The following is a 57,671-nucleotide window of genomic DNA, read 5'->3' as shown; positions in this document are numbered from 1 at the left end:
CCCAACGAAATCCATCCATAGAAACTAATACAACATAATTGTCTTTGTTGGTTTGAGCTTGTAAAAAAGTAGTAAGAAGTAAGAATGTAAAAAATAAAAGGTGACCTGTAGATTTTCTCATTTTGAAATTTTAATAGAGATACAAAGTTACCACTAACTGTTTTTAACAGCAAAAGCAGAATGTTAAACAATCATAAATTTAAAAGAAGTTTGCTACGAATTGTTTTTCTGATTTTTTAGCTAAAGATTAAAGGGATTAAAAAGATTATAATCTGTGAAATTTTTTAATCTGTGGTAACTTTTTTTGCGCAAAGCATTCGTGAAAATTTGTGAAATTAGCGGCAAAAAAGAATTAAAGATTCCTTTACTCAGGACTGCGCGCGAGAAACTAGTTTCTTTTTTGTCTTCTTTTACGATATAAATCTATGATTCGATATTTTTTTTGCTAATTACAACCAATAGGTTATAGTTTATTGTTGATTACAGGGATTTTTCTAATTTCAGATATTAATCTTCCATCATCAGAGAATCCTTCCAGCAAAACCCGAATTTCTTTTTGATCGTTTTTAGGAAATTTTAATGTAAAACTGGAATTGTCGTTTGCCTTTAAATCTGAAGACCAATATAGTGTACCAAAATAATTAAATTCGTTTTGAGTTTCGAGTTTGGTATTTTTAAATTGTATGTTTGGAGTAAAGCCTTTTGTTGCCACAATTGAGCTGTATTTAGGTTTGAAATAATTGTTTTTTACTCCAGTTTTCATGAAAATTTTAATAGTGCCATTTCCAGTTGCAGTTTGATCAGAGTTGCCTGTTTGGTCTATATAAATTTCATCTATTTGATCTAAAGTAAGGTTGAATAATTGATTCAGGTCAAAAACTAAAAAGTTATCTATGTATATTGCTGGAGAAGTTGCAGAGTCACCTAAATATGTGCTTCTGCTGTTTCGTACATATACATTGTTGTCATTTGGGTTTACACCGGTTGCATATCCGTTGAAGGAGAGAAAATTTAAAATACTTTGATAATTGCCATCTTTGATTTTGAATGCTCTGGCACTCGAACTCATGTCGTCTTTATGAACAAGAATTTCTTTTTTAAAATTATTTTTTATTGCTACTCCTTCTAAATTTATTGCTTTATCTTCTGGCTTTGGTGCCGTAAAACTGAAAACGTTTTCCGATTTTATAACAGTTGGACAAATTGTTTTATCAAATGAAGGACCTAAAACAAAACGAGGTTCGTCTCTGGAAACTCTTGCTTCTACTTTTGTAAGCTGGGCGACATTTTTTTCGTTGATCATTTGCAGAACAAGAACAGTAGAATCCTGAGCAAAGAAATGTTCGAATTTAAAAGCATTATTTGAATCAATAGGAGCTTGTTCGAATAAATTATCCTTTAATGAAATAAGTGATATTTTGTTTTTAGAATTCGATTTTTCTTTCTGTTCAACCCTACCACTTACAGTAACGCCTTTTTGAAATGGGTAATTGATTTTTGGCGGATCAGATTTTATGTTTTCCCAATTAAATTTGGATTTATTTTGATTTAGCATCAAGAGCTCCATATCCTGTTTACGATTCTTGTTATCAGGATTGTAATAATCGTAATTTGCTAGTTCCGGTTGCTCTAAGTAAGCATTTAGATAAAAAGTACCAAGCAAAGATCGTTTCTGATTCATGCAAATACTATTTTCAGGAAGTACACTAATACTTAAGCGAGGTTTGGTTAATTCTGTTTTTCCTGATAATGAAATACTGTCGCCGGATATAGGTTTGGCTTCTAATGTTGTTAGTGGCGAAGTATCATTGTCAATATAGACTAATCTTTCCGTTACTTCATTGAGATTTTCATCAAGTATTCGAATCGTATTTACCCCGGTTGACAAATATTTTTTATCAAAAAAAGAAATCTGTTCCGTTTTTTTATCGTTAAAAGTAATTTCCTTCTGCATGAAAACTCCATCTTGTTCAATAACCAGAATAAACTTTCTGTTTTGATATAATTCAAGTCCTTTTTCATTCGTTTTAAGTACAACAAGTAATTTGTTTTGCGTCAAATTATTATTGTAAGTTACTACAAGTCCGGTTTCCTGTACTTTGTCAAGTGGTTTTGAAATTTTTAGTTTGTCTGTATCTATTTTTACGATATATTTTTCATTTAAATTGGGTTTAAAATAAAAAACACCATTTCCCATTTTATTAGTATAAAAGTGTGTGATTTCATTTGATTTTGAGTCCAGTATAATCCCGTCTTTTATCTCAATTCCCTTTTTATTACAGTCTTTTATTTTAATTCCAACAGTATTAAGAATATCATTTATTACAACACCGCTTTCAGGAAACAAACTTATTTCGGCTGTTTTCCAGTTTGGTTCATTGGTTTCGAAATGGTAATTTTCTTTTTTATCAATAATTTCAATTGTCTGATTGAAAGAGTCATCTTCTTTGAAATTATTCATCCAATTGGTGTAAAAATGAAAATGGTATTTGCCGGGTTTAAATTTTCCATTTAAATGAATACCTCCCGAAAAAGTACCAAACTCTGCAAAAAGTAGTTGTTTCTGAATTATTTGCTGCTGATCATCATACACAACCAATTCAATATTGGTGGTACTAAGATTGGGCGTATTAGTGTTTTTGCTATAAACGTAGCCTTTGAAAGCAACATCTTCATTGTCGAGATAAATGTCTTTATTGAATTGAATGTGAAGGATTTCTCGATCGTAATGAAAATAATTTTCGATATAATTCTTTATTTTTTCTGTATTATCGGAAGTTTGAGAGAAGGATTGTAAACAAAACAGTAAAGCGAAAAACTGTAAGATTAGTTTCATACAAGAAAATGTTTAAGACAATAATAATGTTAGAAAAACAGATTATAAATTTAGTAGCAATAGTAATCTGCATAAGTTAAAACATTCATAATGTTTTTGTTTAAAATCTGTCTAAATCAGAGAATTATGTGTAAAAAAAATCCGCTTACCTTGCGGTAAACGGATTTTAATATGAAGTTTAAAATGAGTATTACATCATTCCTGGCATACCGCCACCCATTGGCATTCCGCCAGCGCTTTCTTCTTTAATATCAATTAAGGCACACTCAGTAGTAAGGATCATTCCTGCAACAGAAGCAGCATTTTCTAATGCTACACGAGTTACTTTTTTAGGATCGATAATTCCTGCTTTAAGCATGTCTACATATTCGTCAGTTTTTGCATTGTATCCAAAATCTCCAGAACCTTCAGCAACTTTTGCTACAACAACTGAACCTTCAAGACCTGCATTTTCAACAATAGTTCTTAACGGAGATTCAACCGCACGAGATACGATTTGGATTCCTGTTGCTTCGTCAGCGTTGTCAGCTTTTAGGTCAGCTAAAGCAGCTTTAGCTCTCAATAAAGCAACACCACCACCAGCAACAATTCCTTCTTCAACAGCAGCGCGAGTTGCATGTAATGCATCATCAACTCTGTCTTTTTTCTCTTTCATTTCAACTTCAGAAGCAGCACCAACATAAAGAACAGCAACACCACCAGCTAATTTAGCCAAACGTTCCTGTAATTTTTCTTTATCATAATCAGATGTAGTAGTTTCCATCTGACCTTTAATTTGGTTTACTCTATTTTTGATGATATCAGCTTCGCCGGCACCACTTACAAGAGTTGTATTGTCTTTATCGATAGAAACTCTTTTTGCAGTTCCTAACATTTCGATAGTTGTATTTTCAAGAGTATATCCTCTTTCTTCAGAGATTACAGTTCCACCAGTTAAGATAGCGATATCTTCTAACATTGCTTTTCTTCTGTCTCCAAAACCTGGAGCTTTTACAGCAGCAATTTTAAGAGCACCTCTTAATTTGTTTACTACAAGAGTTGAAAGAGCTTCTCCGTCAACATCTTCAGCAATAATCAATAATGGTTTTCCTGATTGTGCAACTGGCTCTAAAACTGGTAATAATTCTTTTAAAGAAGAAACTTTTTTATCGTATAATAAGATATATGGATTGTCTAATTCAACTTCCATTTTCTCTGGGTTTGTTACGAAGTAAGGAGAAAGATATCCTCTGTCAAATTGCATACCTTCAACAACATCAACGAAAGTGTCAGTTCCTTTAGCTTCTTCAACAGTAATTACACCTTCTTTACCTACTTTAGCGAAAGCAGTAGCGATTAATTCACCAATAACTTCGTCGTTATTTGCAGAGATAGAAGCAATTTGTTTGATTTTATCTGAATCGCTTCCAACAACTTTAGCTTGTTTAGCTAAGTCAGCAACGATAGCTTCAACAGCTTTGTCAATACCACGTTTCAAATCCATTGGATTTGCTCCTGCAGCAACGTTTTTCAAACCTTCTTTTACGATTGCCTGAGCTAAAACCGTTGCAGTTGTAGTTCCGTCACCTGCTAAATCATTAGTTTTAGAAGCAACTTCTTTAACCATTTGAGCTCCCATGTTTTCTAATGGGTCTTTTAATTCGATTTCTTTTGCAACCGAAACGCCATCTTTAGTAACTGTTGGTCCACCAAATGATTTTCCGATAATTACGTTACGACCTTTTGGTCCTAGAGTTACTTTTACAGCATTTGCTAATGCATCAACACCACGTTTTAATCCGTCACGTGCTTCAATATCAAATTTTATATCTTTTGCCATTTTTTTAATTTTTGTTTAAAGTTTGATTTGTTTCAAGTTATTACAGTCTTAATTCTTAATACTAAAAACTTAATACATATTTTTTTTTAGATTATCGCCAGAATATCATCTTCGCGCATAATCAAATAATCAGTTCCTTCAAGTTTTAATTCTGTTCCAGCGTATTTACCATAAAGAACAGTATCACCAACTTTTACGGTCATAGTATGATCTTTAGATCCGTTTCCTACTGCTACAACAGTTCCTTTTTGTGGTTTCTCTTTGGCAGTATCTGGAATAAAAATCCCTGACGCAGTTTTAGTTTCAGCTGCTACAGGCTCAATAAGTACGCGGTCTGAAAGCGGTTTAATGTTTAAAGTCATGATTTTATATTATTATAGGTTTATATTTTATTAACGTTCAAAGAACTTTCAGAAATTGTGCCATGCTCTAAAAACTGACATTATTTCTTAAAAAAAATGCCAGCTTTGACAGGCTGGCATTTTTATATTTATTTCAAAATTATTATTTCGCTGCAGGTGTTGCCGGAGCAGGTGTTTGTTGAACTGGAGCAGCTGGTGTGTTAGCTGGAGCTTCAGTTTTTTCAATAATTTTAGAGTCAGTATCACTTAATGATCCTGTAAAGCTTAAACTTGAAAGTAAAATTAAAGCAATCAAAATAGTAGCCAATGTCCAGGTACTTTTGTCTAAAAAGTCAGTTGTTTTTTGTACTCCACCTAACATTTGAGTTCCGCTGATAGTAGACGACAATCCGCCTCCTTTAGGGTTTTGAACCATGATTACTACGATCAATAGAAAACAAACTATTGTGATTAAAACTAAAAAAATTGAAAATGTGCTCATTGCTTAATTATTATTGTTATTTTGTTGTAAAATCTTTATATCCGAAATGCGGTCTGCAAAGAAACTAATTTTTTCTGGATATTTCAAAATTAATATTTCATATGCTTGTATTGCTTTTGTATATTTTTTTTGTTCCAAATATACTCTGGCCAAAGTTTCTGTCATTAAATAAGAATTCTCTTCTTTATTTAGGTCAAATTGTGCTGCAGGAGCAGTTGTAGTCTGTTTTACGGGAGAAATCTTTGGATTTGTTTCGATGAATTTATCAATTAATTCAGCCTTTTTCTTTTTTTCTTCCTCTATTATCTTAGCTTCAGCTATTGTTTCTTCAGTTTCTTCAATTATTTCTTCTTTCGGAGTTTCATTGGTTCTGTCAATAGGTTCAGTTCGGGATAATTTTAACCATTCCTGAAAAGAATGCTTTTCATTGACTGAAAAATCCAATGGTTTTCCTATCTCTAAATTTTCTTCAGCTATTTTTATCGTTTCCGGAACTTCAATTTCTTTTGGAGTTTCAGTTACTTTTGCTTCTTCAAAAACTACTTTTGAAGCTTCTTTAATAGAAGTTAATATCGATTGTTCAATCGGATCAATTCGTACTTCAGGAATTTCTTCCTCTACTATTTCTTCAAAGAAAGTAGGAGTAGGCTCTTTAATAATAGGAGTAGCTTCTTTAATTGAAGTTAAAATAGATTGCGCTATAATTGGATCGATTGGTTTTTCTTCAACTTTTACAGGTTCTTCAAAAGTTACCGTTGTTGCCTCTTTTATAGAATCCAGAATAGATTGCTCGATTGGATCAATTCGAACTTCAATTACTTTTTTAATTTCTTCAGGTGAAATAATTTCACTGTCAAAAACAGTAATATCCAAAAGATCTCTCAGTTTTCGATCATAATATTCACTCTGAATCGATGTGAAAGTTTCAGAAGTTATAAAATCAAATAAAATAGAACGATCAGTGGTGTGAGCGGCAGTAACTTTTAAGGCGTAATTATACTTAAAGCTATTTTGATTGAAAAGTCCTTTTAATCGCAATGCTCTCGCACTTTGAAAATATGGAAATTCATTCAAAACACTTCCTAATGCATCCGCTTGCTTTTCTGTGATAGCATCGGGTTTGTTCATTAAGTAGGTATAATCAGTTACATTCATTTTTTTTGTTTAATCGTTGAAATTGTTTAATCGTTGAGTTGTTTATTTGTTTAATAGCTTTATCGGTTAAACAAATAAACGATTTACCAGTTAAATGAAAAAATTACCATTTAGCCAATGACTCATTAAAGATATCTTGTGTGATTCTTTCAAAAATAGTTTGAATTGCCGTATTTAAAAGACTTCCTGTTGGTAATGTCCCTCCTGGATAGTCGTAATAAAATTCAAATGTTTTCTCAAAATCATCAGTTTCCTTCTTTTTATTGGTGAAATTAACTTTTACACGAATTGTCAAACGGTTTTGTGCTGCCCCTACGTCACCAGTTGGTGTCACAGCAGTTGCTGTCATTGGTGTTGTTCTGTAATCTACAATTTCTCCTTCGTAAACCAAATCGCCACTATTGCTTACTAAGTTTAGATTGGTTTGATTTTGAATTAAATCCTGTAAAGCCAGTGTAAATTGTCTGTCAATTCCTGGTTCAATTAAGTCAGCATTATTCTGAAAAAAGTTAACCTGAAACGTTTTTGCATCAATTGGTCCTGTTCCTGTAAAGTTGTAAACGGAACAACCGCTGAAAGTTGCAGCGATTAACAGAATTAAAATATATTTTAAGTTTTTCATTTTTTATTTTAAAAATTGCTTCGTCAGTTTGCTGACGTTCGGGGTCAAAGATATTCATTTTAGGTTAAAACATTTTGATCGTTTGTGGTAAACTATAAATCAAATTGTTTAATTTTTCGATATAAAGTTCTTTCAGAAATACCTAATTCGTCTGCGGCGGCTTTTCGTTTTCCTTTGTTTTTCTCTAATGATTTTTTGATCATTTCAATTTCTTTTTGTTCCAAGCGCAAAACTTCTTCTTCTTCGATCGTTTCGGCAAACAAATAATTATCGTCTTGCATTTGATAATTGTCTTCGCGTGCTGTAGGTGTCATAACCGCAGTTCGAGGCTCTTCTTCAAAATCTATTTCGCTTTCATTTTCTTGCGAACCGTATATTTTCTGAATTAAATTCGGGTTGATATCTTGTACTTTTGATGTTCCATTTTTCATCAATTCTAAAGTGAGTTTCTTTAAATCATTCAAATCACTTTTCATATCAAAAAGAACTTTGTACAAAATATCTCTCTCGGTACTAAAATCACTTTCGTTTTTCTTGTCGTTAATTACCGAAGGCAAATTGGTTCCTTCCATAGGAAGGTATGACTGTAAAGTAGCTAACGAAATATCACGATTTGTTTCTAAAACAGAGATTTGTTCTGCTACATTTCGTAACTGACGAATGTTTCCGTTCCATCTGAATTTTTGCAAAAGCTGTACTGCATCGTCATCCAATTTCAATGGAGGCATTTTGTATTTATGAGCAAAATCAGCAACAAATTTTCTGAATAATAAATGAATGTCTTCGTTTCTTTCGCGTAAAGGCGGTAAAGTGATTTCGACTGTTGTCAAACGGTAATATAAATCCTCACGAAACTTCCCTTTTTCAATAGCATTGAATAAGTTTACATTCGTTGCTGCAACAATTCTCACATTCGTTTTTTGAACTTGTGATGAACCTACTTTTATAAACTCACCATTTTCAAGAACACGAAGTAAACGAACTTGGGTAGTCAGTGGCAATTCACCAACTTCATCAAGAAAGATAGTTCCGCCATCAGCTACTTCAAAATAACCTTCACGAGTGCTTGTTGCACCTGTAAAAGCTCCTTTTTCGTGACCAAAAAGTTCACTATCTATTGTTCCCTCCGGAATTGCACCACAGTTTACAGCAATATATTTTCCGTGCTTTCTATGTGAAAGCGAATGAATTATTCTTGGAATATTTTCTTTACCAACACCACTTTCCCCAGTTACCATTACCGAAATATCAGTAGGAGCAACCTGAATGGCTTTTTCGATGGCGCGATTTAATTTTGGATCATTTCCAATAATCTCAAATCGCTGTTTTATTGCTTGAACTGTTTCCATGTGTTTTTTGTTTCAAGTTTTTGTTTGTTTCAGGTTTCAAGTTTCTGAAGAAGACTTAAAACTTAACTTTTTAAACTCTTTTTTATATCTATTGAATTAAAAAGCTGCCTTAATTCATTGTATTGATTGTCTTTTAAGTCTGATTTTTGAAGAATCTTAGCCGAGTTTTTTTCTAAATAGATTAAAAACCAATCTTTTTTTTCTGTTATCTTTTCAAAATCTTTCCAAAAGAATTTGATGTTAAAACTATCTCCAATTTCCTCCATATAATTTTCATTAAAATGTATGAATAGGTTTTCGTTTAATCTGGGATTTTTAAATATTCTTTTTGTATGTCTGTAAACAGAGTAGATAATTATTAAAGGATATAGTAAAATGAAAACAAACGAAGAAGTGAAAATATCTTCTAAATTAACTTCATTTGAAAAAAAGTTTGTCACATTAACCATTACTATCAAGAAAAGAATAATTGATATTATTATGAAGGCAGGTCTGTTCAAATATAAATATAAATTCGCTTTAAAATAATCTTTGAAAGTAAAACTGGGCTTTATAATAATCTCTTTTTCCATATTTTAATTATAAATTAAATTTTAAATGTTTTCTATTTTAAGTCAAGTTACATAAAACTTGAAACAAAAAAACTTAAAACCTGAAACAAATATTTTAATTCATTTCAGAATAGCCAACTGCTTCTCCTTTTAAAGTTCCTGAAGTACAGCTTGTAATTTTTACATTTACAAAATCTCCAATATTATAATTCTCTTTTGGGAAAACAACTGTAATACTTTGTGAATTTCTTCCTGAGAATTCTTCTTTTGATTTTTTGGAAACCTTTTCAACCAGAACTTCAACAATTTGGCCAACGAATTCTTCGCTTCTAAACCAAGCGTGTTTTTGTTGTAAATCGACAATTTCTTGTAATCTTCTCGCTTTAGTTTCTTCAGGAACATCATCTTCCATTTTTCTTCCGGCCAAAGTTCCAGGACGCTCAGAATACGAATACATATAACCAAAATTATATTTTACATATTCCATCAAACTCATCGTATCTTGATGATCTTGCTCAGTTTCAGTTGGGAAACCCGCAATCATATCTTGCGAGATCGAAGCATTCGGAATAATTGTTTTGATTTTATCAATCAAAGTCATGTATTCTTCACGCGTATGCAAACGATTCATTTCTTTCAAAATTCTATTGCTTCCAGATTGAACCGGCAAGTGAATGTGTTTGCAAATATTTGGATATTTAGCAATAACATGCAAAATACTTTCGTGCATATCTTGTGGGTTCGAAGTCGAAAATCGAATACGCATTTTAGGAAAACCAACAGCAACCATTTCAAGTAATTGATCAAAATCAACAGCTGTAGCTTTTTGCATATCAGATGCGTTTACAAAGTCTTTTTTCAAACCGCCACCGTACCAAAGGTAACTGTCAACGTTTTGTCCCAGAAGAGTAATTTCCTTAAATCCTTTGTCCCAAAGATCCTGAATTTCCTTCATAATACTTTGAGGTTCACGACTACGTTCACGACCACGGGTAAAAGGCACAACGCAAAACGTACACATATTATCGCAACCACGAGTGATCGAAACCAAAGCTGTAATTCCGTTACTCATCAAACGAACCGGTGAAATATCTCCGTAAGTTTCCTCTTTCGATAAAATTACATTAATCGCGTCACGACCTTCTTCAACTTCTGCTAATAAATTAGGTAAATCTTTGTAAGCATCAGGGCCAACAACAAGGTCGACTATTTTTTCTTCCTCCAAAAACTGACTTTTCAAACGCTCAGCCATACATCCCAAAACGCCTACTTTCATTTTTGGGTTAATACGTTTTACCGCATTGTATTTTTCTAAACGCTTACGAATAGTTTGTTCCGCCTTATCTCGAATCGAGCAGGTATTTACTAAAACTAAATCAGCATCTTCAAGAGTTTGGGTAGTATTGTATCCGTTTATTGATAAAATGGAAGCTACAACTTCACTGTCTGAAAAATTCATCGCGCAGCCGTAACTTTCTATAAAAAGTTTTTTAGTATTCTCAGGTTTATTTTCCAAAACAAGACTTTCGCCTTGTTTGCTTTCTTCAATAATCTTTTCCATTGTATAATTTCAAAGTGCAAAGATAATGTAAAAGCGATCAATATGACAAGATGGCAGGAAAGAAATTTCGGATTTTAATTCCGAAGCTTCAGGATAGATTTTAGATTGTCGAAATGTAACGAAAAACAGGCTTTTTTTATGATAAAACGGAACTGCTAAATATCGAAAAAAAAGAACATTTAGAGGGGATAAACCTTTAAAATTTATACCTATATATATAATAGGTGCAAATACCAATAAATCTGCATTTTTAAGAAACATAACATTAAAATACCTCAAAAATGAATTCGCGGGGCTGATATTTAAAAAAAATAGATACTTTTGTTGCAGAAAAATAGAGCAATGGCAAAGAATTTAGTAATAGTGGAGTCACCTGCAAAGGCGAAAACGATCGAGAAATTTTTGGGAAGTGATTTTCAGGTGGAGTCAAGTTATGGCCACATAGCCGACTTACCATCAAAGGAAATAGGAGTAGACGTAGAGAATGGTTTCAAACCTAAATACGAAGTTTCTCCAGATAAAAAAGCCTTGGTAAGTAAATTGAAAACACTATCTAAGAATGCCGAAATGGTCTGGCTAGCAAGCGATGAGGACCGCGAGGGGGAGGCTATTTCATGGCATCTTGCGGAAGAACTAAAACTAGATACTAAAAAAACAAAACGAATCGTTTTTCACGAAATTACAAAATCAGCGATTCTTAAAGCAATTGAGAATCCTAGAGAAATTGATTATAATTTAGTAAATGCACAACAAGCACGCCGTGTTTTAGATCGTTTAGTAGGTTATGAATTGTCTCCGGTTTTATGGAGAAAAATTAAAGGAGGACTTTCTGCCGGACGTGTACAATCAGTTTCTGTTCGTTTAATTGTCGAGAGAGAACGCGAAATCCAAAACTTTAATGCAGTTGCTACTTATTCTATCGTAGCAGAATTTGTAAATGAAGCCGGAAAATCTTTCAAGGCTAAATTGCCAAAAAACTTTAATACTAAAAAAGAAGCCGAAGATTTCTTAAAACAAAACATCGGATCAAAATATAAGGTAGCAGATTTAGAAACGAAACCTACCAAAAAATCTCCAACAGCACCTTTTACAACCTCTACTTTGCAACAAGAAGCGGCTAGAAAATTGTATTTGCCAGTTGGAATCACAATGCAGCTTGCACAGCGTTTATACGAAGCTGGACTTATTACTTATATGAGAACAGATAGTGTGAATCTTTCTAAAGAAGCAATGGATGCTGCTGAAGCTGAAATCATAAAATCATACGGGAAAGAATTTTCGAAACCTCGTACTTTCGCTAATAAAAATAAAGGAGCACAAGAAGCGCACGAAGCAATTCGTCCGACTGATATGTCTCGTCATACGGTAAATATCGATCGTGATCAGGCTCGTTTATATGATTTGATCTGGAAAAGAACTTTAGCATCTCAAATGAGCGATGCACAATTAGAAAGAACAAACGTAAAAATTGAAGCGAACAATCATAGTGAGATTTTTACAGCTTCAGGAGAAGTTTTGCTTTTTGAAGGATTCCTAAAAGTGTACTTAGAAGGTCATGATGATGATGAGGAAGAACAAGAAGGAATGTTGCCTGCGTTAAAAGTAAACGAAAAGCTAGCTAATAATTATATTACGGCAACAGAGCGATATTCAAGACCTCCGGCACGTTATACAGAGGCTTCTTTGGTGAAAAAATTAGAAGAATTAGGAATTGGTCGTCCATCTACATACGCGCCAACTATTTCAACTATCATCAATAGAAACTATGTTGAAAAAGGGACTCTTGAAGGGCAGGAGCGTAAATATACTCAACTTACTCTTCAGGCTGATAAAGTAGATGAGAAGCTGTTGAAAGAGAATACAGGTTCAGATAAAGGAAAATTAGTTCCTACTGATATCGGAACTATCGTTACCGATTTCTTAGTTAAGAACTTTGGAAATATATTAGATTATAATTTTACTGCAAAAGTAGAGCAGGATTTTGATGAAATTGCCGAGGGAAATATTGACTGGGCGGTAATGATGCAGGAATTCTACAATAAATTTCACCCAAATGTAAAAGAGGTTGAAGCTAATGCAGAACGCGAAAGCGGAGAAAGAATTCTGGGAAAAGATGCTGATGGAAGACAAGTTTCTGTGCGTTTAGGAAAATTTGGTCCAATGGCTCAAATTGGAGAAGCGGATGATGAAGATAAAAAATTTGCCAGTTTAATGTCTGATCAAAATATTGGAAACATTACACTTGAAGAAGCTTTGAATTTGTTTTTATTGCCTAAAAACTTAGGAGAATATAAAGGAGAAGAGGTAGAGGTAAGTAATGGTCGTTATGGTCCTTATGTACGTCATGGAAGTGTTTTTATTTCTTTGCCAAAAGGAGAAGATCCTTTAAGTCTTTCTAAAGAAAGAGCGCAAGAATTAATTGATGAAAAAGCAATTGCCGATGCGCCAATTGCGGTTTATAAAGGTGAGGGAGTTCAGAAAGGTGTGGGACGTTTTGGTCCGTTCATCAAATGGAGTGGTATTTTTATTAATGTAAGTAAAAAATACAATTTCGATAATTTATCGCAGCAAGAAGTAGAAGAGCTAATTGAAGATAAGTTACAAAAGAATATAGATAAAGTACTTCATAATTGGGAAGACGAAGGAATTTTAGTTGAGAAAGCACGTTGGGGGCGTTCGGTTATTACAAAAGGAAAAATCAAAATTGAATTGAGTAAAGATGTTGATGCTACAAAGTTAACATTGGCCGAAGTTCAGGAAATGATTGCCAAAAAAACGCCGGCAAAAAAGACACCAGCAAAAAAAGCAACAACAACTAAAAAAGCTCCGGCTAAAAAGCCAGCTGCTAAAAAGAAATAATAAATGGAATTTGATTTTCTAGAACCAGTTAACGACGGAATTTTAAAGTTCATTAGTTCGTTGTCTTCACAAGAATTAGGCAGTAAAATAGTTTTGCATACGCAAGATCAATTTCCGGATATAAGTAAAATAAATATTGCTATTATAGGAGTTTTAGAAGATCGCCGAAATAGCAATGTGATTAATGAAGTCAATTTAAATGCTCTTCGTAAGAAACTTTATAGTATGTTTCCCGGTAATTGGGATGCTTCTATTGCAGACCTAGGTGATATTCTTGCCGGAGATTCTGTAGAGGATACTTACTTTGCATTAAAAAAAGTAACATCTACATTAATAAAAAACAAAGTGATTCCTATAGTCGTGGGAGGTTCGCAAGATTTGACATATGCTCTCTATCGTGCTTATGACGATTTGGAACAAATGGTTAATATGGTTTCGGTAGATAATAAATTTGATTTTGGTAAAGAAAATGAAACTGTTTCGGCAAATTCATATTTGACAAAAATCATAATTGATGAGCCAAATAATCTTTTTAATTACTGTAATATCGGGTATCAAACCTATTACAACTCGCAAGAAGAGATTGATCTGATCGAAAAGTTATTCTTTGATGCGTATCGTTTAGGTGAGATTTCGAATAATATTGCATTGGCGGAGCCTGTTTTTAGAGATGCAGACCTGGTTAGTATCGATTTGAATTCGGTAAAATCTTCAGCTTCAGGAAATATGGTGTCTTTTGAGCCAAATGGTTTTAATGGAAAAGAAATATGTTCATTGGCAAGATACGCAGGTATTAGCGATAAAGTTTCTTCTTTCGGAATTTTTAATCATAATAGTACAGCACCAGAATCGGCTATTATTGCTCAAATAGTTTGGTATTTTATAGAAGGTTATCATTATCGATCAAAAGAATATCCTTTTGGTAGTCGGGCAACGTACTTAAAGTATATCGTTCCTCTGGAAGATGAAGAATTGATTTTTTATAAAAGTGATAAAACAGATCGTTGGTGGATTGAAATTCCGTTTGAATCAAATGGACACAATAAACTAAAAAGAAATACGTTATTACCGTGTTCGTATGAAGAATATTTATGCGCTTGTAATCAAGAATTGCCAGAAAGATGGTGGAAAGCACAGAGAAAAAATGCTTTATAAAGTAAAATTTTAGTAAAAATCACAAATTTGTAAAGTTCTGTAGAATTAGTTAAGAATTATTAGTAAGAAAATGAATATAAAATACAAAAATTAACGCTTTACGTCGATTTTTTACGCTAGTTTGTCGATGAAATATTTTTTTTTTATTTTATTTAACATTATTTTTGAACAATAAAATAAATTTCGCAACTAGTATTGTTTTTTAGCTAAATAATAAATACGTTTACGGACTTATAATAATGAATAGATAATCCCAAATTTATATGAAGAAGTTTATTGCATTTGCAGCAATGTTAACACTAGTAATCGGCTGTGGTAAGTCAGGTGACAAAGGTGAGTTAGTTGGTGTTACAGGAGGCAAATGGCATCCTGAAAAGCCTTACGGAATGACATTGGTTCCGGGTGGATCTTTTATTATGGGTAAATCAGATGCTGATTTAGCTAATGTAGAAGACGCTCCGACTAAAACAGTAACAGTACGTTCATTCTATATGGATGAAACTGAGATTACAAACAGCGAGTACCGTCAATTTGTGGAATGGGTAAAAGATTCTACAATGAGAGTGCGCCTTGCTATTTTAGCTGATGAAACTGGTCAAAAAAGCACTGGTGACAAAGGTAAAAAAGGTGGTAGTATTGCAGATTATGCATTTAATGATTCAGAGCCGGATAAAATGACGGCTTATGATAAATATATGTATGATAACTATTATAGTGTAGGAACAAAAGATGATCCTTATGCTGGTAGAAAATTAAACAAAAAAGTTAAGTTAATTAAAGATACTAAAGCTTATCCAGATGAGTATTATACTGAGGTAATGGATTCTATGTATTTACCAATAGAAGAATCATACAATGGTTTAAGAACAATTGACGTAAATAAATTGAAATTCCGTTATTCTTGGATGGACATTCAGGCTGCTGCAAAAGCTAAAGTTGGAAAAAGAAAAGACTTCGTTAAAACAGAACAAGTTAGTGTTTATCCAGATACTACAGTTTGGATTAAAGATTTTGCTTATTCATATAATGAGCCAATGCACAATGATTATTTCTGGCACAAAGCTTACGGAGATTATCCTGTAGTTGGTGTTACCTGGAAACAAGCTAAAGCATTTTGTGCTTGGAGAACATTAAATAAAAACAGTTACATCAAGTCTAGAAAAAAAGGACGTGATTTAGTAAATGCTTTCAGATTGCCAACAGAGGCAGAGTGGGAGTATGCTGCCAGAGGAGGTCTTGAATCGGCTACTTACCCTTGGGGAGGTCCTTATACTAAAAGTGACAGAGGTTGTTTCTTAGCTAACTTCAAACCAAACAGAGGAGATTACGCAGCTGACGAGGCTTTATATACTGTTGAAGCTAAATCATATGAGGCTAACGGTTATGGATTGTATAACATGGCAGGAAACGTTTCAGAATGGACAGATTCAGCTTATAATCCAAATGCTTACGAATATGTTTCTACAATGAATCCTAACGTAATTGACGGAAACAACCAAAGAAAAGTTGTTCGCGGTGGATCATGGAAAGACGTTGCTTATTTCCTACAGGTAAGTACTCGTGATCATGAATATGCTGATTCAGCTAGAAGTTATATTGGTTTCAGAACTGTACAAGATTACATGGGAACTCAAACTACTGGAAGCGGTAAAAAAAGTAAATAATTAAATTCAATATCCAAATCAAATCTATTTTAAATTAAAACCTAAAAAAAAGTATTATGGCATTATTAAGTAAAAAAGCAATGAATTTCGCTTATGGTATGGGAGCGGCAGTGGTAATTATTGGAGCTTTATTCAAAATTACTCACTTTGAAATTGGACCATTAACTGGAACATTAATGCTTTCAATTGGATTGGTAACAGAGGCGTTAATTTTCGCACTTTCTGCTTTCGAACCAGTTGACGAAGAGTTAGATTGGACTCTTGTTTACCCTGAATTAGCAAACGGTCAAGCTAGAAAAAAAGCTGATAAAGTTGAAACTCCATCTGATGCCCAAGGATTGTTGTCTCAAAAATTAGACGTAATGTTGAAAGAAGCTAAAATTGACGGTGAATTAATGTCAAGTTTAGGAAATTCTATCAAAAATTTCGAAGGAGCTGCAAAAGCAATTTCTCCAACTGTAGATTCTATTGCAGGACAAAAGAAATATGCTGAAGAAATGTCTATGGCTGCTGCACAAATGGAATCATTGAATAGCTTATATAAAGTACAATTAGAAAGTGCTGCAAGAAATGCACAAGCAAACAGCGAAATAGCTGATAATGCGTCTAAATTAAAAGAACAAATGCAATCAATGACTGCAAACATTGCTTCTTTGAACAGTGTTTATGGTGGTATGCTTTCTGCAATGAGTAACAAAGGATAATTAGTTTTTGACTATTATATTAAATTTATTAATAAAGAACTAATTATAAAAAAATGGCAGGAGGAAAATTAACCCCTAGACAGAAGATGATTAACCTGATGTATCTGGTTTTCATCGCAATGTTAGCAATGAATATGTCAAAAGAAGTTTTATCGGCTTTTGGCTTAATGAATGAAAAATTTGAAAGCGCTAACAAATCTTCAGTAGAAACAAACGCTGGTTTGTTGACTACATTAGATCAAAAAGCTGCTGAGGCAAAAGGAGAATTTGCAGATGCTGCAGTTACTGCACATAAAGTTGAAACAATTTCAAAAGAATTTTATGCGTACATTGGTTCTTTAAAAGGTGATGTCCTAAAAGGATTTACAGCTGATAAAGAAACTGGTAAATTACCTTACGAGTCAATGGACAAAGGTGATAATATCGATAACTGGTTTACTGGTGAAGGATATACCGCAAAAGGGAATGAAATCATTTCTAAAATTGAAAAGTATAAAGCAGATATGAAAGCTGCTTTGGCAGATAAAAAAAATAAATACGGTACAATCATTACAGAGATTGATAAGAAATTTGATGTTTCTGATGTGAAAAACAAAGAAGGTTTAAAAGATAAATATTTAGCTTACCACTTTAAAGGTTTTCCTGCGGTTGCTTCATTAGCTAAACTTTCAGCTTGGCAAAATGACGTTCAAAAAGCAGAAGCAGATGTTTATAGCGCTGCTTTAGGAAAAGCTGCAGTTGCCGCTGCTTCATACAACAATTATAAAGCAATTGTCGTTCTTGACAAAGGTGCTTATTTTCAGGGAGAAAAAGTTACAGGTAAAGTTGTTTTAGGTCGTTATGATGATAATACAAAACCAACTTCTTTTACTCTTAATGGAAGACCAGGTAACATCGTTAATGGTCAGGCTGTAGTAGAAATGACTGCAGGAGCTGTAGGAGAACAACAAATTGCTGGTCAATTTACATTCTTAGAAGATGGTAAAACTATCCCTCTTACATTTAAGCAACCATACGTTGTAGTTCCAAGACCAAACTCTGCTACAATCTCTGCTGATAAAATGAATGTTGTTTATAGAGGTGTTGTTAACCCAATCTCTGTATCATTCGCTGGTGTTGCTGATAATAAGGTTGTTGCTAGTGCTCCAGGATTGTCTTCAGCTGGTAAACCAGGTAAATACAATATGAATCCAGGTGCAGGTACTGAAGCTACAATTTCTGTTACTGGTACATTACCAAATGGAGATAAAGTTTCTGATAAGAAAACTTTTAGAATTAAAGGTATTCCTGGGCCAACAGGAACAATTAGAGGAGAAATGGGTGTTGTAAAAGGACCTAAATCTAACTTAGAAATTGCTACTATTGGTGCTAAATTACTTGATTTTGATTTTGAAGTTGGTTTAGATGTTGTTGGATTTAATATGAAAATTGCTGGACAACCTACAGTTGTTGTTTCAGGTAACAGATTAAATGCACAATGTAAACAAGTACTTTCAAGAGCTGGAAAAGGAGACCAGGTTACTATTTCTGAAATTAAAACTAAACTTGTTGGAGCTGGTAGTTATTTATTGCCAAGAACTGCTCCGGTAATTTATGAAATACAATAATAAAGTAGGTAATCCTACATTCAATATCTTATAATGATATCATGATGAAAGTAAGAATTTTTTTAATAGCTATTGTGTCTATCGCTGGAGGTTTTACTTCTAATGCGCAATCTAATTTGCTAAATGCGAAAACACCTGCTCAGATAGGACTTAAGACTCCTGCGCAACTTATCTCAGATAATGATAAGCCTTTGGCTTATGGTTATGTAGATGATAGAGATGTCTTGATGGGAAAAACTACTTGGGAAATTATTGATTTAAATGAAAAAATTAACTTTCCAATGTATTTTCCGGTAGATACGGCTAATATTGGTTCTGATAGACGTTCGCTTTACGACGTTTTGACGAAAGCTGTTAAAAACGGCAAAATAACTGAAGTTTATAGCGACAGTTATTTCAATACTAAAAAATCTTTGAAAGACATTCAAGGTGCATTATCTCGTATTGATACAACAGATGCTGGTAGAGAACTTATTAACCAATATCCGGATGATTACAAATCACGTGTTGTGAAGAAAAAAGTAGTTACAGGAACTGGTAAAAATAAAAAGGTTAATTATGTTGAAGAAACAGTTGGTCCAACAAGATCGGTACCAGCAGAGTATATCTTGAAACAAGACCTTACTGCAGCAGATGTTACACAATATAAAATTAAAGGATACTGGTATTTTGACAAACGTCAAAGTGAACTTAAATATCGTTTACTTGGTATTTGTCCTGTAACTCCGGATGTTTATACAATGAATAGTGACGAAAAGGATTATATTGAGTTATTTTGGGTTTTCTTCCCTAATGCCAGAGAAGCATTACATGAAGCAAAAGCTTTTAACGACAGTAACTCTGCACTTCCAATCTCATTCGATCAGATATTAAATTCAAGACGTTTTAATGCAGTTGTTTATAAAGAAGAAAACTTGTACGGAGATCGTGAGATCAAAGATTACATGAAAGACAATGCACAAAATCAATTGTTGGAATCTGAAAGAGTAAAAGAGAAGATTCGTAACTTCGAACAAGATATGTGGAATTACTAAGTATCTAAAATTACATTATATAAAAACTCTTGCTACCTTTGTAGTAAGAGTTTTTTTTATTTTATGTTATTGCATATTTGATAAATTGATTTCTAACTAAGAATTAAATTCTTGAATATGTCTGTTTTAATTTTTAACACTTTAAAAGTGTAAGAAAATTACAATAAAATAAATATTACTCCGTTATGTCTCTTATAAATGATTCAATGATGGAAATAAGAATTTTTTTAACGGCTGTCGCTTTTATTGCGGTAAGTTTTATCTCTAATGCGCAATCTAATTTACTAAACGCAAAAACAGCAGATCAGATTGGACTTAAGACTCCTGCGCAACGGATCTCAGATAACGATAAACCTTTGGCTTATGGTTATATAGATGACAGAGATGTTTTGATGGGGAAAACAGTGTGGGAAATCATTGATTTAAATGAAAAAATCAACTTTCCTTTATACTTTCCGGTTGATACGGCTAATATTGGTGCCGATAGACGTTCACTTTATGACGTTTTAACAAAAGCTATTAGAAATGGTAAAATAACTGAAGTTTACAGCGATAGTTATTTCAATACAAAAAAATCTTTAAAAGACATTCAAGGTGCATTGTCTCGTATTGATACTACAGATGCGGGTAGAGAACTTATTAACCAATATCCGGACGACTACAAATCACGTGTTGTGAAGAAAAAAGTAGTTACAGGAACTGGTAAAAATAAAAAAGTCAATTATGTTGAAGAGACAGTTGGTCCAACAAGATCGGTGCCGGCAGAGTATATCTTAAAACAAGATCTTACGGCGGCTGATGTTACACAATATAAAATTAAAGGATATTGGTATTTTGATAAACGTCAAAGTGAATTGAAGTATCGTTTACTTGGTATTTGTCCTGTAACGCCGGATGTCTATACAATGAATAGTGATGAAAAGGATTATATAGAGTTATTTTGGGTTTTCTTTCCTAATGCGAGAGAAGCATTGCACGAAGCAAAAGCTTTTAATGATAAGAATTCGGCTGTTCCGATTTCATTTGATCAGATTTTAAATTCCAGGTATTTTAATGCTATTATTTATAAAGAGGAAAATATGTATGGAGATCGTGAGATCAAAGATTATATGAAAGATAATGCACAACAGCAGCTGTTAGAATCTGAAAGAGTAAAAGAGAAGATTCGTAACTTCGAAGAAGATATGTGGAACTACTAAGTGCCTAAATTACATTATAACAAAAACTCTTATTACCTTTGTAGTTGGAGTTTTTTTTATTTTATCTCAATACTACATGCTTGATTACTTAATTGTCGGATCTGGATTGGCTGGAATTTCATTTGCTGAAATAGCCCTTAAAAACAATAAATCTATTTTAGTTGTAGATAATAAATCTCAAGTATCATCTCGAGTTGCTGGAGGATTATACAATCCGGTTATCTTGAAACGTTTTAGCGAAGTATGGAAAGCTCAGGAACAATTGGTTCTAATGGATGAGTTTTACACTGAAATTGAAGATAAATTAAAGACTAAGTTTAATTTTAGGCTTCCTATTTTAAGAAAGTTTTTTTCAATAGAGGAACAAAATAACTGGTTTGCAGCTTCAGACAAGATTAATTTAGCACCGTTTTTATCTACTAAACTAATTTCGAAAAAGTACGCGGGAATTGATTCTCCGTACGATTACGGGCAAGTTTTGCATACAGGTTATGTAGATACAGCTTTGTTATTGGATACTTACAAGGAGTATTTGTTAGCGAATAATTTATTATTAGAAGAAACTTTTAATCCGGGTTATATTGAATTTTTCGATTTTGGAATTCAATATAAAAATATTCAGGCTCGCAATATTATATTTGCTGAAGGCTTTGGATTACATAAAAATCCTTTCTTTAATTATTTGCCTTTAGATGGAACAAAAGGTGAGCTTTTTGTTATTAAAGCACCGAATTTAAAATTGGATGTAATTGTAAATACAAGTGTTTTTATCCTGCCACTCGGAGGCGATTTATTTAAAGTTGGAGCAACATACAATTGGCAAGATAAAACAGATCATCCTACAGAAGAAGGAAAACAGGAACTTGTAGATCGCATCAAAGAAATTCTTATGTGCGATTTTGAAATCGTAAAACATTTTGGCGGAGTTCGTCCGACGGTAAAAGACAGAAGACCTTTAATAGGAACACATCATGAACGCAAGTCACTTCATATTCTTAACGGATTAGGAACACGTGGTGTAATGCTTGGGCCTGCAATGGCAAAGGTTCTATTTGATAAAATTGAAAATGAAATTCCTTTAGATGCGGAAATTGACATTCAGCGATTTCATAAAAGATATCTAAAGACACTTATTTCTGACCGGCCTTAGGATCATAGGAGACAAACATATTGATGTACAGGTTTCTTGAAAGTCGTAAAACAAAAGGAAATAATACAATTAAAGTAATAACAATAGCCAAGAATGATTCTTCGATACTAGCTTTAAAAAAAACAAACGAAACAATAAAGGCAGCAATTCCTACGGCAACATTCAGACCGTAACTTACATACATTGCGCCATAAAAGAATGAAGGTTCGATTTGATATTTAAAACCGCAATGACTACAATGTTCGTTCATTTTGAGAACTTTAGTCAAATGAAGAGGGTTTTTATCCGAATACATGCTCTCATTTTGGCATTTTGGACAACTTCCTGTTAAAATACTATTTAGTTTGGATCCTTTTTTTAACATTTGCAAAAAATTAAATTATCCCATTGTTTTGGGAGTGTAAATTTACACAATCAATTAGTTATAAAATAACATTACATGCTTAATATACACAATTTATCGGTTTCTTTTGGTGGTACTTATTTATTCGAAGAGGTAACTTTTCGCTTAGGTGCCGGAGATCGAGTTGGACTAGTCGGAAAAAATGGTGCTGGAAAATCAACTATGCTAAAAATGCTGGCTAGAGATTTTGCTCCTGATTCTGGAGTTATTTCTCAAGAGAAAGATATCCGAATGGGTTTTTTACGTCAGGATATTGATTTTGAACAAGGAAGAACTGTACTAGAAGAAGCTTATGAAGCTTTTACCGAAATTAAAGTTGTTGAGAAAAAACTAGAAGAAATCAATCATCAATTGGTTACCAGAACCGATTATGAAAGTGAAGAATACAGCCAAATCATCGAAGATTTATCTGATTATACACATCGTTTTGACCTTCTTGGAGGTTATAATTATGTAGGAGATACAGAAAAAATTCTTTTAGGATTAGGATTTAAAAGAGAAGTTTTTAATAATCAAACTGAAACATTTTCAGGAGGTTGGAGAATGCGTATCGAGCTTGCAAAATTATTATTGCAGTCTAATGATGTATTGCTTCTGGATGAGCCAACCAATCACCTGGATATCGAAAGTATTATTTGGTTAGAGAGTTTCTTGCGTAATTATCCTGGAGTTGTAGTAATTGTATCGCACGATAAAATGTTCTTAGATAATGTAACGAATCGTACTATAGAAATTTCATTAGGAAAAGCCTATGATTTTAATAAACCCTATTCTCAATATTTAGAATTGCGTCACGAAATTCGCGAAAAGCAATTGGCTACTCAAAAGAATCAGGCGAAGAAAATTGAGGAAACAGAAAAATTAATCGAGAAATTCCGTGCAAAAGCTTCAAAAGCTTCGATGGCGCAATCGTTGATTAAAAAATTAGATAAAGTTGAAAGAATTGAAGTTGACGAAGACGATAATTCAGTAATGAATATCTCTTTTCCAGTTTCAAAAGAACCTGGTAGAGTAGTAGTAGAAGCCGAAAATGTAACGAAAGCTTACGGCGATAAAGTTATTTTAAAAGATATAGATTTACTGGTAGAACGCGGAAGTAAAATTGCTTTTGTGGGACAAAACGGTCAGGGAAAATCAACCTTCATTAAGGCTATTGTAAATGAGTTTGAATATCAGGGAAACATCAAATTAGGACATAATGTTCAATTAGGATATTTTGCGCAAAATCAGGCTGAATATCTTGATGGAGAAATTACATTATTGCAAACTATGGAAGATGCTGCAATGGATACGAATCGTTCTAAAGTTCGTGACATGTTGGGATCATTTTTATTCCGTGGAGATGATGTAGAGAAAAAAGTAAAAGTACTTTCAGGAGGTGAACGTAACCGTTTGGCACTTTGTAAGTTGTTGTTGCAGCCTATCAACGTTTTGCTGATGGATGAGCCTACGAATCACTTAGATATTAAATCTAAAAATGTTCTAAAAGCGGCGCTTCAAAAATTTGGAGGAACTTTATTGCTGGTTTCTCACGATAGAGATTTCTTGCAAGGAATGTCGAATATCGTTTACGAATTCAAGGATCAAAAAATAAAAGAATATTTGGGTGATATCAACTATTTCTTAGAACAACGCAATCTTGAAAACATGCGTGAAGTTGAGAAAAAAGATGTTGCAAAAGCAGCTGCTCCAAAAGAAAGCAATAAAACTTCGTACGAAGATCAGAAAAAAGGGAAAGCGCTTCAAAATCGTTTAAGCAAAGTTGAAAGTCAGATCAAACAATTGGAAAAAGACATTCAACACGACGATAAACTGTTGCTTTCTAATTATGATAAACATATCGAAGATGCTTCTTTTTTTACAGCATATAACAAAAAGAAAAAAGATTTAGATCAATTACTTCTTGATTGGGAAGTTGTTCAGGAAGAAATAGATAATTTTAATGCTTAATTTTTTGTTTTAGGTTTCAAGTTTCAGGTTCTTATTGTAACGTGAAACTTGAAACCTAAAGCAAACTATTTAATAATTCCAATAGATTTTGAATGCATAATAGCTTCACTGCTATCTTTGTAATAACAAACAGCGACATCTAAATTTTCTAAGTTTTTCAAAATAGTTTTTGTAGCTTCTTTTTGCTTGTTGCCAGTTTGCCTGATATAAACTGCTTTTACAGTCACTGGAAATATTTTACAGATTCGTTCGTACAAAATAGGATCGTGCTGCGAATCATCTCCCAATAAAACATATTTAAGATTGGGATAAAACTCTAATACGTGTTTTATTTTATCAAACTTATGATCATGGTTTCCGCGCCCGCTCATAAAGAAATCAGTAACACCTCTTTTAATATCTTTTAATAAAATTACCGCTCTTGGCAGATTGTGTATTTTGGTAAATTTTACAATAAAGCGATACAAATTCCATTCGCTGCTTGAAACATAAAAAAAGGCATTTTCTTCTTCTTTATTGTTTCTCCCTGCTGAACTTAAAGCTTGATAATGTGGTACGACATCTTTAAAAACCTTTCTGTCATTCACGTTTTTAAATAGTAGAATGTATATTTTTTTAAAGAAATTTTGAGTGTGCGAAATCAGGAAAGTATCATCAATGTCAGATATGATTCCTAGCTTTCCTTTGTGAGGTCTTATAAAACTCCCTTTTTCAGTTATAGTTTCAGTCTCAGATTTAATGCTAACTTCGTATTGAATCCATCCAAAATGAGTTTCTTTTTCCAGCGGAATACAAAATTTAAAATAACCGTCATCAAGAGTTTTAGTATGAATCTCCTGATTGCCGCATTTTAGATAAATATCAAAATTTTTGAGGGTTTTTATCCTAAACTGATTAATGATTGAAGTCGCATTTTTAAAATTCTTTTTTTGAAAATCGTAATCATAGGTTCTTTTAAAAACATGGCCCATTACAATTAATTCTTCTTCATTGGCATAACCTCGATATAATTGTAAAATTGGTTTCATTAATTACGTATATTTATAGATGGATGCTGTAAATTAATTATTTTAATTGACTTTAAAAATTAAATTTTGAAAAAGAATATCATATTTGTTGTAAACCCTATTTCCGGAGATCTTGATAAGTCTGATTTAGTTGATGCTGTGCAAGAGTTTGCAACTACAAATCATTTTGACCTTGAAGTTTATGAAACGACCGGTAAAAACGATCAGAAAAAAATACAATCACTTTATAATCAATACCAACCAGAACGTATTGTTGTGGCAGGCGGTGACGGAACCATAAAAATGGTTGCTGAAGCAATGGAAAAGTACGATGTAATTATCGGGATTTTACCGGCCGGTTCTGCAAACGGGTTATCTGTCGACTTAAACTTACCTACAACAATAGAGGAGAACTTAAAAATTGCCTTTCTAAGCCATTATATCGAAATGGATATGATAAGTATTAACGGTAAAAAAAGTATTCATTTAAGCGATATTGGTGTCAATGCAAATTTGGTAAAGAATTATGAAGAAAGTAATCTAAGAGGATTGTGGGGTTATGCCCTGCAAGCATATTCTGCGCTAAAAGAATCTGAAGAACCTTTTGTAGCAACAATTTCAGCTAATAATGAAACGGTTGAACATACGGCCAGAATGATTGTTATTGCTAACTCTCAAAAATATGGGACAGGTGTAATCATAAATCCAAATGGTGCAATGAACGATGGGAAATTCGAATTGGTAATTTTAAAAAGTCTCGATTTGTTATTAATAGGGAAAATTATCACAGGAAATATGCCGATTGATTCTGATGATATTGTGATTATTTCGACAGATAAAGCCACAATAAAAACAGATTATCCCGTTAATTTTCAAATTGATGGAGAGTACTGTGGAGCGCAAACTGATTTAGAAATTCATATTTTGCATAAACAAATGAAAATTGCGATAGCATAATATTAGTATGCTCATTTTTGTCATTCCTCGGGATGACAATGATTGTGGTTATATTGGTGTTAAATGTTTTTAAACTTTGTCGGTAATTTTATTTAAAAGGATTTCTTTCCTGCCAATCCGTTTTAGGTTCTAAATAATTAAACAGTTTAGCAATATTATGATTGATCAAAGTATTGCTGTGTGTAATTAGGCCATACATTTTTAAAGGTTTTGCACCTACAGAACTTTTAATTTCAAGAGCAGTTCGGGCAAAAACAATTTCTGAGAATCCTTGATTGATGGAGTATGCGATCATGTCATATAACATGTTTAAATACAGCATTTTTTCACGCTGAATCGTTTCGTCGTATCCTAAAAAATAAGTATCCATTACATTTCTGTTTTTAATTAATGTATTGAAACCTATCAATTTTTCATCTAAAAAATAACCATAAAATAAGAAATCGTCTTTCATAATTTCTTTAAAGAAACTAAAGTGATTTCGAGCTAAGAAAAAAGTATTAAATGGTGCATTCTTGGCTACATGAAAATACAAATCATAAATAACATCTTCGTACCTTTTAATGTCGGCAAGATCCATTTTTTTCTTAACTATTCCTTCTGCTTTTTTTCGGGCACGTTTGTATTGATCTCTGTATTTTTTTGATAAAGCGTCAATGTAATCTTGATCAGAGTTCCAGTTTTTATTGATTTCAAAAATCATATTTGGCTGGGTCGAAAAAGTATAATTGTTTTTAAACTCTGCTTGTAAAGGTTCGATTTCTTTTGCGGTAAAATCTTTTATACTGGTAATATGTACTTTTTTTCCACTCGCTTTCAAGTCTTTCTTGAGCTGGTTAATTGCTTTATGCAATGTTTTTATCAGTTTGGGCTCACTTATTTTTTTATTAAAGGCAAAAGCGTTTTGACCTGTAAGCATATTGTTGCCAACGAATAGAACATGAGAAGCAAAATTCTTGAAAGCAAAATTACGTACAGTAGTTTTTAAGCATTGATCGCGTTCTCCAAAAGATTCCAGTTTTTCGGCAAATAAAAATTGAGTGATTGTAATTCCAACTAATTTATCGTCGTTAAAAATTCCAATAAAGTGGCAAGTCATATTTACAGGACAAGAATTCTCCAGCACCTCAAGATATTCTCTGGTCAAAAAAATATTATCTACAGCCAGCGAATTCCATTCTAAAGGCAGTAGGGATGTATTGTTGTAAATTTCGAAAGAATAAGTTGTAGTCAAAAGTGTGAGCTAATTTCTTCAAAATTAGGTAATATTTATAAAAACTCAATTGGTTTAAGTTATTATTAAGAAAAACCCGTTTGAGAATAAATTTCAAACGGGTTTTTGTTGATTTGTTTTTTATGCAAATCCGCAGATAATGCCACCCATTAAAGTAAGTGAAACAATCCAGAATCCTGCATGGACAAATATGTATTTCCATGATTTTCTTTCAAATAAACCATTAATGCCAATTATCGGAAAAGCAAAAAATAGGCCGGACATGAATCCGTGAAGTGCCCCATGTTTAAAGGTACGGTACGCTGTTCCATAATCTGCCATAAAAGCTGCAAACGAGGGTTTGGCGGTTTCTAATAAAGGAGGTCCGCCTACCATGCCAACTGCGCCTGTTTGATGAATGGTTAATGCCATTAAAATAACTGTAATCATTAAAGAAAAAACATAGGTTAGCCCAAATATTTTGAGCATATTTCCGGTTCGTAGATCTTCTGGAGTAAAATTATTTTCTTTCATCCAGATCGTTCCAAACACTTTTGGGTTGTACCAAATGAATCCGACAACAAGTGTTACAATTGCGGATACAAACAATGCAATAGGGTTAAATTCCATAAAATGAGGTTTTTAGATTAGTTGATCAAATTTAAGTAAAAAATAATAAATTTGTTAGTTTTTAAATAAGTAGTATAATTAATGTTAAAATATTATTTATTAACAGTTTGTCGATGATATGTGTATTATATCTGTGAAATTTATAATTTAGTCAAGCGAAAAAACACCAAATTTATTATGAAAAGCTTAATAACGCTTTTTTTAGTTTTAGTTTTCTCTTTAAACGTTTTTGCTGATACAGTTTCGGATAAAGAGAAAGATGCGCTAATAAAATTATACCATGCGACAAATGGTTTGCAGTGGAAAATAAAATGGGATTTATCACTTTCAGTAGGAACCTGGTATGGAGTTAAAGCTGAAAATGGAAAAGTAGTCGGACTTAATTTAGCTGATAATAATTTGCAAGGTGAATTACCGGCTGAATTTTTTGATTTAGTTAATTTAGTGACAATAGATTTGCATAAAAATAAACTAAACGGTCAATTGCCAAATGTGATTGGAAATTTAAGAGCGCTTGAAACTTTAGATGTCTCTTCTAATAAAATTTCGGGCGTATTGCCTTCAGAAATTGGAAGACTTACTAAACTGGAAACTCTTTCGCTATTCAATAATGAAATGAAGGGAGAGTTGCCAAATTCAATTTATAAAATAACAACTTTAAAAGTTCTGCTTTTAAATAACAATAAATTATCCGGGAGTTTGAGTAAAGAAATTGCCAATTATAGTGCTTTGCAAAACTTAAGTTTGTTTGATAATAATTTTGGAGGAGAAATTCCAAATGAAATTGAAAAACTCTATAATTTATCTGAAATGAATCTTTCATACAATAAGTTTAAAGGAAGGGTTTCTAAAAAAGTAATTTTACTAGATCCTTTAAATATGACTATGTTTGATGAAAATGGAAATCCGTTTTTATTAGAAATTAATGCAGAAAAAGAAAATACAATTGTTACCCCAAATTAATCGTGCTTATGAATGAATTTTACAATCGTTGAAAAAAGTTGATTAAATATATTTAGTTAATTGTTTAAAAGCCGTAATTCGTTACGGTTTTTTTACGCCCAAAAAACAATGTTATTTCATCAAAAAAATAACATTTTATTTAGATTGTATTTTTTAGTTATTTACTTTTTTTGCATAACTTTAGTTATTCAATTTGCACAATAAATAATTTGAAGTACAAAAAAATAATAATTTAACTTTTTTAATTATAAAATTATGGTAGTACAGTATCAAGGTGAACAATACGGAAAGCCAACTACATTTACAATAAGAATCATTGGAAATAACTTATCTAAAAGTAGTTCTAATTATCAAATCGATTTATTGGTAGGAGACAAGCAATTGCCAATTTTTACAACCTCAATTCATCAGAGTTTGTCGAACTGTCTAAAGGAAGTTTATTTGTTTAGAAAACATAACGGAATCATATTTAATGCTTCGTCAGAAAAAGTTGCAACGCCTTTAGTACCTTACGATCAGGTTTTGTACAACTATAACAAAAATGCTTTGTTTATGGCTTAAGTACTTCTTGCTGCTTTAAAAATTTATTAAAGACTGTTCTTCTGAATGGTCTTTTTTTATGTTCGATATCCAGTAAAACTTCCGGCTTTTGATCGTGTAGTTTTATTCAGAAAATCGCAGTTAATTTGACGGAAGCAGTTTTTTTATCATTAAAGTGTATCTATTTCATAAATTTTATTATGTTTGCTAAATCGATTTAGCAACTATTGAAACTTTCTTGATTTATGAAAAAAATACTTTTAATCTGTCTTTTTATTATCGTTCCGAATGCATTTCTAAATGCGCAGGAATTAAAATCTCCTGATGGAAATTTGACCTTGACATTTCATCTTAATAAAGAAGGAACTCCAACATATTCTCTAAACTACAAGAAAAAAGAAGTGATAAAACAAAGTAAGTTAGGTTTTATTTTAAAATCTGATATTATGCTGAATCGTGGTTTTCAAATTGCTGATACAAAATTTCAGTCAGAAAACACCACTTGGAAACCAGTTTTGGGAGAGCAAAAGGAAATTCAAAATCAATACAATGAATTGAAAGCTGATCTTGTGCAGGAAAAAAGTAAACGAAAAGTATCTATTTATTTTCGTTTGTTTAATGACGGGTTAGGTTTTAGATATGAGTTTCCGGTGCAGGATAATTTACGTCATTTTATTATTCAGGAAGAAACGACAGAGTTTAATTTGACTGGAGATCATAAACTTTTTTGGATTCCGGGAGACTATGACACAAACGAATATAGTTATACAACATCTAAAATATCAGAGATGCAATCTTTGGTGCACAGTGCAACGAATGTTTCTCTCGCAGCTCAAGCGACCATTAAAAATTTGGCAACGCAAACGCCTTTAATGATGAAGACCAATGACGGACTTTACATTAATATTCACGAAGCAGCATTAAAAAATTATCCGGCAATGTGTTTGAATGTCGATGATAAAACATATGCAATGAGTTCACATCTTGTTCCGGATGCGGTAGGAAATAAAGGCTACATTCAAACCGGAAGTTTCACACCTTGGAGAACAATTGTTGTGAGTGATGATGCCCGAAAAATTCTAGCTTCAAAAATGATTTTGAATCTTAATGAACCATGCAGTTTTGAAGATACTTCTTGGATTAAACCAGTAAAATATATTGGTGTTTGGTGGGAATATTTTACAGGCGGAGGATCGACTTGGGCCTATTCAGATAATCAGGATGTTGTAATTGGTAAGACTGATTTTTCTCAGTTAAAACCAAATAAGACACATGGTGCCAATACTAAACATGTAAAAGAATACATTGATTTTGCTTCAAAAAATGGCTTTGATGCCGTTCTGGTTGAAGGATGGAATGAAGGTTGGGAAGACAATACGGCTTTCAAAAAAGAACGTATTTATAGTTTTACGAAAGCATATCCGGATTTTGATGTAAAAGATTTAAGTGATTATGCCGCTAAAAAGAATGTAAAAATTATCATGCATCATGAAACTACATCTTCAACTGCAGAATATGAGCGTCAATTAAATGACGCCTTAAATTTTATGGCTGACAATAAATATAACGCTGTAAAAACAGGATATGTTGGACCAATTATTCCACGAGGAGAACATCATGATGGACAACAAATGGTCAATCATTATACTTATGTTGCAAAAGAAGCTGCCAAGCATAAAATTATGGTAGATTCTCATGAAGCAGTTAGACCTACAGGTTTGCATCGTACCTATCCAAACTGGTTTGCACAGGAATCTGCCAGAGGAACTGAGTTTGAAGCTATGGAAGGAATTCATCCTGATCACACTACAATTTTACCTTTTACAAGATTAATGGGTGGTCCGATGGATTACACGCCCGGAATTTTTCAAGGCGATTTGTCGGTATATGGATCAAAAAAGAATAAGTTAAGTACAACTTTAGTGAAACAATTGGCGCTTTATGTAACGATGTACAGTCCGTTGCAAATGGCTGCCGATTTACCTGAGAATTACTTACGTTTTAATGATGCATTTCAGTTTATCAAAGATGTAGCATTAGATTGGGATGAAACTTATATCTTAGAGGCAGAACCTGGTGATTATATTACAATTGCAAGAAAGACCAAAGGAAAACAAGAATGGTTTGTAGGTGGAATTACAGATGAAAATTCACGTACAGCGACGATCGATTTTAGTTTTCTACCTACAGGAAAAACATTTACAGCAACAATTTACGAGGACGGAAAAACAGCAGATTACAAAAACAATCCACAATCGTATAACATCCGAAAAATAACTGTAAACAGTAAAACCAAATTAAAGCAAAAATTAGCGTCCAGCGGTGGAGTTGCGATTTCAATAAAATAAAAAAAGTAACGCGGATGACATGGATTAAATGGTTTTTTCTCTTTTAATATTTGAAACAAAACTGTTAGATCTGCCAAATCTACGAGAGAAAAAAAAATGACCACAAATCAAAAAGATATTTAAAAGAAATCTTTTTTAATCCTTTAATCTGTGGCAAAAAAATAAATAACCAGAGGACAAGATTACATTGTTCCTCACAATGACATAAAAAATGAGCATAAAAATTTACCCTTTGCAATTTGAACCAATTTTGAAAGAAAGAATTTGGGGAGGAGAAAAATTAAAAACAGTTCTTAATAAATCTATTGCCTCTAATATCACTGGCGAAAGTTGGGAATTATCTACCGTAGAAGGTGATGTAAGTGTTGTTGCCAATGGTGAATTAAAAGGAAAATCATTAACAGAATTAATTGAGAAACTACCAAACGAAATTTTAGGTACAGCGGTATATGCTAGATTTGGGAATCAGTTTCCGTTACTGTTTAAATATCTTGATGCAAGAGAAGATTTGTCTATACAAGTTCATCCTAACGATAAATTAGCAAAAGAACGTCATAACTCTTTTGGTAAAACTGAAATGTGGTACGTAATGCAAGCTGATGCTGACGCAAGAATTATTGTTGGTTTTAAAGAAGATTCAAGTAAAGAAGAATATATTGAAAATCTAAACAACAAAACGTTAGTTTCTATTCTTGATGATGTAAAAGCAAAAGCAGGAGATGTATTTTTTCTTGAAACAGGAACAGTTCATGCAATCGGAGCAGGATTAGTTGTTGCAGAGATTCAGCAAACGTCTGATATTACCTATCGTTTGTATGACTTTGATAGAGTAGATGCTCAGGGAAATACAAGAGAACTTCATGTCGATTTGGCTCTTGATGCAATTAACTACAATAAAGTTGATACGCACAAAAAATATGAAACTGCTTCAAACAAATCAAATGCAGTAGTTGATTGTCCTTATTTTACCACCAATTTTATTCCGTTAGACGGAACAATTGAAGGAAATAAAAATGGAAACTCATTTACAGTTTATATGTGTATTGACGGTGCATTTGAGATTAGATATGAAAATGTAACCTACCAATATAAAAAAGGAGATACAGTTTTAATTCCTGCCGGTATGCATGCTTATGTGTTAAATGGTTCAGCATCAATTTTAGAAGTGTACATTTCTTAAAGATTGAAAATTAAAAATTTTATATTTTAATAAATCAGAAGAGTTGCAGGGTAATTGATCCTAAAGATTTAAACTTTGTAGCTCTGTGTCAAATAGATAGTTGCACATTATTCATAATAAAAAGCAAAATTTGTTTGAATAGCTGTAAAATGATTAATAGTAAAAATACTTATAATAATTGATGATTATATGTATAATTAACTCTAAAATAATGATTAGTTTAAAAAAAGAACTACAAAATCGTTTTAGTAATTATTTTTATTTATATTTGTGATATAATTTTTTATTTATATTTGTGATACAATTAATAACAGCTTAATAAAAAATTAACTCGCTAGATGAAAAAGATTACTATTAAGGATATTGCCACAGAGGCACAAGTGTCTATATCTACTGTATCTTTTGTCATTAACGATAAAGGCGAGAAAATGGGGATCAGTCCGGCGGTAATAAAGAAAGTGCAGGAAGTTGCAGAAAAGCTGAATTATCGACCAAGTATGATTGCCACGAGTCTTAGAACAGGGAAGACAAGATCTATTGGATTAATTGTTGAAGATATTTCGAATCAGTTCTTTGCACATCTTGCCAGAGTTATAGAAGACGAAGCAAAAAGTATTGATTATAGAGTTTTCTATTGTAGTACAGGTGGAGATGATGAGCGTTCTGAAGAGTTGATACATAGTTTGTTGCAGGCAAATGTGGATGGTTTTATTGTTACGCCAACGCAAAACCTTGAACAAAGTATTGAACTGCTTTTAAAATTGAAAAAACCAGTTGTATTAATCGATAGGTATTTTCCGGGGCAAAGAGTGAGCCATGTCGTGATGGATAATTATGAAGCAGCAAATTCAGCAACAAAGTTCCTGATTAATAAAGGATGTAAAAATATAGCAGTAGTCAACAATACTTCTGAAATGGTTCAGATGAAATTAAGGGAAGATGGCTATAGAGATGCTTTAAAAGAAGTAGAAAATTATAATCCGGCGCTTGTTCTACAGATGGAATATAAGACAAGTGAAGAAAACAGAATTGCTGAAATAGTTGGTTTTTTAGAAAAGAATCCTAAAATTGATGCCGTTTTATTTTTAACAAATTATATAGCACTTGCAGGATTACAGGCTTTTAGAGAAAGAGGAATCAGGATTCCTGAAGACATTTCGGTTATTAGTTTTGATGATCATGACAGTTTTAAATTGCATACACCAACAATTAGTGTTATTGCACAGCCCATTGAAGAGATTGCTGTTAAATCGATACAATTATTGATGAGTCAGATGACCGATATGGAAAAGTTTGAAGTAGAAAAAAGCCTCAAAAAAGGGAAGCTGATTGTTAGAGAATCAGTTTGATTTTAAAGAGGATTTTTGAAATAAAAAAAGAAAAAAAACGATTCGTTTTTTTTTAGTCATTTTGCTAAATCGTTTTAGTAAGCTTTAGATGAATAATACTGATAATCAGTTATTTTTTTTGATCTGTTTACTATAACGATTTCTTGAAATTAGGAAGTGTTTACATTACTATTAAACCATAGTATTTATTAGGTGAAGGCCCTTAAATACCATATTGAATTTGATTCAAGAATTTTATTAATTATTAAAAACAATCACGTTAAAACAAAACAAAAGCTTATGAAACGAATATTGGCAATGTTAGGAATGGTATTGTTGTGCAGCTTAAGTGCTGTGGCGCAAAACCGACAAATAACAGGCATAGTGGTTGATGCAGAAAACAAGGGAGTTGTTGCTGCATCGATAGAGGTTCAAGGAAAGCCTTATGGCTCAATAACAGACGTTGAAGGTCGATTTAAAATGAGTGTACCTGAAGGAAAAGTTACACTAAATATATCTTCTATTGGTTATGTAACAAAATCAGTAGTGCTTCAGGAAAGTGATACTAAAATTTCGGTAGTATTAGCAGAAAATGCGCAGGAATTAAAAGATGTAGTTGTTACTTCATTTGGAGTTAAAAAACAAAAGAAAGCTTTAGGTTACGCAGTTGGAGAACTGAAAGGTGAAGAGCTGACAAAAAATAAAGAAATTAACTTAGGAAACGCCCTTCAGGGAAAAATTGCCGGAGTTAACGTTTCTGCACCAGTTTCTGGACCATCAGGTTCTAGCCGTGTAGTAATTCGCGGCGCAACTTCAGCTTCAGGGCTTAACCAGCCTTTGTATGTTGTAGATGGTATTCCGATTGACAATAGTCAACAAGGAAATGCTGGAATGTGGGGTGGAGCTGATAAAGGTGATGGAATGTCTTCATTTAATCCAGATGATATTGCATCGATGTCAGTATTAAAAGGTAGTGCTGCATCTGCTCTTTACGGGTACAGAGGATCTAATGGTGTTATCTTAATTACAACTAAAAAAGGTAAAAGCGGAACAGGACTTGGAGTAGACTTCAATACTAATTCTACATTTAATACTCCGGTAAGTCTTTTAAATTGGCAAGATCAATATGGAGCTGGAGCTCCTGTAAATGGTGTTGCAACAAGATTTACTAATTTGCAGGAACTTAGAGATTCGTATTATTTTGCATGGGGTGATAAATATGACGGAACTCCTTCTCTTGCATTAGACGGAAGTACTAAACCATACAGAGCATACGGAAAAGATAATGTTGAAAATTTCTACAGAACTGGATATTCTTTCAGTAATACTTTAGCAATTTCTGGCGGAAATGAAACTACTAATTTCAGATTGTCTTTCGGAAATACGAAAGATGAATCGATCATGCCGGGAACAACTTTCGGAAGAAACAACGTGGCTTTGAGTTTAAATTCAGCTCCAAACAAAAAGATAAGCGTAGAAACCAACGCTCAATATATTTCTGAGAAAAGTCATAACAGACCTTATTTGAATGATTCTCCTAGAAATGCTTCTTTTCCAACAACTTTCTTAACGCCTGGAACAGACATCAGATGGTTAAGTAATGCATATGACGAAAATGGTGGTGAAGCAGATTATTTTGGAGCAAATACTTACCAAACTAACCCTTATTTCGCAACACAATCACCTTTAAATGAAGATCTTAGAAAGCGTTTTATTGGTTCTGCGAAAGTAAATTATAATATTACAGAAAAAATTTATGCAAAAGCAGTTATTGGTATTGATGATATCAATTACGAATACACTGAAATTGAACCAACTGGAATTAACTACAATCCAGGTGGATCTTACGAAAACAGAGTAGAAGGACGTTCAGAAGTTAATGCGTCTGGATTCTTAGGGTACAGAGGCGATATCGCTAAAAACCTTTCTTTGGATGCTTTCGTTGGTGCTAACCGTCAACACAACAGATACAGCGGTATTAAAATGAAAGGAAACAATTTTATTGTTCCATTCAAATATTTCTACGGAAATACACAACCGGACAAAACAGAAAAATTATTTTCTGAAAGTGAAGTAAACTCTCTTTTCTATTCTGCAGATTTAGGATATAAAGATTATTTGTATCTAAGTTTAACAGGTCGTGAAGACTGGTTTTCAACTTTAGATCCATCAAACAACAGTACTTTTTACCCATCTGTAAGTACAAGTTTCATTTACTCTGAAGTAATCGAATTACCAGAATGGATGTCTTATGGTAAAATTAGAGCGGGTTGGGGTAACGTAGGAGGAGCTTTGCCAGACGCTTATGCTTTAGCATTGACATACACAGCGCCGGACGGACAAACAGATTCTTTAGGACAACCAATTTTAGGAGTTAATGGAGAAACAGTTCCAAACAGAACATTGAAACCATATAACGTAAGTACAATCGAATTTGGTTTCGAAAACACATTCTTCCGTAATAGAGTAAGTACAGATTTGACTTTCTACCGCAAGAAAACTACAAACGATATTACTGATGCTGATATCTCTTTGGCTTCTGGTTACAGAACAACAAAAATCAATGTAGGACAAATTTTAAATCAGGGAGTTGAATTTGCAGTGAATGTAAAAGCAGTTAAAACACCAAGTTTTAATTGGAGCATAGGATATAATTTTGCTTACAATGATAGTGAAGTAATCAGTCTTTCAGACAAAATTACTACTAAAACATTAGAAGGAAACAGAGATTCTAGAGCTTCAGTAGTTTTAGAAAAAGGACAGCCTTTTGGAATCATTAAAGCGTATGATTATTTAAGAGATTCAAAAGGAGCAATTGTACTTGATACAAATGGTAAATTTATGAGAGGTGACTTAATCAATGCCGGACGTGGTGTAGCGCCAATGGCAATGGGATTCTCAAATGATTTTTCATATAAAAATTTCACACTTTCAGTTTTTGTAGATGCTAAATTTGGAGGATCTATCTATTCTGCAACAAACCAATTAGGAACACGTTACGGATTGTCAGAAGAGACACTTTCTGGTCGTGAAGGCGGAATTGCTGTATCTGGACATGATGTAAACGGAAACCCAGTTAACACAACAGTTTCTGCATACGATTACTGGAGAAGTTATAGTGATGTAACATCTAATTTTGTGTACGATGCTGATTTTATTAAGTTAAGAGCAGTTTCTTTTAGCTATAATTTCCCAAAATCATACTTGTCAAAAACACCATTTCAATCGATTAGCTTAGCATTTTCTGCTCATAATTTATGGACAATTTATGACAAAGTTCCAAACATTGACCCAGAGTCAAACTATTCTAACAGCAATGCACAAGGTCTTGAAAGAGCATCTATGCCATTGACTAGAAACTACGGTGTAACTCTTAATGTCAAATTTTAATAATAACAATTGAAAGATGAAAAATAAATTTATAAAAATATTCTGTATCGCGATTGTTGGTGCAATGACATTAGCTTCATGCGATAAAGGATTCGAAGAAATGAATACGAATCCAAATGCTTTGACAGATCCGGCTATAAAATCAATGTTTACACTTGCTGAGATTTATGTTGATGGACAAGATTATTCTAATACAAGAGGAAATAATATTTATGCCGCACAAATTGTTCAGCAATTTTCTTCATTAGGAGGATCAGGTTCAAAATACACTTACTCATCTGAATATTCAGGAGCTCTTTTTGGAGAGTCATATGGTAAAGGATTAAATCAGATTTTTCAATTATTGTCTGTTGTAAAAGACACACCTGAAAACAGTAACATGATTCAGGCGTGTAGAATCATGAAAGTATTCATGTTTCAAAAATTGACAGATACTTATGGTGAAATTCCTTATTTCGAAGCAGCAAAAGGTTACAACGGTAATGTTTTCGCTCCGAAATATGATACGCAAGAAGCAATCTACAATGATCTTTTAAAAGAGTTAGATGAAGCAGGAGATGCTTTAGATGCTAATAAAGCATTTGTTGGTAATGCTGATTTGTACTACCAAAGTGATATTCCGCAATGGAAAAAATTGGCAAATTCATTAATGTTAAGAGTTGCAATGCGTTTGTCTAAAGTAAATCCTGCAAAAGCAAAACAGTATGTTGAAAAAGCTTTTACAAAAGGAGTTTTTACCTCTAATGATGATAGTTTAGTTTTAAAACATGATTCAGGACCACAAGGAGTTAAAACAAATCCAATTACTTCTTCTTGGGTTAGAAATGACTTAAATGGAGGTGAAGCAAATACGAAATTCAGTAAAACGTTTATCGATCAATTGAAAAACAATAATGATCCACGTTTAAGAATTTATGCAAAATTAGAAGCAACAGGAGACAATAATCCGGCAAACCAACAAGGTCTTGCAAACGATGCAAAAGAGTTTCCGGGTGGAGATAAAAAATTATTCTCAGATCCTAATACTTCAACAGTATTGCGTTTAGACGCACCAACTTTAATGATGTCTTATGCTGAGGTAGAATTTATTTTGGCAGAAGCAGCAGTAAAAGGCTGGAATGTTGGAGTATCAGCACAAAAACACTACGAAGACGGAGTTAAAGCAGCAATGCAGGTTCTAACTATTTTTGGAGACAAAGTACCAGCTGTTTCGCTTGCTGAATATAACACTTATATGACAGCACATCCTTTTAAAGCGGCAGGAACAGAAGCTGAAAAAATCGAGCAAATTATCACTCAAAAATGGATTGTATTGTTGTTTAATGGTTTTGAAGCATTTTCAGAATATAGAAGAACTGGATATCCAGTTTTAGTTCCGGTAAATGATCCACTTGGAGAAACAAAAGGAACAATTCCGAGAAGATTAATCTATGATCAATCAGAATTAATTACAAACGCTGTAAATTATAAAGAAGCAATATCACGTCAAGGGTTGGACTTAATGACAACAAGAATTTGGTGGGATAAACAATAGTTTTAAGATTTGGTTAGTTAGTTGAATTAAGCCGGGTAGGAATACCTGATCCACCCGGCTTATTTTCTATTTGATTTTCACTAAATTAGATGGTTATTATCAGAAAATCGTTCTCTAGTTTTAAAACCTTTTTTTTCGCAAAAGACAAACGCGCTTCTGCTGAAAAAGATGGAATTATCTTCAAAAGAACATCAATTGAATGATAAAATTTTTGATTTATTAAAATCATATAATAGAAACTAAAATTAATTAAAACTTGGCAGCCGTAAAAAAGGAAATTGATTTCAGGATATTTTGTTAGTTACTTTTATTCCGTAAGAAAACCTATATGAGAAGGAAATAATTGCGAAAAATCAATTATCCTTCTCAAACTGCCAACGATTTAATTGAAAAAATATAATAAGGTATTATTCAGTAAAAATGGAATATAAAAAAAGATTTTATTGGTTTGTTAGTGTTTGCCTTGCCAATTTTTCATTGGCAGCAAATGCGCAAAATGTTGATTTAAAAACAGGTTGGCAGTACCGTGAATCAAAAACAACAAAATGGTTTCCAGCAACAGTTCCTGGAGAAATTCATACAGATTTATTACATAATAAAGCAATACCGGATCCATTTTACAGAGACAATGAAAAGAAAGTACAATGGGTTGAAAAGAAAGATTGGGAGTACAAGACTACTTTTCAGGTTGCCGCATCAACATTAAATAAAAAAAATGCAGAACTGGTTTTTGATGGTTTAGATACCTACGCAACAATTTATTTGAATAATAAATTGGTTCTAAAAGCTGATAATATGTTCCGTCAATGGCGTGTAGACGTCAAAAAAATATTGAAATCAGGCAACAACGATTTAACCATAGTATTTAAATCAGCACAAAATGTAGTCGATTCATTAGCCAAAAAAGATTTCCCTTTTGTAATTCCGGATAATCCTCGTGCTTATGTACGTAAAGCGCAATATCATTTTGGATGGGATTGGGGACCAAAATTAACTACTTGCGGAATTTGGAAAACACCAAGATTAGAAGCCTACGACGAAAAAACTCCTGAGAAGCCTTATGTTTTAGATCGCAAGATCGAATTAGTACAGCAACCGGATAGTTTGGGTAAAACCTTTTATTTTAAAATAGATGGAAAGCCGGTGTATATGAAAGGTGCAAATTACATTCCGTCAGATGCATTCCTTTCCAGAATGACCAAAAAAGAATACGAAAAAGTAGTTGGTATGGCCAAAGATGCCAATATGAACATGCTGCGTGTTTGGGGTGGAGGTATTTATGAAGATGATTATTTTTATGATTTATGCGATAAATACGGAATCAATGTCTGGCAGGATTTTATGTTTGCAGGAACAATGGTACCAGGAGATGATGCTTTTTTTGACAATGTGAAAAAAGAAGTTCAATATCAGGTAAAACGTTTACGTCACCATAAAAGTATTGTATTGTGGTGCGGAAATAACGAAATTGACGAAGCATTTAAAAGTTGGGGATGGCAAAAAAGCATGAAAATGTCAAAGCAAGATTCAACTCGTTTATGGAAAGATTATGTTCGTTTGTTTCAGGATAGTATTCCAAAATGGGTAAACGAAGTAGATGGTAAACGTCCGTATATTAGTACTTCGCCATTATTTCATTGGTCAAAAGCAAAAAGCTTAACTGAAGCCGATAGTCATTATTGGGGAACTTGGTGGGGATTGGAAGATGTAGAAGCCGTACAAAATAAAACGGGTCGTTTTGTGAGCGAGTACGGAATGCAGGCAATGCCAAATTATTCGTCTATAGAAAAATTCACTTTGCCGGAAGACCGATACTTATATTCAGACATCCTGCAGGCACATCAAAAAGCCGGAAAAGGATTCATGAAATTAGATTCATATTTGAATCGATATTTTATTGATTCGACCAAAATAAAGAAAATGAATGTTGAGGATTATACATACCTCACACAATGTTTACAATATTATTCTCTTAAAAATATTATAGGAATTCATCGTTCAAAAGCACCTTATAATATGGGAACCGTAGTTTGGCAATTAAATGATTGCTGGCCAGTAGCAAGTTGGAGTGTAACTGATTATTATGATCGACAACCGAAAGCCGCCTGGTACGCCATGAAAGAAGCCTATCGAGATGATAAAACGCCAGAAATAGACCTAACACGTCCGAAAGATTTAAAACTCGAAGCCCCAAAGATCACTTGGAAAGTTGAAGGAAATAAAGTGATTTTAAAAGCTTCAAAATTTGCTAAGTATGTAAATGTTTCCATAAAAGGTTACACCGGAAAATGGAGCGATAATTATATAGATTTGAAAGCCGGAGAAGAAAAGACAATTATGTTTGAAGGAAAAATAACAAAACCAGTCATTAGAGTTTACTCTCTCTTTGATGTTTTGAAGAAGTACAATTAAAGGTTCAAAGTGGCAAAGGAACAAAGGTTCAAAGGTTTTTCTGTAGAGACGCACAGCAGTGCGTCTTTCGTAAAGATTTTAAAATTAAAAAATATCTGTGTAAACCCGTTTAACCCGTGTCATCCGTGGCCCATTAAACAAGTCAAATAAAAAACAATAATATGTTTACAAAATACAACAAAATTGCTTTTAGCGGTATTTTAGCCCTAAACCTATTTTTTGCCAATCCTGTAATCTCACAGGAAAAGAAAGCAAAACAAACTAATTTAGATTATACCCAATATGTAAATCCATACATTGGATCTGCTGGTCACGGTCACGTATTTGTTGGTGCCAATGTTCCTTTTGGAGCGGTACAATTAGGACCGGTAAATGTTTTTGAAGGTTGGGATTGGTGCAGCGGATACAATTATGCGAGTAATACTATTTTAGGATTCACTCATACGCATTTAAGCGGAACAGGAATTGGAGATCTAAACGATATTCTTTTACTGCCAGTATCTGGAAAAGTGCCACTTACAAAAGGGACTAAAGAAGATATGACAACAGGTTACGGTTCTTATTTCTCTCATAAAAATGAAGTAACTAAAGCTGGTTATTACAGTGTTTTATTAGATAAGTACAAAATTAAAGCTGAATTAACAGCCAGCGAAAGAGTTGGTTTTCATAAATACACTTTTAATTCTACTACAGACAATCACGTTTTATTAGATCTTGCTGACGGAATTGGCTGGGATAAACCGGTAAAAACATTCATAAAAAAAATCAATGAAACAACTCTAGTCGGATATCGATATTCTACAGGTTGGGCTGCTGATCAACGTATCTTTTTTACAATGGAGTTTTCTGAACCAATTTCAAAAATGGAATTGTATGACAACACAACCGCTGTTGCTGGAAATGAGGGAGAAGCGGTGAGAATGAAAGCCGTTTTAGATTTTGCTACAAAAAACAAACAAGTTTTAGTAAAAGTTGGAATTTCACCAGTAAGTTACGAGAATGCTGCTGCAAATATCAAAGCTGAGATTCCAGGTTGGGATTTTAATGCTATAGCAAAAGAAGCGACTTCAAAATGGAACAAAGAATTGAATAAAATTCAGATCAAAGCAGATGATAAAACGATGAAAGTGTTTTATACCGCAATGTATCACACGATGTTCGCGCCATCAATTTTCAATGATGTAAACGGAGATTACAGAGGAACAGATAAAAAAGTATACGAAAAAGCAAATTTCACAAATTACACTACTTTTTCACTTTGGGATACTTACCGTGGTTTACATCCTTTATACACCATTACACATCCGGATAAAATCAATGATATTGTAAAATCATTTTTGGCAATTTACGAACAACAAGGAAGATTACCGATTTGGCATTTAATGGGGAACGAAACCAATACAATGAACGGGAATCACTCGATCGCCGTTATTGTAGACGCTTACATGAAAGGTTACAGAGATTACGATGTAGCATTGGCTTATGAAGCGATCAAAAAAACAGCCATGCAAACGCGTGAAGGAATGGATTATGTTCAAAAATTAGAATATATCCCCGCTGATAAATTGTTAGAATCTGTTGGAAATGCTTTAGAATATGCTATTGATGATTATTGCATTGCGCTAATGGCAAAGGATTTGAACAAAACAGACGATTATAATTATTTCTCAAAAAGAGCTAATTTGTACAAACTTTATTTCGATAAAGAAACAACATTCATGAGAGGAAAATTAACTAATGGAGAATGGAGAACACCTTTTAACCCGCTTTCATCAGCGCATCGTAAAGATGATTATGTTGAAGGAAATGCTTGGCAATACACTTGGTTAGTTCCTCAGGATCCTTACGGTTTAATCGAATTATTTGGAAGCGAAGATAAATTCTTAGCCAAATTAGATTCATTGTTTTTAATAACTGATAAAGTTGAAGGAGAAGAAATTTCACCGGATATTAGTGGTTTAATCGGACAATATGCACAAGGAAATGAGCCAAATCATCATATTCCATATCTTTATGCATATGCTGGACAACCTTGGAAAACAGCGAAACTAATCCGTGAAATTGATGATAAATTCTATTCTACAAAACCAGACGGATTGTGCGGAAACGAAGATTTAGGACAAATGTCGGCTTGGTATGTTTTCTCTTCAATGGGATTCTATTCAGTTAATCCTGCAAACGGAGTTTATGTTTTAGGAAGTCCGTTGGTAAATACAGCAACGATTCATCATAAAGAAGGAATTTCATTTACAGTGAAAGCAATAGATAACAGTAAAACAAATATCTATATCCAAAAAGCAGAGTATAACGGAAAACCTTATACAAAATCATACATCACACATGATATGATTGTAAAAGGAGGAGAATTAAAATTGTATATGGGAAGCAAACCATCGACAACTTTTGGAGTGAAAAAAGAAGATAGACCGCTATAGGAAGTTTTCAGTATTCAGTTGCAGTATTCAATTTCCTGCAAAGTTTTCAAAACCTTGTAGATATATAAATAAAGAGTTTAGAGTATTTACTCACATTTTAAGCTTAAAGCCTACAGCTTAAAGCGTAAAGCAAAAAATAAAAAATATGAAAATAAAAAGTTTAATTTTTTTAGGAGTATTACAATGCTGCATTTTTGTAAATGCACAAGTTAAAGCATTAGATCCAGTAGAATATGTAAACCCGTTAATGGGAACACAATCTTTGCATAGTCTTTCTAACGGGAACACCTATCCAGCGATTTGTAGGCCTTGGGGAATGAATTTCTGGACACCACAAACAGGTAAAATGGGTGATGGATGGGCATATGTTTATACAGCAGAGAAGATTAGAGGATTCAAACAAACACATCAGCCTTCACCTTGGATGAACGATTACGGACAGTTTTCGATCATGCCGGTAACTGGTAAAACAGTTGTAGCAGAAGCAGAACGAGGAAGCTGGTTCAGTCATAAAGCTGAGGTTTCAAAACCATATTACTACAGCGTATATCTTGCAGATTATGATGTTACGACTGAAATTACAGCTACAGAAAGAGCAGCACATTTTCAAATCACATTTCCTGAAAATGAACAATCTTCTATCGTAATTGATGCCTTTGATAAAGGATCATATGTAAAAATAATTCCGTCAGAAAATAAAATTATTGGTTATACAACTCGTAATAGCGGAGGAGTTACAGAGAATTTCAGAAACTATTTTGTGCTTATTTTCGACAAACCATTTGCATCAAGTAGTACGTGGAATGAAAAAGGCTTAGTAAATGATAAACTTGAATTAACAGACGATCACGCAGGTGCAGTGGTTGGATTTAAAACTAAAAAAGGAGAGAAAGTAAATGTAAAAGTCGCTTCATCATTCATCAGCTTAGAACAAGCCGAATTGAATTTGAAGAGCGAATTAGGAACAGCTTCTTTTGATCAAACAGTTGCTGAATCTAAAAAAGAATGGAATAAAGTTTTAGGAAAATTAACTGCTGAAGGAGGAACAGACGAACAATTAAAAACGTTCTATTCTTGTTTATACCGCACAGCTTGTTTTCCTCAAAAACAATATGAAATAAATGCAAAAGGAGAAATTGTTCACTACAGCCCTTACAATGGTAAAACATTACCGGGGTATAAATATGCAGGAACAGGTTTTTGGGATACATTCCGCGCCTTATATCCTTTATTAAACTTAGCTTATCCTTCAATCAATAAAGAAATGCAAGAAGGATTAATCAACGATTTTAAAGAAGGTGGTTTCTTGCCGGAATGGTCAAGTCCGGGCTTTAGAAATGTGATGGTTGGTAATAACTCAGCATCAGTAGTTTCAGATGCTTATATTAAAGGATTAAGAGGATATGACATCAACAAATTATACGAAGCTTTGTTGCACGGTGCGAATAACGAAGGTCCAATGGATGCAGTGGGAAGAAAAGGAGTTGAGTATTACAACACTTTAGGTTATGTTCCTTACGATGTAAAAATCAACGAAAATGCGGCTAGAACATTAGAATATGCTTACGACGATTTTACGATTTGGAAATTAGCGAAAGCTTTAAAGCGTCCTAAAAAAGAAATCAGTTTGTACGAGAAACGAATGATGAATTATAAAAATCTTTATAATCCGGAAATCGGTTTAATGAGCGGTAGAAACAAAGACGGAAGTTTTCCTAAAAATTTCAATCCGTTTAAATGGGGAGATGCTTTTACCGAGGGAAATGCGTGGCACTACAGCTGGAGTGTTTTTCATGACATAAATGGTTTGATCGATTTAATGGGCGGACAAAAGAATTTTACAGCAAAATTAGATGCAGTATTTTCGACACCACCAATTTTTGACGATAGTTATTACGGATCAGTAATTCATGAAATTCGCGAAATGCAAATTATGAATATGGGACAATATGCTCATGGAAATCAGCCAATTCAGCACATGATTTATTTGTACAATTATGCAGGTGAACCTTGGAAAACACAATATTGGTCTCGCGAAGTAATGAACCGTTTGTACAAACCAACTCCAGATGGATATTGTGGAGATGAAGATAACGGACAAACCTCAGCTTGGTACGTTTTCTCAGCAATGGGATTCTATCCGGTTTGCCCGGGAACAGAAGAATATGTTCTTGGAGCACCATTGTTTAAAAAACTAACATTGAATTTAGAAAACGGAAAACAATTGGTAATCAACGCACCAAACAATTCAGAAACTAATAAATATGTTCAGGAATTAAAGTTCAACAATGCAACTCATACCAAAAATTATATCAATCATTTTGATGTATTAAAAGGTGGCGAATTAAATTTTGACATGAACAGTACGCCTAATTTACAAAGAGGAACTTCAGCAAGCGCTTTTCCATATTCGTATTCAACTTCAAAATAATACTATGCAATCACGTAGAAAATTTATAAAAAACGCAGGAATTTTTTCAGCAGGATTATTAGCTATTCAAACAGATGCTTTTGGAATGCAATCAGATACTTTCAATTTTGCATTGAAAGATTTTATTACCAAAAGGCCTCCATTGGCTGAAAGAAAATTTACAAGTAAAGCAATTGAAGCTGCTATTGTTAGAATCAAAAAACAAATAGCAAATCCAGAATTGGCTTGGCTGTTCGAAAACTGTTTTCCAAATACACTAGACACAACTGTCGATTTTGAAATTATCGACGGAAAACCTGATACATATGTAATTACAGGAGATATTGATGCAATGTGGCTGCGAGACAGTACAGCTCAAATTTGGCCGTATATTCCATTTATAAAAGAAGACAAAAAACTGGCTGAATTGGTAAAAGGTGTGATTAACCGTCAGACAAAATGTATTTTACTGGATCCTTATGCGAACGCATTTTACAAAGATTTCAATCAGGTAAGCGAGTGGAAGAATGACATGACCAAAATGCAGCCTGGAATTCACGAGCGCAAATGGGAAATTGACAGTTTGTGTTACCCAATACGATTGGCACACGGATATTGGGCAGCAACCGGAGATATTAGCTTGTTCGATAGTAAATGGAAAGAAGCCATGCTTTTGGTTTTGCAAACTTTCAAAGAACAACAACGTTGGACAGATAAAGGACCTTATAATTTCCAACGAGTAACAGCTTGGGCAACAGATGGAGTTCCTCTTGGTGGTTACGGATATCCTGTAAAACCATGCGGATTAATAGTTTCGACTTTTAGACCAAGTGACGATAGTACTTTGTTCGGGTATTTAATTCCGAGTAATATGTTTGCTATTGAAGTATTAGGATATCTTCAGGAAATTTTCTCTTTACCAGCTTTATTAGATAAAGATTTAGTTGCTAAAGCAAAAGAAATGCAAGGACAAGTTCAGAAAGGTTTAGAAGAAAACGCCATTATTGATCATCCAAAATTCGGAAAAATAATTGCTTTTGAAGTAAACGGATACGGAAGTTTCCATATGATGGATGACGCCAACGTTCCTTCATTATTATCATTACCTTATTTAGGAGCAATCGAGCCTGATAACCAACTTTATTTGAACACGCGAAAAGTAGTACTTTCAGAAAACAATCCATTTTTCTACAAAGGAAAAGCAGGCGAAGGAGTAGGTGGACCGCACACAGGAACAGACACAATTTGGCCAATGAGTATTGTTTTGAGAGCCATTACAAGTGTCGACGAAAATGAGATCAAACATTGTATTAGCAATTTAATCAAAACAAATGCCGACACAGGATTTATGCACGAGTCGTTCCATAAAGACGATGTAACAAAGTTTACCAGAAAATGGTTTGCCTGGGCAAATACATTATTTGGAGAAATGATTGTTCATACAAGCATTCATTATCCACAAATATTAAAAGATAAAAACATTTAAAACAGAATATTTATCCTTTAGAGATTAATAAAAACAAAGCTAAAATTTCTTAATCTCTAGAGGATTCAAATCCAAAATACAAAAGAATGAATAAAGAATATGCCGTTGGATTAGACATTGGAGGCACACATATTACCGCAGCGGTTATTGATATAGTAGATATGAAAGTGATGGATTTTTCGGTACATAAAGAATCTTTTGATTCTAATATGCCAGTAAATGAAGTTATGGATATTTGGGAAAAAGCAATTCGCACTTCATTTAAGAATTCTAAAGTCGAAAAAACTTCTGGATTAGCAGTGTGTATGCCGGGACCATTTGATTACACAAATGGAGTTTGCTGGATAAAAGAACAGTCTAAGTATGAACATTTTTATGGATTAAATGTTCGTGATTTATTTCTGGACAAACTTGACCTTTCTGGCGATTTTCCAATTCTTTTTGAAAACGATGCCGTTTGTTTTGGTAAAGGAGAAGTTTTTAAAGACGCAGACAATCTTTCGAAAAAAGTGATGGCAATTACTTTAGGAACAGGACTTGGAGCTTGTTTTATAGACAAAGGAGTATCAGTTTCAACCGGAAATTTAGTTCCAACCGACGGAGAAATTTACAACCTTCCTCATAAAGAAGGTATGGCAGAAGATTATGTTTCGGCACGCGGACTTTTAGCCGGGTATTTCGCTTTAAGTGGAAAAAAAGTAAACAATGGTTTAGAGCTTTTTAATTTGGCAGAAACCGGAGACACAGAGGCTATAAAAACCTTTGAACAAATGGGAGAAGATTTGGCAGCAGTTGTAATTCCGTGGTTAGAAAAATTTGAAGCAGATGGTTTTATTATTGGAGGAAAGATTGCCAATGCGAGCGAATTTTTTCTGCCAAGTTTCCATGCAAAAATTAAAGAAGCAGGTCTTGAAGTTACAGTAGATATTTCTACAGACAACGAAGTTGCTGCTTTGTTAGGAGCTGCAAGTATGCTTTATAAAGCTTAGTTTTTTATAAATTTAGATAGTAAATAAATTTCGCCACAGATTAAAAATCATTTGAAATTCTTTAATCTGTGGCAAAAAAATAATTGACTAATAAAAAAGACATGTCAAATTCAAATCGCAGAAATTTTATAAAAACGGCAGCAATAGCCTCAGTATCTGTAGCGTTGCAATCTTTTAATACAGATTCTGAAGAAGAAAAAATAGTAGTATCTAAAAAAGGAAAGAAACCAATCGTACTTTCTACATGGCGATTTGGAATTCCTGCAAACGATGCTGCCTGGGAAGTTTTAAAAAATAAAGGAACTGCTTTGGATGCGGTCGAAGCTGGAGTTAAAATTCCTGAAGGCGATCCCAAAGAGAGAAGCGTAGGTTATGGCGGACGCCCGGACAGAGATGGTCGCGTTACGCTGGACGCCTGTATTATGGATGAAAATGCCAATATTGGTTCAGTGGGTTGTTTAGAACATATAAAACACCCAATCTCAGTTGCAAGAGCCGTTATGGAAAAAACGCCTCACGTAATGTTAGTTGGTGATGGAGCTTTGCAATTTGCACTATCACAAGGTTTTAAAAAAGAAAATCTGTTAACTGAAGAGTCTGAAAAAGAATGGAAAGAATGGCTGAAAGACAGTAATTACAAGCCAATTGCAAACATCGAAAATCACGATACAATTGGAATGATTGCTTTGGATGCCAACGGAAATCTTTCGGGCGCGTGTACAACAAGCGGAATGGCATTTAAAATGCACGGACGTTTGGGTGATTCACCAATTATTGGAGCAGGTTTATATGTTGATAATGAAATTGGCGCTGCTACAGCAACAGGTCATGGCGAAGAAGTAATCAGAATTTCGGGTTGTCATTTGGTTGTAGAATTAATGCGTCAAGGTAAATCTCCTCAAAAAGCGTGCGAAGAAGCTGTCGCAAGAATCGTAAAACTAACTAAGAATAGAAACAAAGATTTAAAAGATATTCAGGTAGGTTTTATTGCTTTGAATAAAGCCGGCGAGTATGGTTCATATTGCGTTCAGGGCGGATTTAATTACGCTGTTTGCGATGATACAGGAAATCGCTTAATCGATGCAGATCATTTCTTGAAGTAAGAAAATATATTTTGGTTGACTCAGTAAAGAGTTAATTGTTTTAAAATGCGCAATTGTCTTTGACTTTTGCGCATTTTTTTATTTTAAAAGAATGTTACTTAACATAGTTTCAAATTATTTAATCACTTTTATATTCAGCATTGGGACGTTCAACGACATTGAAAGTCTAATCATTAGAATTAAATAAGATTCCATTGCTCTTGATGCAGTAATATCGCCAATATCATTAAGATTTTCAACGTTCCAACCGAACTCAGTTAAAAGTGTCTTTGTTTTTATTTTGGCATTTTCGTCATTACCTGCCACAAACACAGAATGATCTCCATCATTAAGTTGCTTTGGATTTACAGCAAGAGCCATTCCTAAAGTATTAAGCGTTTTAATAACTTTTGCTTTGGGAAAAAGATTTTGAATTGATTCTCCAATTGAATTTGTATTTGCAAATTCAGGGATTAATGTTGGCGGTTTTGTTGAGAAATCTAAAGGATTTGCTACATCAATAATGATTTTGCCTTCAAAATCGGTATTACAAAGTTTCAATGCATCCAATGCGAATCTACCATTAGTAGCATTAAAAATAATTTCTCCAAAAAAAGACGCTTCTTCAAATGTTCCATAAGAGGCATTTTCTGAGTTGTTTTTTAAAAATGCTAAGCCTCGTTCATTATTTGCTTCTCTACCGCCAATCATTACCTGATGTCCATTTTCGATTAATCTTGAACCTATCAAATTTCCAACTTGACCAGTTCCTAAAATCCCTATTTTCATCTTGATTATTTTGTTTTGTTAAACATATAGCGGGCAATTTTCCATTTTCCGTTTTCTTTTGCCAGTACAAATAATTCTCTGTTTTCTTCCGGAACAGTTTGCCCATTAGCATGAATTAATGTTGTGCCTTTTGAATTCGTTACAGCATAAGCAGTATCTCCACTTATGTTTATTTCTTCAATAAAAAACTCAATATTCAATTGTATTGATTTAAATACAAACTCATACGAATCTTTTAATTGTTGTTGGCCTTTTGCCGTTGGAGCATTAGTAGGCATAAACACACCGTCTTGTGTGTATAATGATAAAACTTTTGAGACATCTGATGTATTTAACGCATCACGATAAGAGAAAAGTAATTTTTCTATAGCTGTTTTTTCTGCTGTTGTATTCATTTTTACTTGTTTTAAATTGTTTGTTACGGATTTATTTTCTGTTGGATTTTCAAAGCTTGCCATTAGGAAAAGCAAAGAAATTGGTATTAGTATTTTTTTCATTTTTATAATGTTTTAATTACATTACAAAGGTGAAACAAACAGAAACGTAACACTTATAAACAAGTTTAAGAAATACCCTTAAACTATATTAAGGGTAAATTACTTTTTAGCAATGTTATTACGGATTTTACTCAAAAATTCAGGCGTTATACCAAGATAAGATGCTATTTGAGTATTAGGAAGTCGGTTAGAAAGTCTCGGATATTGACCTAAAAAAGTCTGATACCTTTCTTCAGCAGTAGAACTAATGTTTTGCAAAACTCTATTTTCAAGTTCAATGAACTTATTTTCAATAATTACTCTAAAGTTTCGGTCAAATTTTGGATAATGAGTATAAAGATATAAAAGATTCGATTTTTCAATTTGCAGTATAACCGAAGGTTCTATGGCTTCAATATAAAGTCGGCTTGGCTGATCAGAATGAAAACTACCAATATCAGTAATCCATTCATTTTCAGAGGCAAATTGTATATTATGTTCTGTTCCGTTTTTATCAACGGCATACATTTTAAAAAGCCCGGAAATAACAAAAGTATAATGTCTGCAAACATCATTTTCCTGAAGTAAAAATTGTCTTCGTTTGATATTTTTTTCAATTAAACGATTACTCAATTCTTCTTTCTCCTTATTGTCAAGAGGAAGATAATTATCAAAATGTGATATGAGTTTGTCTACTGGCACTATGTTTTTTTAAGAATTGACAATCGCTTTTTTTAAAGAAGTTATTAATAATTTCTATCTGTTACTTCTGGTAGCATTGTGTCATTATATTTTTTTACAAAAGCTAATATAAAATAATTTAAACGAAGATTCTTTACAAAACATTATTTACTTTTTTTCAAAGCATCTATTAATTCAACCATATCTACAATAGCATAAGTCGACGAATAATCTGATACGGCATAAGGCAATATTAGACTGTTATTATGAATAATTGCACCGCAGGAATACACAACATTCGGAACATAACCTTCTCGTTCGTCTTCCAGGGGCGAAAGTAAAGGTTCTTTTAGTCTTCCAATTTCCTTTGACGGATCATCAAGATCAAATAGCGATGCTCCAATGCAATAACGTCTCATAGCGCCTACGCCGTGTGTTATAACAAGCCAGCCTTCTTCCGTCCAAAGTGGAGAGCCACAATTTCCAATTTGTGTAAATTCCCAGGTATATCGTGGTTCTTGCAGAAGAATAGGAGTATTCCATTGTGTGGTTCTGTCTGAATACATGATGTAATTGTTTACACCGTCTATTCTGGAAAGCATAGCATATTTTCCATTGATTTTTCTGGGGAATAATGCCAGATTTTTATTTTGAGCACCAACTCCATGTAAGGGCATTACCCGAAAGGAATAAAAGTCTTCGGTAGAAATAAGTTTAGGGAGAATGGCGTGACCATTATAAGCTGTATAAGTTGCCATAACTCTATCAGATTGATCATCATCGACAAAGCGAACAAAACGAGCGTCTTCGATACCTTTACTTTCAGAATCGGATATCGGGAATATAACACGTTCAGTAATATCAGAATCATGTTTGAATTGCAAATCATAAAACGAATCGGCTAACCACATTACTTCTTCGAGTGCCGTTCTTCTTTCCTGGCGAATCGACGGATCAGTCAATGCATGATTTACAATGCTTTTTAATACCGCATACTCAAATTCATCCGGAAGATCCTGCATGATTTGTGTAGTGTATTTGTCGTGTGTGTGCATTTCTCCCAGCTTTGTTAAAAAGCGTTCTTTATTGTACAATGTTTTGTGTACAATCTCGGCTTTGTCAATATTGTGACCAATTTTCATTACCTGAAGATTATTATCCTTATCGAGAATTCCTCTCCTAAATACAATGGATGAAATATGACCTTCGCCAGTGGCACGAAAAGAAATGATAACACGTTTTTCACCCATTTGCAAATCCGATTGATCGAAGTCTTCAATAATAGAGGGATTAAAAATTGCCGCAGATTCTATTGCATATTCCATCGTGCAGTAGGATCCAATCAGCATTTTTCGGTCTAATGACATGGCATCGTGGTTGATTTGCATTGCATCAATTATCCCTTTAATTTTTCCAAAATGTTTAAGAAAAATGCTCGAGATATTTCGATGACGTCTTGCAAATTCACGAAGTGTATGTTCTAAGGTATCGACGACTTGCTTTTCATCAAGTGTCATTATGCGAGCTACCATTTGTTGGGTTCGCTCATCGCCATTCATAAAATATCGGGCAACGACTCTTTTGGAATCTGGGCTGAACAGTATGTTTTTTCGGATGACGGGAACACGCATAGTTTTATTTTTTAATTAGAATAAAATAAGGAACTTATGATTTAGCTCTTATCTCAAATTTACGAAAAAATAAATAAAGCGGATATAAATATTTGATTTACAGTATTTGTTGGTTTGTTGTAAGAAAGACTTAAGTCCTTTAATTTTATTACAGAATCGTTATTTTCCTTAAAATAATAAGTATATTTATTGTAAGATAAATTTGCTAATTAAATGTAGGATAGGTAAAAATCCTGTATTAAACAGTTGGCAGTACAAATTAACACTTTATACTTATGAAATTTTTAAAATCAGTTACAGTTTTTTTATTTGTTTTGCTCCCTTTTTTACAAAGTATGGCGCAAAATTTAAAGCCCGGATTTGATAAAGCAGAGTATAAAGAGCTAATTTATATTGCTACAAGATCAACAGAATCGCCAGAAAAAGCAAAAGATATTCCGTTACCCGAACATTCAAAACTGTTGTATAAAAGTAAACCTGTGGGACTCGATAATCTTTGGGAATTATGGCTAAAAGATGGTAATACAGCGGTAATATGCACAAGAGGAACTACTGAAAAAGGGGAAAGCTGGCTTGCAAATCTTTATGCAGCGATGACTCCCGCTAAAGGCGAATTAAAAATATCTAATTCGGAAACTTTTAAATATGAATTATCATCGAATAAAAATGCGGCAGTTCATACGGGGTATCTTTTAAGTACTGCTTTCCTTTCTAAAGAAATGGTTCCAAAGATTGATTCCTGTTATAAAGCCGGGATCAAAAATTTCATCGTTATGGGGCATAGTCAGGGTGGCGGAATCAGTTATTTGCTTACAGCTCATTTTTATAATCTGCAAAGCAAAGGCGTTTTGCCTGCTGATATTCGTTTTAAAACCTATTGTAGCGCTGCACCAAAACCCGGTAATTTATATTTTGCTTATGATTACGAACGTAAGACTCAAAATGGCTGGGCATATAATGTTGTGAGTGCCGCAGATTGGGTTCCTCAAACCCCTTTTTCTGTCGAAATGCCGGAGGATTTGCCAATAGTAAGTCCAATTCCGTTGGTAGAAGAAACAATAAAGCAACAGACTTTATTCAAACGAATGTTCTTGAATATGGTATATGGAAAGTTAACAAATCCTTCCCGTAAGACTGTAAAAACATATCAGAAATTACTAGGAACAGAAATGGCAAAAAGAGTAAAAACGTACTTGCCGGAATTTGTTCCTCCGGAATTTTACAACAGTAACAATTATGTCCGTACCGGTAATACGATTGTTCTTTACCCAAATCCAAATGATACAGTGTATTACGAAAAGTTTCCTAATAATAGTAAGGATTTAATGATCCATCATTCTTTTCCGCCTTATTTGTATTTACTTAATCAGCTTGAATACAATTAAAATTTAAGATATTTAATATTTTTAAATACCTTTATATAATGCGATTTTTGCTTTTTTAAATAAAGGAAACTAGATAATTCTATATGCTATAAAATGAGTACAACAGAGTTTTTAATGCGACTTGGTATGGCTACATTGGCCGGATTGATTATAGGTTTTGAAAGACAATGGCATCATAAAGAAACAGGGCTAAAAACCAATATGCTGGTCGCAACAGGAGCAGCTGCTTTTGTGTTGTTGTCTATAAAAGTAGCTGAGACAGCACCCAATATTGATGTAACCCGTATTACCGCCCAAGTTGTTATGGGAGTTGGATTTCTGGGTGCCGGAGTTATTTTTAGAGAAGGGCCCAATGTACACGGATTAAATTCTGCAGCAACAATATGGTGTAGTGCCGCTATTGGTTGTATTGCCGCTTCGGGTTATTTTATTGAAGCCTTAATTTGTACATTTTTGGTAATTACCGTAAATACTGTAATTGAACCTCTCGAGGAATGGTTGAAGAATAGAAAATAAGATTTATTTAATTTTAAATTCTGCCACTTTTTATTGACTGTTTCTTTCTTTTCGATTTGGGCGTTCTATTCTTCTTCTAAAAAAATCAGGAACAAAACATACCAAAAGATGTTCGCGTTTCCAGCGATAGCATTTTAGAAAAAAGACCATCGACACAAACAAAAATACTGCCGCACCAATCGCTACCTGACCTGGGTAATACAATACTTTTTGTTGTGGAATAATCATTGGAACCAAAGCAACAGCACAAGCCGGAGCAAATGGTTTTCCGACAATTTCAAAAAGAAGAAAAAGACATATAAATAGCATTAGCACAGTATATATTTGAGAAATTCCCAAAATGGTATGTAGATAATGCTGAGACAATGTTCCTAAAATTGCGGCAATTATAACTACAAAATAAACTTGCAAAGGGCGATTGCGAAAACCAGATGATGAAGAACTAAATTCTATAAACATTACCACTAATGGCGGTACAATAAAATACACTTTATCAGTATAAACCGGAATGGCAGCAATAAGCAACAGCCAAAAGAGTAATCTAATCCAATGTTTTGTATTGTGTTTATAATGTCCTCTTTTTTTCTCTAAAGCAACAACGTGCCGCAAGCCTTTTTTTTCCAAAAGCCATTGCCCTGAAACAACCAAAACACTCATAACAAAAACAGAAATAGGGTAAATTAATGAATCCGTTCCCAGTAATACAGGCAACATTGTGGCTGAGGTTATTGGGATTAATGATGTACGTGTTACAATGAGACAAAGAGAAGTGTAGACAAATGAAATGGCAATATTTACTAAAAGCGGGAACGGAGAACAACAGACAAGTAAAATTCCGAAAAAAGAACAAGTTGTCATCAACATAACAAGCATTGGCCTGCTAATCGTCCATATTTTTTTGTCGATAACCCATAAACCGAGCACCAAAGCCGCCATTTCAGGAAACAAAATTTCTTTCTCTCCAAGCCACTCAGAAACTCCAACCATCAAGGCAATCATAAGGAGCGCAAAGACGTAACGAATTAATTTGATTTTATTCACGTTTTTAGTCTTTCAAAAGTTTTTTAGCACAATCAGAAGCTACAATTAAACCACCAGCCAACATAATAATATCTTTTACAACCAATCGACCCGCTCCGGAAAGATAAGGAAAACCATATTGAGGTGTTGCCATATCGCCGCCTAAATTAGGAACCCAGGTTTCTGGAGTAGTAATTAAAAAAGTAAGTGTGACCAATGCCATACCAGCGGTGAGTAATCCACCAATAAGACCTAAACGATTATTAAAAATACCGAATAAAGTCAACAAACCAATAATTACAATAACAGTTCCTAAAAGATATGAAAAAGTATAAGTTCCGTTTTGAGTATTCCATTCAATATTCTTTGCAACCATTTCACCTTCCTTATTTTTATGATCCTTATATTCACTCGGATTATGATAAAAGAAACTCATCAAAGGGCTGTTGGCTACAAAAGGAACAATTCCGTCCGCTTCATATTGAAAAGCTTTAAGTCCGCCAATCCATACCATAACAATAAAGATGGCAATTCGCATTAAATTAAAAAACTGACCTTGTAAATTTGCTAAGATTGATAACATTTTCATAGTTTTAAATTTATAGAACCCGTTGGGTATAATTATTTTCAACACATAGAAACATAGCTTTTACAGCCGAAGATTAGACGTTTCACTTTTTTTAAATACACATAGCTGAGCTATGTGGAAGAAACATGTTTCTTTTTGTCTCCTTTTTTAAACATAAAATCTATGTTTCTATGTGTTAGATTATTTTTTTACAATTCTAACTAACGGGTTTTATTTACA

The 57,671-nt window shown here is 33.3% G+C and carries 46 protein-coding genes (1 of these 46 running past the window's edge); 26 read left to right on the top strand and 20 right to left on the bottom strand.

Annotation, left to right across the window (positions count from 1 at the left end):
* The 9 genes from ACHRVZ_RS19960 to ACHRVZ_RS19920 all read right to left on the bottom strand — a co-directional run.
* On the bottom strand, positions 1-121 hold the 5' end (the start) of the coding sequence (locus ACHRVZ_RS19960; RefSeq protein ID WP_395424700.1) for an ectonucleotide pyrophosphatase/phosphodiesterase. Its footprint begins 1,082 nt before the window's first position; only the first 121 of its 1,203 coding nucleotides appear in the window; the start codon lies at positions 119-121; the stop codon falls past the left edge of the window.
* A 342-nt stretch (positions 122-463) separates the two neighbouring features.
* A complete protein-coding gene (locus tag ACHRVZ_RS19955; protein WP_395424697.1) occupies positions 464-2,836 on the bottom strand; it encodes a hypothetical protein in 2,373 nt (790 codons plus the stop codon).
* A 190-nt stretch (positions 2,837-3,026) separates the two neighbouring features.
* Entirely contained in the window at positions 3,027-4,655 is a 1,629-nt protein-coding gene (groL, locus tag ACHRVZ_RS19950; RefSeq protein WP_041517494.1) for a chaperonin GroEL, read from the bottom strand.
* An 86-nt stretch (positions 4,656-4,741) separates the two neighbouring features.
* Positions 4,742-5,017 carry a co-chaperone GroES gene (gene groES / locus ACHRVZ_RS19945; RefSeq protein WP_007806577.1) on the bottom strand — a complete coding sequence of 92 codons (276 nt, stop codon included), beginning with the start codon at positions 5,015-5,017 and terminating at the stop codon, positions 4,742-4,744.
* A 142-nt stretch (positions 5,018-5,159) separates the two neighbouring features.
* Positions 5,160-5,498: a preprotein translocase subunit SecG gene (gene secG / locus ACHRVZ_RS19940; protein ID WP_041517492.1), complete on the bottom strand. Its 339-nt coding sequence runs from the start codon at positions 5,496-5,498 to the stop codon at positions 5,160-5,162.
* A 3-nt stretch (positions 5,499-5,501) separates the two neighbouring features.
* Positions 5,502-6,653, bottom strand: coding sequence for a tetratricopeptide repeat protein (locus ACHRVZ_RS19935; RefSeq protein ID WP_395424695.1), 1,152 nt, complete (start codon positions 6,651-6,653; stop codon positions 5,502-5,504).
* Positions 6,654-6,756: 103 nt separating this feature from the next.
* On the bottom strand, positions 6,757-7,275 hold the full coding sequence (locus ACHRVZ_RS19930) for an LptE family protein (RefSeq protein ID WP_395424693.1): 519 nt from the start codon (positions 7,273-7,275) through the stop codon (positions 6,757-6,759).
* A 92-nt stretch (positions 7,276-7,367) separates the two neighbouring features.
* Complete coding sequence (locus ACHRVZ_RS19925; RefSeq protein ID WP_395424690.1) at positions 7,368-8,624, bottom strand: sigma 54-interacting transcriptional regulator; 1,257 nt, start codon at positions 8,622-8,624, stop codon at positions 7,368-7,370.
* 62 nt (positions 8,625-8,686) lie between these two features.
* Positions 8,687-9,073 carry a YcxB family protein gene (locus ACHRVZ_RS19920; protein WP_395424863.1) on the bottom strand — a complete coding sequence of 129 codons (387 nt, stop codon included), beginning with the start codon at positions 9,071-9,073 and terminating at the stop codon, positions 8,687-8,689.
* Here ACHRVZ_RS19920 and ACHRVZ_RS19915 point away from each other — a divergent pair.
* Positions 9,000-9,152, top strand: coding sequence for a hypothetical protein (locus tag ACHRVZ_RS19915; protein WP_395424867.1), 153 nt, complete (start codon positions 9,000-9,002; stop codon positions 9,150-9,152). The genes ACHRVZ_RS19920 and ACHRVZ_RS19915 overlap by 74 nt on opposite strands.
* A 138-nt stretch (positions 9,153-9,290) precedes the next feature.
* Here the strand turns inward: ACHRVZ_RS19915 and miaB are convergent, their stop codons facing one another.
* The gene (gene miaB / locus ACHRVZ_RS19910) at positions 9,291-10,736 is read right to left on the bottom strand and encodes a tRNA (N6-isopentenyl adenosine(37)-C2)-methylthiotransferase MiaB (protein ID WP_395424687.1); all 1,446 of its coding nucleotides are present in this window, start codon (positions 10,734-10,736) and stop codon (positions 9,291-9,293) included.
* Between the two features lie 342 nt (positions 10,737-11,078).
* Here miaB and topA point away from each other — a divergent pair, with 342 nt between their 5' ends.
* From topA to ACHRVZ_RS19870, 8 genes are all read left to right on the top strand, one after another.
* Positions 11,079-13,595, top strand: coding sequence for a type I DNA topoisomerase (topA, locus tag ACHRVZ_RS19905; RefSeq protein ID WP_395424684.1), 2,517 nt, complete (start codon positions 11,079-11,081; stop codon positions 13,593-13,595).
* A 3-nt stretch (positions 13,596-13,598) separates the two neighbouring features.
* Complete coding sequence (locus tag ACHRVZ_RS19900) at positions 13,599-14,750, top strand: formimidoylglutamase (protein WP_395424682.1); 1,152 nt, start codon at positions 13,599-13,601, stop codon at positions 14,748-14,750.
* A 263-nt stretch (positions 14,751-15,013) separates the two neighbouring features.
* The gene (gldK, locus tag ACHRVZ_RS19895) at positions 15,014-16,414 is read left to right on the top strand and encodes a gliding motility lipoprotein GldK (protein WP_041517484.1); all 1,401 of its coding nucleotides are present in this window, start codon (positions 15,014-15,016) and stop codon (positions 16,412-16,414) included.
* 56 nt (positions 16,415-16,470) lie between these two features.
* On the top strand, positions 16,471-17,118 hold the full coding sequence (gldL, locus tag ACHRVZ_RS19890; protein WP_395424680.1) for a gliding motility protein GldL: 648 nt from the start codon (positions 16,471-16,473) through the stop codon (positions 17,116-17,118).
* Between the two features lie 53 nt (positions 17,119-17,171).
* The gene (gldM, locus tag ACHRVZ_RS19885) at positions 17,172-18,725 is read left to right on the top strand and encodes a gliding motility protein GldM (protein ID WP_395424678.1); all 1,554 of its coding nucleotides are present in this window, start codon (positions 17,172-17,174) and stop codon (positions 18,723-18,725) included.
* A 44-nt stretch (positions 18,726-18,769) separates the two neighbouring features.
* The gene (gene gldN, locus ACHRVZ_RS19880) at positions 18,770-19,759 is read left to right on the top strand and encodes a gliding motility protein GldN (RefSeq protein ID WP_395424861.1); all 990 of its coding nucleotides are present in this window, start codon (positions 18,770-18,772) and stop codon (positions 19,757-19,759) included.
* 209 nt (positions 19,760-19,968) lie between these two features.
* Complete coding sequence (gldN, locus tag ACHRVZ_RS19875) at positions 19,969-20,958, top strand: gliding motility protein GldN (protein WP_395424675.1); 990 nt, start codon at positions 19,969-19,971, stop codon at positions 20,956-20,958.
* Between the two features lie 76 nt (positions 20,959-21,034).
* Positions 21,035-22,108 carry an NAD(P)/FAD-dependent oxidoreductase gene (locus ACHRVZ_RS19870; protein ID WP_395424674.1) on the top strand — a complete coding sequence of 358 codons (1,074 nt, stop codon included), beginning with the start codon at positions 21,035-21,037 and terminating at the stop codon, positions 22,106-22,108.
* On the opposite strand, the gene ACHRVZ_RS19865 is transcribed toward ACHRVZ_RS19870, so the two are convergent.
* Positions 22,089-22,472 carry a DUF983 domain-containing protein gene (locus tag ACHRVZ_RS19865; protein WP_395424673.1) on the bottom strand — a complete coding sequence of 128 codons (384 nt, stop codon included), beginning with the start codon at positions 22,470-22,472 and terminating at the stop codon, positions 22,089-22,091. The two genes, ACHRVZ_RS19870 and ACHRVZ_RS19865, sit on opposite strands and share 20 nt — an antisense overlap.
* Positions 22,473-22,547: 75 nt before the next feature.
* Here ACHRVZ_RS19865 and ACHRVZ_RS19860 point away from each other — a divergent pair, with 75 nt between their 5' ends.
* The gene (locus ACHRVZ_RS19860; RefSeq protein WP_395424671.1) at positions 22,548-24,461 is read left to right on the top strand and encodes an ABC-F family ATP-binding cassette domain-containing protein; all 1,914 of its coding nucleotides are present in this window, start codon (positions 22,548-22,550) and stop codon (positions 24,459-24,461) included.
* A gap of 65 nt (positions 24,462-24,526) precedes the next feature.
* On the opposite strand, the gene ACHRVZ_RS19855 is transcribed toward ACHRVZ_RS19860, so the two are convergent.
* Positions 24,527-25,489 carry an App1 family protein gene (locus ACHRVZ_RS19855; protein ID WP_395424669.1) on the bottom strand — a complete coding sequence of 321 codons (963 nt, stop codon included), beginning with the start codon at positions 25,487-25,489 and terminating at the stop codon, positions 24,527-24,529.
* A gap of 66 nt (positions 25,490-25,555) precedes the next feature.
* On the opposite strand from ACHRVZ_RS19855, the gene ACHRVZ_RS19850 reads away from it, so the two are divergent.
* The gene (locus ACHRVZ_RS19850) at positions 25,556-26,425 is read left to right on the top strand and encodes a diacylglycerol/lipid kinase family protein (protein ID WP_395424666.1); all 870 of its coding nucleotides are present in this window, start codon (positions 25,556-25,558) and stop codon (positions 26,423-26,425) included.
* Positions 26,426-26,513: 88 nt separating this feature from the next.
* On the opposite strand, the gene ACHRVZ_RS19845 is transcribed toward ACHRVZ_RS19850, so the two are convergent.
* Positions 26,514-27,659, bottom strand: a complete 1,146-nt coding sequence (locus ACHRVZ_RS19845; RefSeq protein ID WP_395424663.1) for a GNAT family N-acetyltransferase — start codon at positions 27,657-27,659, stop codon at positions 26,514-26,516.
* A 120-nt stretch (positions 27,660-27,779) separates the two neighbouring features.
* A complete protein-coding gene (locus tag ACHRVZ_RS19840; protein WP_395424660.1) occupies positions 27,780-28,268 on the bottom strand; it encodes a DUF1761 domain-containing protein in 489 nt (162 codons plus the stop codon).
* Between the two features lie 177 nt (positions 28,269-28,445).
* Between ACHRVZ_RS19840 and ACHRVZ_RS19835 the strand changes: the two genes are divergently transcribed.
* The 13 genes from ACHRVZ_RS19835 to ACHRVZ_RS19775 all read left to right on the top strand — a co-directional run bounded on the left by ACHRVZ_RS19835 (position 28,446) and on the right by ACHRVZ_RS19775 (position 50,386).
* Complete coding sequence (locus ACHRVZ_RS19835) at positions 28,446-29,231, top strand: Two component regulator three Y domain protein (protein ID WP_395424657.1); 786 nt, start codon at positions 28,446-28,448, stop codon at positions 29,229-29,231.
* A gap of 255 nt (positions 29,232-29,486) precedes the next feature.
* A complete protein-coding gene (locus tag ACHRVZ_RS19830; protein WP_395424655.1) occupies positions 29,487-29,792 on the top strand; it encodes a hypothetical protein in 306 nt (101 codons plus the stop codon).
* A 224-nt stretch (positions 29,793-30,016) separates the two neighbouring features.
* Entirely contained in the window at positions 30,017-32,119 is a 2,103-nt protein-coding gene (locus ACHRVZ_RS19825) for a glycoside hydrolase family 97 protein (protein WP_395424652.1), read from the top strand.
* A gap of 211 nt (positions 32,120-32,330) precedes the next feature.
* Entirely contained in the window at positions 32,331-33,299 is a 969-nt protein-coding gene (locus tag ACHRVZ_RS19820) for a type I phosphomannose isomerase catalytic subunit (RefSeq protein WP_395424649.1), read from the top strand.
* A gap of 338 nt (positions 33,300-33,637) precedes the next feature.
* The gene (locus ACHRVZ_RS19815) at positions 33,638-34,648 is read left to right on the top strand and encodes a LacI family DNA-binding transcriptional regulator (protein ID WP_395424647.1); all 1,011 of its coding nucleotides are present in this window, start codon (positions 33,638-33,640) and stop codon (positions 34,646-34,648) included.
* A gap of 279 nt (positions 34,649-34,927) precedes the next feature.
* The gene (locus ACHRVZ_RS19810) at positions 34,928-38,017 is read left to right on the top strand and encodes a SusC/RagA family TonB-linked outer membrane protein (RefSeq protein WP_395424645.1); all 3,090 of its coding nucleotides are present in this window, start codon (positions 34,928-34,930) and stop codon (positions 38,015-38,017) included.
* A gap of 16 nt (positions 38,018-38,033) precedes the next feature.
* The gene (locus ACHRVZ_RS19805) at positions 38,034-39,551 is read left to right on the top strand and encodes a SusD/RagB family nutrient-binding outer membrane lipoprotein (RefSeq protein ID WP_395424644.1); all 1,518 of its coding nucleotides are present in this window, start codon (positions 38,034-38,036) and stop codon (positions 39,549-39,551) included.
* 420 nt (positions 39,552-39,971) lie between these two features.
* Positions 39,972-41,963: a glycosyl hydrolase 2 galactose-binding domain-containing protein gene (locus ACHRVZ_RS19800; protein ID WP_395424642.1), complete on the top strand. Its 1,992-nt coding sequence runs from the start codon at positions 39,972-39,974 to the stop codon at positions 41,961-41,963.
* A gap of 161 nt (positions 41,964-42,124) precedes the next feature.
* The gene (locus ACHRVZ_RS19795; RefSeq protein ID WP_395424639.1) at positions 42,125-44,398 is read left to right on the top strand and encodes a GH92 family glycosyl hydrolase; all 2,274 of its coding nucleotides are present in this window, start codon (positions 42,125-42,127) and stop codon (positions 44,396-44,398) included.
* 145 nt (positions 44,399-44,543) lie between these two features.
* Entirely contained in the window at positions 44,544-46,829 is a 2,286-nt protein-coding gene (locus ACHRVZ_RS19790; protein WP_395424637.1) for a GH92 family glycosyl hydrolase, read from the top strand.
* Between the two features lie 4 nt (positions 46,830-46,833).
* Positions 46,834-48,294 (top strand): glycoside hydrolase family 125 protein, encoded by a 1,461-nt coding sequence (locus tag ACHRVZ_RS19785; RefSeq protein WP_395424635.1) that lies wholly within the window; start codon positions 46,834-46,836, stop codon positions 48,292-48,294.
* An 86-nt stretch (positions 48,295-48,380) separates the two neighbouring features.
* Entirely contained in the window at positions 48,381-49,283 is a 903-nt protein-coding gene (locus ACHRVZ_RS19780) for an ROK family protein (protein ID WP_395424633.1), read from the top strand.
* 101 nt (positions 49,284-49,384) lie between these two features.
* On the top strand, positions 49,385-50,386 hold the full coding sequence (locus ACHRVZ_RS19775; protein WP_395424631.1) for an isoaspartyl peptidase/L-asparaginase family protein: 1,002 nt from the start codon (positions 49,385-49,387) through the stop codon (positions 50,384-50,386).
* A 114-nt stretch (positions 50,387-50,500) separates the two neighbouring features.
* Here ACHRVZ_RS19775 and ACHRVZ_RS19770 read toward each other — a convergent pair whose 3' ends face one another.
* The 4 genes from ACHRVZ_RS19770 to ACHRVZ_RS19755 all read right to left on the bottom strand — a co-directional run bounded on the left by ACHRVZ_RS19770 (position 50,501) and on the right by ACHRVZ_RS19755 (position 53,942).
* Positions 50,501-51,154 carry an NADPH-dependent F420 reductase gene (locus ACHRVZ_RS19770; protein ID WP_395424628.1) on the bottom strand — a complete coding sequence of 218 codons (654 nt, stop codon included), beginning with the start codon at positions 51,152-51,154 and terminating at the stop codon, positions 50,501-50,503.
* A 5-nt stretch (positions 51,155-51,159) separates the two neighbouring features.
* Positions 51,160-51,651: a YybH family protein gene (locus ACHRVZ_RS19765; protein ID WP_395424626.1), complete on the bottom strand. Its 492-nt coding sequence runs from the start codon at positions 51,649-51,651 to the stop codon at positions 51,160-51,162.
* A gap of 99 nt (positions 51,652-51,750) precedes the next feature.
* Positions 51,751-52,332 (bottom strand): Crp/Fnr family transcriptional regulator, encoded by a 582-nt coding sequence (locus tag ACHRVZ_RS19760; protein WP_395424624.1) that lies wholly within the window; start codon positions 52,330-52,332, stop codon positions 51,751-51,753.
* 143 nt (positions 52,333-52,475) lie between these two features.
* Positions 52,476-53,942, bottom strand: coding sequence for a glycoside hydrolase family 130 protein (locus tag ACHRVZ_RS19755; protein ID WP_395424623.1), 1,467 nt, complete (start codon positions 53,940-53,942; stop codon positions 52,476-52,478).
* Positions 53,943-54,217: 275 nt separating this feature from the next.
* Between ACHRVZ_RS19755 and ACHRVZ_RS19750 the strand changes: the two genes are divergently transcribed.
* Complete coding sequence (locus ACHRVZ_RS19750) at positions 54,218-55,327, top strand: lipase family protein (RefSeq protein WP_395424621.1); 1,110 nt, start codon at positions 54,218-54,220, stop codon at positions 55,325-55,327.
* 93 nt (positions 55,328-55,420) lie between these two features.
* The gene (locus ACHRVZ_RS19745; RefSeq protein WP_395424618.1) at positions 55,421-55,843 is read left to right on the top strand and encodes an MgtC/SapB family protein; all 423 of its coding nucleotides are present in this window, start codon (positions 55,421-55,423) and stop codon (positions 55,841-55,843) included.
* A 30-nt stretch (positions 55,844-55,873) separates the two neighbouring features.
* Here the strand turns inward: ACHRVZ_RS19745 and ACHRVZ_RS19740 are convergent, their stop codons facing one another.
* Positions 55,874-56,884, bottom strand: a complete 1,011-nt coding sequence (locus ACHRVZ_RS19740; protein WP_395424616.1) for a hypothetical protein — start codon at positions 56,882-56,884, stop codon at positions 55,874-55,876.
* 4 nt (positions 56,885-56,888) lie between these two features.
* Positions 56,889-57,452, bottom strand: coding sequence for a reactive chlorine resistance membrane protein RclC (gene rclC / locus ACHRVZ_RS19735; protein ID WP_395424614.1), 564 nt, complete (start codon positions 57,450-57,452; stop codon positions 56,889-56,891).
* Positions 57,453-57,671: the final 219 nt, after the last annotated feature.

It is taken from the genome of Flavobacterium sp. FlaQc-57, from assembly GCF_044007395.1.
GTDB lineage: Bacteria > Bacteroidota > Bacteroidia > Flavobacteriales > Flavobacteriaceae > Flavobacterium.
The sequence above is the reverse complement of the archived record's forward strand: the minus strand, read 5'-3'. Positions and strand labels throughout refer to the sequence as shown.

Bases quoted from the DNA above. Each gene is read 5' to 3' on its own strand.
- ACHRVZ_RS19900 (WP_395424682.1), top strand. From the start codon at position 13,599: ATGGAATTTGATTTTCTAGAACCAGTTAACGACGGAATTTTAAAGTTC.
- ACHRVZ_RS19750 (WP_395424621.1), top strand. From the start codon at position 54,218: ATGAAATTTTTAAAATCAGTTACAGTTTTTTTATTTGTTTTGCTCCCT.
- groL (WP_041517494.1), bottom strand. From the start codon at position 4,655: ATGGCAAAAGATATAAAATTTGATATTGAAGCACGTGACGGATTAAAA.
- ACHRVZ_RS19920 (WP_395424863.1), bottom strand. From the start codon at position 9,073: ATGGTTAATGTGACAAACTTTTTTTCAAATGAAGTTAATTTAGAAGAT.
- ACHRVZ_RS19870 (WP_395424674.1), top strand. From the start codon at position 21,035: ATGCTTGATTACTTAATTGTCGGATCTGGATTGGCTGGAATTTCATTT.
- groES (WP_007806577.1), bottom strand. From the start codon at position 5,017: ATGACTTTAAACATTAAACCGCTTTCAGACCGCGTACTTATTGAGCCT.
- ACHRVZ_RS19795 (WP_395424639.1), top strand. From the start codon at position 42,125: ATGTTTACAAAATACAACAAAATTGCTTTTAGCGGTATTTTAGCCCTA.
- ACHRVZ_RS19825 (WP_395424652.1), top strand. From the start codon at position 30,017: ATGAAAAAAATACTTTTAATCTGTCTTTTTATTATCGTTCCGAATGCA.
- ACHRVZ_RS19800 (WP_395424642.1), top strand. From the start codon at position 39,972: ATGGAATATAAAAAAAGATTTTATTGGTTTGTTAGTGTTTGCCTTGCC.
- rclC (WP_395424614.1), bottom strand. From the start codon at position 57,452: ATGAAAATGTTATCAATCTTAGCAAATTTACAAGGTCAGTTTTTTAAT.
- miaB (WP_395424687.1), bottom strand. From the start codon at position 10,736: ATGGAAAAGATTATTGAAGAAAGCAAACAAGGCGAAAGTCTTGTTTTG.
- ACHRVZ_RS19770 (WP_395424628.1), bottom strand. From the start codon at position 51,154: ATGAAAATAGGGATTTTAGGAACTGGTCAAGTTGGAAATTTGATAGGT.
- ACHRVZ_RS19745 (WP_395424618.1), top strand. From the start codon at position 55,421: ATGAGTACAACAGAGTTTTTAATGCGACTTGGTATGGCTACATTGGCC.
- ACHRVZ_RS19790 (WP_395424637.1), top strand. From the start codon at position 44,544: ATGAAAATAAAAAGTTTAATTTTTTTAGGAGTATTACAATGCTGCATT.
- topA (WP_395424684.1), top strand. From the start codon at position 11,079: ATGGCAAAGAATTTAGTAATAGTGGAGTCACCTGCAAAGGCGAAAACG.
- ACHRVZ_RS19830 (WP_395424655.1), top strand. From the start codon at position 29,487: ATGGTAGTACAGTATCAAGGTGAACAATACGGAAAGCCAACTACATTT.
- ACHRVZ_RS19755 (WP_395424623.1), bottom strand. From the start codon at position 53,942: ATGCGTGTTCCCGTCATCCGAAAAAACATACTGTTCAGCCCAGATTCC.
- ACHRVZ_RS19915 (WP_395424867.1), top strand. From the start codon at position 9,000: ATGAAAACAAACGAAGAAGTGAAAATATCTTCTAAATTAACTTCATTT.
- ACHRVZ_RS19930 (WP_395424693.1), bottom strand. From the start codon at position 7,275: ATGAAAAACTTAAAATATATTTTAATTCTGTTAATCGCTGCAACTTTC.
- ACHRVZ_RS19780 (WP_395424633.1), top strand. From the start codon at position 48,381: ATGAATAAAGAATATGCCGTTGGATTAGACATTGGAGGCACACATATT.
- ACHRVZ_RS19775 (WP_395424631.1), top strand. From the start codon at position 49,385: ATGTCAAATTCAAATCGCAGAAATTTTATAAAAACGGCAGCAATAGCC.
- ACHRVZ_RS19955 (WP_395424697.1), bottom strand. From the start codon at position 2,836: ATGAAACTAATCTTACAGTTTTTCGCTTTACTGTTTTGTTTACAATCC.
- secG (WP_041517492.1), bottom strand. From the start codon at position 5,498: ATGAGCACATTTTCAATTTTTTTAGTTTTAATCACAATAGTTTGTTTT.
- gldN (WP_395424861.1), top strand. From the start codon at position 18,770: ATGAAAGTAAGAATTTTTTTAATAGCTATTGTGTCTATCGCTGGAGGT.
- ACHRVZ_RS19840 (WP_395424660.1), bottom strand. From the start codon at position 28,268: ATGGAATTTAACCCTATTGCATTGTTTGTATCCGCAATTGTAACACTT.
- gldM (WP_395424678.1), top strand. From the start codon at position 17,172: ATGGCAGGAGGAAAATTAACCCCTAGACAGAAGATGATTAACCTGATG.
- ACHRVZ_RS19805 (WP_395424644.1), top strand. From the start codon at position 38,034: ATGAAAAATAAATTTATAAAAATATTCTGTATCGCGATTGTTGGTGCA.
- ACHRVZ_RS19835 (WP_395424657.1), top strand. From the start codon at position 28,446: ATGAAAAGCTTAATAACGCTTTTTTTAGTTTTAGTTTTCTCTTTAAAC.
- ACHRVZ_RS19785 (WP_395424635.1), top strand. From the start codon at position 46,834: ATGCAATCACGTAGAAAATTTATAAAAAACGCAGGAATTTTTTCAGCA.
- gldK (WP_041517484.1), top strand. From the start codon at position 15,014: ATGAAGAAGTTTATTGCATTTGCAGCAATGTTAACACTAGTAATCGGC.
- ACHRVZ_RS19765 (WP_395424626.1), bottom strand. From the start codon at position 51,651: ATGAAAAAAATACTAATACCAATTTCTTTGCTTTTCCTAATGGCAAGC.
- ACHRVZ_RS19820 (WP_395424649.1), top strand. From the start codon at position 32,331: ATGAGCATAAAAATTTACCCTTTGCAATTTGAACCAATTTTGAAAGAA.
- gldN (WP_395424675.1), top strand. From the start codon at position 19,969: ATGGAAATAAGAATTTTTTTAACGGCTGTCGCTTTTATTGCGGTAAGT.
- ACHRVZ_RS19815 (WP_395424647.1), top strand. From the start codon at position 33,638: ATGAAAAAGATTACTATTAAGGATATTGCCACAGAGGCACAAGTGTCT.
- ACHRVZ_RS19865 (WP_395424673.1), bottom strand. From the start codon at position 22,472: ATGTTAAAAAAAGGATCCAAACTAAATAGTATTTTAACAGGAAGTTGT.
- ACHRVZ_RS19855 (WP_395424669.1), bottom strand. From the start codon at position 25,489: ATGAAACCAATTTTACAATTATATCGAGGTTATGCCAATGAAGAAGAA.
- ACHRVZ_RS19935 (WP_395424695.1), bottom strand. From the start codon at position 6,653: ATGAATGTAACTGATTATACCTACTTAATGAACAAACCCGATGCTATC.
- gldL (WP_395424680.1), top strand. From the start codon at position 16,471: ATGGCATTATTAAGTAAAAAAGCAATGAATTTCGCTTATGGTATGGGA.
- ACHRVZ_RS19860 (WP_395424671.1), top strand. From the start codon at position 22,548: ATGCTTAATATACACAATTTATCGGTTTCTTTTGGTGGTACTTATTTA.
- ACHRVZ_RS19925 (WP_395424690.1), bottom strand. From the start codon at position 8,624: ATGGAAACAGTTCAAGCAATAAAACAGCGATTTGAGATTATTGGAAAT.
- ACHRVZ_RS19810 (WP_395424645.1), top strand. From the start codon at position 34,928: ATGAAACGAATATTGGCAATGTTAGGAATGGTATTGTTGTGCAGCTTA.